Consider the following 40583-nt stretch of genomic DNA (forward strand, 5'->3'; position numbering starts at 1 on the left):
GTGGGGCGACCGGCGGTGGTGCCGGTGCCGGTGCTGTGGTTGTCGGGGGCGGTGCCGGTGGGGTGGTTGTCGGGGGTGGTACCGGTGGGGTGGGTGTTGGGATTGGTGGTGCCGTGGTTGTTGGCGTTGGTGTCCGTGCCGGCCGGGTTGGTGTTGGTGCCTGCGCCGGTCGGGTTGGTGTTGGTGCCCGCGCCGGCGGGGTGGGTGTTCGTGCCCGCGCCGGCCGGGTTGGTGTTCGTTCCCGCGCCCGCAGGGTTCGTGTTCGTCCCCGCCCCGGCCGGGTTGGTGCTCGTATGGCCGTGGCTGTCGGGCGTGGTGCCCGTCGCGTTCGGGTTCGTGGTGGTGGTGCCGTGGCCGTTCGTGCCGGTGGCCGGGGTGTTGGCGCTGGGATTGGGGGTCGTGCTGCCGGTGGCCGTCCCGGTGCCGGTGCCGGTGCCGGTTCCGTTGCCGTGCTGGTCGGCGGCCGGGGTCCAGCCGGTCTGTGCGGCCGAGCTTCCCTCCGGTCGGCCGCCGGCCGGGTCGGTGCCGTTCCCGCCGTTGTCGGCGGAGGCGGGCGAGGTGACGGCGGCGACGACGAAACCGCCGGCGGCGGACACTATGGCCAGACGGGTGAGGAGGGAGCGCAGGGACATGAGGGTACCTCCGTGAAAGAGGATGAATCTGACTAATCGCCACGTTAGGAGCCGACCCGCGGGGCTGCCCGCCGCGCTGGGCCGTCGGGGGTGGGTTGGGCCGATGGGGGGCCCGGGGAAGAGAGGCCGGCAGGTGCCGCCGTGGGCCCGAGGTGACGCCCGATCAGGCGCGCTGCCCCGGCGCCCCTGCCGAGGGGAGCGTGAGCCGGGCGACCGCCCCGCCGTCGTCCGCGTCGGCGAGGACCAGGCGCGCGCCGAGCACCTCCGCCTGGCCCATCGCGATGGTCAGCCCGAGCCCGTGCCCCGTCGCGCCGCCCTCCGTGCGGAAGCGCTGCGGCCCGTGCTCCACCAGGTACGCCGGAAAGCCGTCCCCGTGGTCCCGTACGGTCACCACCGGCCCGTCCACCGTCAGCACCACGGGCGCCCGCCCGTGCCGGTGCGCGTTGGCGACGAGATTGCCGAGCACGCGCTCCAGCCGGCGCCGGTCGGTCTCGACGCGCGCGTCCCGCACCACGGTGACGGCCGTGTCCGTCCCCGACGCCCGCACCACCCGCCCGGCGAGCGCGCCGAGTTCCTCGACGTCCAGCTCCAGCCGCTCCCGGCCGGTGTCCAGCCGGGAGATCTCCAGCAGGTCCTCGGTGAGCGTGCGCAGCGCCGCCACCCGGTCCCGGACCAGCTCCGTGGGCCGCCCCGGCGGCAGCAGCTCGGCCGCCGCGTGCAGTCCGGTCAGGGGGGTGCGCAGCTCGTGCGCCACGTCCGCGGTGAACCGCTGCTCGCTCAGCAGCTTGCCCTGGAGCGACGACGCCATGGAGTCCAGCGCGGCGGCCACCGCGGCGACCTCGTCCGGCGGCCGCGTCGGGTCGGCGGTGAGCGGGTCGTTGACCCGGGCGTCGAGGTCGCCCGCGCTGATCCGGCGGGCGACGCGGGCCGTGCCGTGCAGCCGCCGGGTCACCCGGGACACGGCGAACGCGCCGACGACGACGGTCGCCGCGATCGCGAGCACCGACGACCAGACGATCGCGCGGTCGAGTCCGGCGATGGTCCGCGCCTGCTGCGAGTAGTCGAGCTCCACGGCCAGCGCGCGGCCGCCGTCCGCGGGCATGGCCGCCCACATCGTCGGCCGCCCGTCGTGCGAGGAGACCATCGTGCCCCGGTGCCCGTCCACCGCGAGGGCTCGCAGCGGCCCGGGAAGCCCCGCCGGGTCCACCCCGGCGCCGGGCAGCAGCCCGTCCCCGGCCTGGTACGCCGCCGACGCGTCGGTCAGCCGGTCCAGCGCCTGGTCGCGGGCCTGTCCGACGGTCTGCCCGGTCACCGACACATGCACCAGGACGCCGAGCAGCGCGGCGAGCGCGCAGCACATGCCGGTGATGAAGACGGCGGCCTTGACCGCGAGCGTCCCCGCCCAGGAGGGCAGCGCGAGCCTCATCGCACACCTGCGGCGGCCGGGAGGGCCGAGGCGGCCGAGGTGGCCGAGGTGGCCGTCGAGGGGGTCGAGGCGGCCATGGGAGCCAAGGCGGCCGAGGAGTTCGGCGCGGTGGAGTCGGCCCCGGCCGGTCGCGGCGAGGCAGAGTCCGATACCGATGCTGAGGCCCCGGCCGAACGGGAAGCCGACGGCGCGGCCGAACGGGAAGCCGAGGGCTGGGGCGAGACCCGCCGCCGCCCGGTACGCAGGAACTCGTCCCGGTTGAAGACCATCGCCCGTTGCTCCGGGTCCCAGTTCCAGGTCGTGCGGTACTCGTAGCCGCTGATCCCGGCGGGCGAGCGGATGATCACCGAGCGGCCGGCGATCTCCACGCCCAGCACGGCGTCGTCGTTGGCCATGACCTGCACCAGCCGGTGCCCCTCGACGGTGTACACGCGGACGGCCGTCTGATTGGTGGGAGGCAGCCGGAACCCGAGCGTCATGTCGGCGCGGCCGTCGCCGGTGAGGTCGCGGTAGTAGGCCTTGAGCAGCGGACACCGGGTTGCTCCGGCCCCTGCTCCGGGGCTTGCCCCGGTACCGGCCGTGCCGGCCGTGCCGTCCGCGCCGGGCGTGGGGCCGGTGGCGCAGTCGCCGAGCCGCGTCGCCGTGTTCCGGTACGGCGCCTTCGCCCCGCGGTAGTCGCCCGGATGCGCCGCGATCTCCGCCCGTACGACGGCGACGGGATCGACCGCGCGGATGTCGTCGCCCGGCACCGGCACGCCCTTGACCACCTCGGTCTCGGCCTCGTCGTACGGCCATGCGGGGCTGGCGGCGGGCCGCAGGCCGGGCCAGAGCTTCTGCGGACTGATCGCGGTGGGTGTGGCACCCGCGCTCGTCAGTCCGCCCGCCCGGCCGCACCCGGCGCCGGCCACTGCGAGCAGCCCGGCGAGGGCGACGGCACGGGCCGTACGGAGGGGACGGCGGGCGCGGGCGGGCACGGGACTCCTGGGAGGTGCGGGGCGTATGTCCCGTACACCTTATTCATGCGGAAGTCCTTTTATCCGCGCCCTCGCCCGCGGCCGTGGCCTGCTCCCGTTCCCGTTCCCGTTCCCGCTCCCACCCCAGAGCCGCGGCGCCTGCCCCGCTGCCGCGCCCGGCTCACTCGGTGAGTTCCTCCAGCAGCCGGGCCGTCGAGAGCCCCGCCCGCAGATACTCGACGAAGAGATCGTTGTGCAGCGCCCAGGGGGAGCGGCGGGCGCGGATCAGCCGGACGGCCTCCTCGGCGGAGCGCCCCCGGTGGACGAGGGCCTGCGCGACGACGAGGCCGGAGCGGTTGTACCCGTGGTAGCAGCGCACGAGCACCCGCCGGCCGTCGTCCAGCGCGTCGCACGCGGCCCGCGCGAGCCGCATCACGCCCGCGAGCTGGGTACCGTCGAGCGGCCCGTCCGGAATGGGCCACACGTGGTGCTCGACGCCCGGGGCGGGACCGTACCCCGGCAGCCGCAGAAGCGTCTGGACAAGATCGAACTCGTCCCGTACGACCGCGAACTCGGGCTGCCCCGAACGGCCGCGGAACTCGTGCCCGCCCATCCACAGCCCCGGTACGATCTCGTTCCACGGGCTGTCCGGAGCGGGCACGTCGGGCTGCTTCCTGCGGGTACGCAACGGCGCCTCCCCAACCTCCCAAGTGCTGTCAAAGGTAACCGGGTTCTTGCCCCTGGAGCACCCCGCCTGTTCCCATGGTCGAGGGGTGATGGTGCATGAACAAGCTGCGCGTCATACCGACCTGGCGGCACGGCCAGGAACGGCTCTACGTCTGCCGCACCGACGGACACAACGTCGCCTGGTACGACCGCGAGGCGGCCCGCGTCCACCTGCTCAGCGAGGACCAGCGGGAGGACGTACTGGAGGCGCTCGGGCCCTTCCTGACCGGACCCGTCGCCGTCGGGCCGCCGCCTGTCCCGACCCCGGCCGAGCTGGCCCGGCTCGCCCTCCACCCGGACGACGACCTGGCCCCCAACCGCCCCGGCGAGGCGCTGCTGATCGCCCTGGACCGGGACCCGGGCCCGCCGCACCGGTTGCGCCCCGACCCGCGCCGCCGCGCCCTGGACGCCGAGCAGGCGGTGGGCGAGGCGCTGGACGCCCTGGACGGCGCGGGCTGGCACGCGCTGCACTCCGTCCCGCTGCCCGGCGGCGACCGCATCCACCATCTGGCGATCGGCCCCGGCGGCCTCTTCGCCATCCGTACGGTGGCGGCCCGCAAGCAGCGGGTGCTGGTGGCCGACCCGATGGTCGCGCTGGGCCGCCACGAGCCGAGACCGCTGCTGCGCGGCGTACGCGCGGACGCGGACCGGGCGTCGTACGCGCTGACGGCGGAGGTGCACCCGGTGCTGGTCCTGGTGGGCGCGTCGGACCTGACGGTCACGGCGCCGCCGCGCGGCGTGCGCGTCCTGAGCGCCGCGGACCTGCCGGCCCTGTCCCGCACGGGCGGAGTCCTGAAGCCTGCCGACGTGGAGGCGCTGCACGCGATGGCGCGGGACCGGGGGACCTGGGGCAGGGCGTAGCGGGTGGCTGGCGGGGGAGGCCGGCCGGGGCGTGGCTCACGGCAGGCGGGCCGCCGTGGCCGGATCGAGCAGGGGTGCCAGCAGATCGCCGTACTCCCGCACGCGACCGGCGAGATCCGGCGCGTGGAGGACGAGCGACGAACCCACCGGGCCCTGTTCGCTCTCCGCCACCTCGTCCCAGGTGAGGGGGGTGGAGACGGTGGGCTCGGGCCGGGCGCGCAGGGTGTACGGGGTGGCGGTGGTCTTGCGGGCGGCGTTCTGACTCCAGTCGACGAAGACCTTGCCCGGCCGCAGGCTGCGGGTCATCCGGTGGACGACGAGCCGGGGCAGGTCCCGCTCGGCCTCGACGGCGAGCGCCTTGGCGTACTCGCTGACCTGCTGGGAGGTGGCGTCCCGGACGGCGGCGAGCAGATGCAGCCCCTTGGATCCGGAGGTCTTGGCGAAGGCGTCGATCCCGTCCGCGGCCAGCCGCTCCCGCAGCCAGAGGGCGACACGGCAGCACTCGACGACGCCGGCGGGCGGCCCGGGGTCGAGGTCGAGGACGAGCCGGTCGGCGTCGCCGGGTGCGGCGATCACCCACTGGGGGGTGTGGAACTCGGTGACGAGGTTGGCGGCCCAGATCAGGCTGGCGAGATCCTGCACGAGCACCATCCGGGCGGGCCCCTCCACCCGGGGGACCTCGGCGGTGGTGACCCAGTCGGGGGTACCGGGCGGGACGTTCTTGGTGAAGAAGACCTGCCCGTCGGGCCCGTCCGGGTAGCGCAGGAAGGACACCGGCCGGTCCCGCAGATGCGGCAGCAGGACGGGGGCGGTGGTGGCGTAGTAGTGCAGCACCTCGCCCTTGGTGAACCCGGTCGCCGGATAGAGCACTTTGTCGAGGTTGCTGAGCGCGAGCCGCCGCCCCTCCACGTCGGTGATGGGCGTCATACGATGAGCATCCCACGCAAAATGTCACATACCGCTCACCCTCCCTGCGGCGGGGCCGACCGCGGAAAGGACGCTGCACGTGAGATCCATATGGAACGGCGCCATCTCGTTCGGCCTGGTCAGCATCCCGATCAAGCTGGTCAACGCGACCGAGAGCCACGCGATCTCCTTCCGCCAGATCCACACCGAGGACGGCGGCCGCATCCGCTATCGCAAGTTCTGCGAGCTGGAGGACAAGGAGGTCGAGACGGCGGAGATCGGCAAGGCGTACGAGGACGCGGACGGCTCGATGATTCCGATCACGGACGAGGACCTGTCGCAGCTGCCGATCCCGACGGCGAAGACGATCGAGATCGTGGCGTTCGTCCCGGAGGACCGCATCGATCCGCTCCAGCTGAGCGCGGCGTACTACCTTGCGGCGAGCGGCGCACCGGCTGCGAAGCCGTACACCCTGCTCCGTGAGGCCCTCAAGCGCAGCAAGAAGGTGGCGATCGCGAAGTATGCGCTGAGGGGCCGGGAGCGCCTCGGCATGCTGCGGGTGGTGGGCGAGGCGATCGCCATGCACGGCCTGCTGTGGCCGGACGAGGTCAGGGCCCCGGAGGGCGTGGCCCCCGACACCTCGGTGACGGTCCGCGACAAGGAACTCGACCTGGCGGACGCCCTGATGGACACGTTGGGCGAGGTCGACCTGGCCGACCTGCACGACGAGTACCGCGAGGCGGTCGAAGAGGTGGTGGCGGCCAAGGCCTCGGGCGAGACCCCACCGGAGACCCCCGAACCGGCGACGGGCGGCAAGGTCCTGGACCTGATGGCGGCGCTGGAACGCAGCGTGCGCGAGGCGAAGGAGTCCCGCGGCGAGGCGGAGATCACCCACCTCCCGAAGGACCAGACGACGAAGAAGTCCACCTCGACGACAACGAAGAAGCCCCAACGGGCAAGAAAATCAACGGCGAAGACGACTCGCTCGAAGCCCCAGGCGGACCCGAAGAAGACGACGTCGACCGCGTCGGCGTCTTCGTCGGCGACTTCCTCCGCGTCCGCATCCGCATCCTCGTCCTCGTCGAGGAAGACGGCGGCGAAGAAGACGACGACCTCTTCGTCGAAGAAGACGGCCCAGACACCGGCGAAGAAGACAGCGGCGCGCAAGCGGTCGGCGTAGCAGGGCCGTTGACGGCGTGAGGCGAGAAGGGGGCCTCTCGGCGAGACAGTGTCACGGGCCTTCCCGTCTCTCTTCGCCCAGGCCCGGCACGCGTTCAGGCAGTGATCCGGATCTCCTCTCTGCCCGCCGTGCCGTGCAGTCGGAAGCTGCAACGGGCACTAGGGTGATGTGTTCGAGCCGTCGTCGAAGGGGGAGAGGCGCCAAGTCATGGGCGAAAGCGGCGAGATACTCGACATCAAGATCTCGGACCTCAAGGCGACGGCGCCCCACTTCCACGACCAGAGTGTGGCTCTTGCCCGAGCTCTCACCCAGTTGAAGCAGGGCCTCGCCGCGGCCGGTTCGCCCTGGGGTGACGACGAGCAGGGCGAGAAGTTCCACAAGGCGTACGGCCCGCACGTCAAGCAGATCGAGGACTCCGCCCGGATCCTGGCCGAGGGGCTGGCGAGCATCCGGCTGGCAATGGTCGACATGGCCGACGGACACATCGACAACGACGAGTTGATCCGCGGGATGTTCAACCGGATCCAGGTCGATGACGACACCGCCGATCACGGCACTCAGGACCACGACACCGCCGATCACGACACCGAGGACCGCGGCAGGTGAGCGTCGCGGACAAGGCTCGAAAGGTCGTCCAGGACCTGACGGGCATGTGGTGGCCCGCTGCCGACGAGGACGGATTGCGCGACGCGGCGAAGACGTGGCGGGACTTCGCCGACGACGTCGACGACGTCACCTCGGCCGCCAACAAGGCGGCGCGTTCCATCATCGAACACAACACGGGTGAGGCGATCTCGGCCTTCGACGACCCGTACTGGCGCCGCTACTACCACGACGGGCACGGCTGGTTGAAGGACCTGGCCGATGCCGCCCGTGACATGGCCAAGGCGCTCGACGCCTACGCGGACGCCGTGCACAGCGCGAAGAAGCAGCTCGAACACGAGCTGGAGATCGTCGGCGCGACCCTCGTGGCGGGAACGGCCCTTGCCATCTTCACCGCGGGCATATCGGAGGGCGCGGCCGCGGCGGCCGCCGTCACCGTGGCGGATCTGGCGGCCGGCCTGGGCGTGGCGGTGTCGACGGAGGTGGCCACCATCGCGGGCACCACGCTGGCCACGGCGGCCTTCGCCGGTGTCGAGTCCGTGACGGTGGACCTGGCCGTCACCCAGCCCGTGAGCATCGCCCTCGGGGAGAGCAAGGGCCTCAACCTCGACGAGGCCAGCGACGCCGCCCTCTACGGCATGGCGTACGGGGGGATGTTCGGCGCCGGGGCCAGGACCGTGAAGGCAGCGACCGAGGCGGGCGGCCTCGGTGACCTGTTCGCCGGCCTGCCCGGTTTCTCCCGCTCGGCAGCAGGCCTTCCCGAGGAGCTCGACTCCCTCGATCCGGACGAACTGCGCCTGATCCGCCAGGACGACGACTTCGGCGCCACGCACAATCCACTGGGCCTGCGGAAGTCCCGCTTCGATCCGGACCTCGGCATCGTCCCGGCCGACCCCGAGGGCGAGATATCGCCGCTGCAGCACGTACTCGGAGGCAAGAACAAGGCCGCCAAGGAGTCCAGCCAGTACACCTCGTTCGCCCCGAAGGACGGCACGGGCAAGGTGTACGGGAGCGAAGAGATCAGCGTCGACTACCAGCGACTGCAGAAGGACATCGACGCGGGCCATGTGCACGGAGTGGAGATCCTTCCGCCGGAACGCATTCAGGCCTCCATCGGTGAAGAGATCGACAAGGTCGCCGGACAGCACATCGAGGTGCCGTCGGAACTCAAGCCCCACGAGGTCTCCGACTTCGTGGACGGCCTCGGGCTGAGCAAGGGCAAGTCACGTAAGGTCACAGACAGGGTGATGGCCATGCTCAACACCCGCCGGGACGGCGAATGGCTGATCAGCGGCGTCGTCCCCAAGGAATACGTCACCGGCCCGTACCCCACCTCACGGCCCTGAAGCGGAAAGAAGTACCAGTGCCCGACGCGACACCCCGCTGGGAACCGGACCCCGTGCTGAAGGAACTCCTGTTCACGGACTTCGACGGCCTGCCCGCGGAGCCGGACGACGTCATCGCCGACGCCCTCGACGGCGGCTACGCGGAACGCACTCAGGGCCTGGCGACCCTCCTGCGCGACGAGCACGCCGACCCGGCCGCACGCTTCCTGGCCTGCTGCGCACTGACCTCCTGGGCGGACCCCCTCGGCTACGCGACAGTGGTCGACGCGGCGGCCGCACCCGACGAACTGACCTGGCGGGGCCAGACGTACGACCGCTTCACCGGCCAGGACGACACGTTCGCGCACCTGGCGGAGGCGGTGGGCCGCAGCCGCGACATGGTCGACGAACGCGGTACGGCGGCCGAACGCATCGAAGCGGCCCGAGCGCTGATCCGTATCGCCGACCGCGTCCAACTGGACCGCCGGGCCAGCGACTTGCTCCACCCCGAGATCGTCTCGGAGTGCCAGGAGGACCTCTCCGAAGCCGTGGACCGGGGCATCGCCCGCCTTGAGGGAGGCGAGCACATCGGCTACGACCTGGGCCTCCAACTCGCACTGTTCATCGCGGCCCTGGCCACCCACCGCCTCGAGTGGTCCACGAACGCCGGCCACCGCCTCGCAGCCGCCCACCCGGGCGAGAGGGCCCTACGCGAACTGACCGAGGCGGGCGGCAGCTCCCTCTGGCTGATGTAACGCGACACCTGTCACCGGTCGGCGGGGAACGTGCTCGCGGCGGCTGGTACTCGCGTCCCTGGAGGCAGACTCAGGAACTGGCGCTCGTCCGCGATCAGGTGTCCCACCCCCGGAAGTCGCGGCGGTCGACGAGGCTTCCGGCTCCGCATCGAGACAACGCTATGGTCGGCACATGCCAACCGAAGAGGTCCATGCCGTGGGTGAGGAAGCAGAGTTATCCGCGACCTATGCCACTCCGTTGAACAAGTGGCAGCGCCTGGGCGCCACTTTGATCGGTCTCGCACTGGCCGCCGGCGGGGTGGTGTCCGTCTTCCTCGGGAAGAGCGGCGCAGGGAGTGTGGCGCTTGTCCTGGGTGGCGTCACATTCCTGATCATCGCAGTGATCGGGCTGTCCCTGCACCGAGTGAGAATCAGGGACGTCGAGCTGTACTTCGGCGTACGGCGCGCGAGGCAGGTCGGAGCCATGGCCGGGCGGCTTCCGCCCGGTGACGCCGCCCGCCTCGTGCAGATGCTGACGGAGACGAACGACGGGGACGACCAGCGGGATCGGCTGCTCGTTCTGGCCGACTGGCTCCTGTTCGAGATCCGGGTGCGTGACACGACCATCGCGAGCCTGGCGGACGGGGAACGGGTCATACCTCACCCGGTCGGGATAGGAACCGGGGAACCGCTCCTGAAGGTCCTGCGGCCGGACGGCACCCGGATCGGGATCTTCGCGATGTTCTCCCCCACGGACACGGGGCGACTGACGGAAGCGTTCGACGACGAATTCCTGGACGTTCTGCCAAGGACCGGGACAGACGCGGTCATCCTGATCACCTGCGTCCGAGACGAGGGCTATCTCGCGGCCCTCTCGGACCGGATTCGCCGGGAGACCGGTCTGCCGACGGCAATCGACGAGTGGAGACCCAGAGGCGAGAGCCGCTCCCTTCGCCCTTCCATCGAGCGACTCTCCGAAGCGGTGAGGGCCGGAGGCGGAGACCCCCCGCAGGTGCCACCGCCTTCCAGGGGGCGGCTCTCGACGCCGCCCCAGAGCGGATGAGAGCGGAACGAGGGTCGAGCACCATGGCGCAAGATCAACACACCACCACGACGTGACCGCTGACAATCGGCTACTTTCGGCGATCTGCCTGAGCGCGTCAGCAGATACGCGAAGACCCCGGCCTCAGCGTTTCCGCTGGTGACGGGGTCTTTGGGCACCTCGTAAGGGGTGCCCCCGGCAGGATTCGAACCTGCGCACACGGCTCCGGAGCCCAGGTGAGACCGAGACCGCACCTGCCCTCTGACCTGCGGCGGAGGCTCCGGTCAGGTGAACGACAGGCAAGATCATTACGCCCCCATTACGTGGGCGCCCTGTCGGGCAACTGCCGTGAGCCGTAAGGTCGATGCATGATCTCGGGCAGCGGCGGGGCGTCGGATGGCGGCGGCACGGAGTTCACGGCGGAGGGGCTGGCACCCGTTCTCGCGGAAGCGTGCGCGACGGCTGGGCTGGACCACAACGGCGCCGAGTTGCTGAGGCTCGGCTCGAACGCGGTCTACCGTCTGGGGCCGTCTCCCGTCATCGTTCGCATCGCGCGGGACCCTGCGGTACAGGCAGAGATGGAACGGGCCGTAAGCGTCGCCCGCTGGCTGGAGTCGCACGACTTTCCGGCGATGCGCGCGCCGGCCTCGGTGGCTCAGCCGCTTCTCGTCCGCGGCCTGGTGGTCACTTTCTGGGAGAGCGTTCAGGACCACGAGGAGTACGCGACGGTAGGGGAGTTGGCGGACCTCCTGCGCCGCTTGCACTGGCTCGAAGAGCCCGAAACGCTCGGCCTCCCGTACTTCGATCCGCTGGCGAAGCTCGCGGCTTCCCTCGACGGCTTGGACGGCGTTTCGGAGGCGGACCGGATGTTCCTGGAGGAACGCGCGGCGAGGTTGGGCAAGGACTACGACCGGTTGGACTTCGTCCTTCCCTTTGGACTGATCCACGGTGACGCGAGCATCGGGAACATCCTCCGCCACCGCGATGGGCACGCGGTGCTCATCGACCTGGACGGCTTCGCTCTCGCCCCGCGTGAGTGGGACCTGATCCAGACGGCGATGTTCTACGACCGCTTCGGCTGGCACACGAAGGCGGAGTACGCGGACTTCGTGCACCGGTACGGCTTCGACCTGATGAACTGGCCCGGCTACGAAACGCTCGCGGACCTGCGTGAGCTGATGATGGTGGCCTGGCTCGGCCATCAGGTGACGACGAGCGAGAGCGCGGCAGCCGAGTTCGGTCGACGGGTGCAGTCCCTCCGTACGGGGAAGGGCCGGGACGAGTGGGGTCCGTTCTGATCGCGCATTGGCCTGCGGTCACACCCCGGCGTGCTCGCCTGAAGCAATCCACAGCCTGTGGTCTCGTACCTGCTCGGTGAAGATCTGAACTTCAGCGCTGGTGTCGGCCGCAGCGAGGTTCTGCCGGAATTCGGCGAGGTAGCTGACGCACCGCGCTGATTTGAGCTGCTCGCCCAAGTCGAGCGCGTCACGTGCCACGCGGCAGGCTTCCTCGACGTCTCCGGCGTGAAGATGGGCGTCGGCGAGAACCATGGTCGCGAAGAAGTCACTGCGCACGTGGCTGCCGCTCATGGCGTTCTCGGCGTGCTCGACGGCCCGACGGGCGCTCTTGACGTCGCGGAAGCAGTGGGCAGCCTCGGCAGCCAACTCGGCCTCGTCGAAGTAGCTGATCCATTCGGGCTCGTCGGCGGTGTTCCGGCTCTCCAAAGCCTTCGTGGCAGCGCTCAGGGCGGCCTCGCAGGCCCGTACGTCTCCGGTGCGGGCAAGGGCCCTGGCCTCCATGGCGTGGAACTGCGCGCGCAGCGTAGGAGTGGCCACCGGGGAGATACCCATAAGTGCTGCTCGGGCGAGCGTCGCGGCCTGGGTGTACCGGCCGAGGAACGTGGCCTGATGGCTCATGGCCGACAGGATGCTTCCGGCGAGCCGGCGGTCGTTCGCGTCCTGGGCGAGGCGGAGGGCCTGGAGGAAGTAGCGCTGAGCCAGACCATGTCGACAGGCGTCGTAGGACATCCAGCCGGCGAGCAACGTCGCCTCGGCCGCCGTGGAGAACAGGGCCCGGCCTACCTGCTCCGTGTACTGACCGCGAAGCAGCGGTGCCACTTCGGTGCTGAGGTACTGAATAGCCGCATACCGTGCGTGGTCGCCACCGAAGCGGTCGTCCAGTTCGGCGAACATGTCGGCGGTGGTCTTGATGGTCGCGACGTCTCCGAGTCCGACGCGCACACCGTCCCGACGCTGCCGGGGAACGGCTGGCTCAGGCGCAACCAGCCACCGGAGGGATGCCTCGTTCCACGCGGGCTCGGACGGTTCGGCCTGTAAGAGGGGCTCATACCGGTTGAGATCGGCACGCCAGAGCTCCCCGACCACTTCGATCGCGTCATCGGGGCTCGCCGGATAGCTGACGTCCAGCAGCGACGTTTCCCGTCCGCTCTCGTGGTTCAGCCCGAGTTCCGCGGCGCTGAGGCTGTACGCGTCGCACAGAAGGGGTCCGTAGAAGTCGTCCGGAACGCTGTGGCCGTTTTCCCAGCTGGCAATGCGCCGCTTGACGCTGGCCTCTGCGGGGAGCTGGTGCCCGCGGCGAGCCGCAGCGTCACGCAACTCCCGGACCAACCGTGGCTGACTCCAGCCGCGATTCGTGCGGGCCTGCCGTAACCGAACGCTGGTCGACTCCATGGAAGACGTGACCGTCCCCTCCCCGCGAGCGAACTGGTGCGACCACTGGGACGCACGACTCTCAGGCCGTACGACCGAATGTACGCGCGGGCCCATGTCCCTACGCCCCAAGTGGCCGTACAGGGGCGCTGATTGCGCCACGACGGGGGATGACGCGTCCACGCGCTACGCGTCATCCCCCGTCACCTCTCGTCATCTGCCCTGGGCCGGTCACTGACGGTGAAGCTGGAAGCAGAGCAGCGGCAGCGGCCGCGCCACGCTGAGCCTTACAGAGGTGAGATGACGTGCAGAGGATGACCACGAGGGGATTGGAATGGCTCTCCGCGGCGGCCGATGACCCGGCGGACTGCCGGAGGAAATGGGCCGACGACCCACGTGCACCGTATGCCCTCACGGTCGGCCGCTTCTTCGATGTCGTGACCGTAGAGCATCGGGTCGGCATGGAAACCTTCGATCAACTTCTGCGTCGGGGACTTCCGTTCGGCCCCGTGGTACTTGACCACAAGGCGTGCCGAATCGGGTTCTTCCTTGGCTCGCGGAGCAAGGAGGCGTTCGTTCACCACCTGGCGCAGGAGACCGCGGTCCCGCTTCGGTATCGCTACCCGGCGCAGGGCTCGGTGGTTGTCGTGCCCGGCCCCATGCCCATGACCGGCGACCGCTACCAGTGGCTCCGGGCCCCGACCCGTCGGCCCATTGCCAACCCTCTCCGCCCGGCGGCCCTGGCAACGATGCTGGCCGCGTCTGCCGAGTTGCTCGCTCGGGTGGACCGCTACAGCGAGCAGTACCCGTCTCCGGCCGCTTACGCGCTCCCCCTCTTCGAGGAGACCACCGATGCGGGATGACGCCGCCGAGCGGGAGGATGCCGCCACCTGGTCGCCGCTGAACAGCGACGGTTGGTATGCCGCACGGGATGCCGCGACTGCTCTCCGGGACGCTCTCCTCCGCGCCGGCCTGGAAAGGGACTTCCCCTACCTACGAGCCGACTTGAACGCCTTCGGGCACGGCTTCGTCGAGCTGGGGCGAGTTTCGCCGGCCACGGCGGAGCGCTTGGCGGAACTCCTGCGGACGGCGCTGGCCACCGGGTTGCAGCGCCTCGAAGAGAACGACGGAAGTACCTCAGACCAGGGTGCAGGAAAGGACTGAAACCATGACCGACCGGCGTGGTGTCGTCGCCAGGCGCGCCGAAGACCTGTCACCCGGCGTCCCGTACGTCCGAGGCTGGAGACAGGCGCGGCACAGCGCTGAGATCTTGGCCGAAGAGCTGTCCGTCCTCGGCCTTGATGAGGACTTCCCCGGCCTCGCGGCCGACGTGAATGTCTCCGGCGACGGGCTGGTACGCCTTGGCATCGTGCGACCTGAAGCGGCGCGACTGCTGGCGGACTTGATTCTGTCGGGCCTTGCCGGGGAGATGGTGCTGCGTGCCGAGGCGGCCACGAACCATGGAAGCGGTCACATCGGGGGGTCGGCAGACTGCCTGGGTTAACTGGTGCTGGCCGATTGCGATTTGACCGTTCTTTCGCTGCTGGCTGCTTGGTTGTGCATCCTTTCGTCGGCGTCGCACCCGGAGAGTCGCGCCTCCTGTCTGCCGCCCGGCCGGGACCGGCGCCCCAGCGCCGCAGCCCGGACGAGCGGCAGACACTCGTGTGCTGACTGGTGTGGGTCGGCGCCATCAGCTTGGCGAGCTGGGGGCACTTGCGACCGATATAGGCGCTGATCTGGGCGAACGTGCGGGCTGTGCCCCTTGCGGGCTTGGCTGTCTTCACCGTGATTCGCCGCTGCTCCCCGCTCGATCTTGTGCGGCCGTGGTGCAGAACTGCGGCGCCCAGGAGGTGATCAGCTGGGCACGTTCCACGCATCAAGGCGGATCTTCACCTGGCGGTTGTGATCCGCGTGCCAGATCACCTCACCGGCGACAGCAGCGCCCATGGCGGGCAACTCCATGTGGTGAGGCATGGCGGTGATCTCGGCAAGGCCGACTGCATTCGGCACGCCATCGATCAGGAGGAAGATGCCAAACGGCTGTCGGCCGATGACCCGACCGCTGACGTGAGATCCAAGAGGCAGTGCGGAGACGGTTGCGAACCAGTTCCGCTCCACGGTATCCGCGGCCGGCGCCTGTGAGCGGTCCGGCCAACTGAACTCGGCCATTCGTCAATCATGGTCAGGACCGTGGAATCTGTCGACAGTCGGCATGGGTCTGATGTCTCGGGCGTGAGACCAACACGCTTTCCAACTGTGGTGGTGGTCCTGGGGGCCTCGGACGGGGCCGTTCACCTGCGTTCATCGGCGGACGGTCGTGAGAGCGGCTACTGGCTTCGGTCCCGTCTGAACGACCGTGAACGGCGCTGAATGAGACGGAAACTGAGACGGAAGCGCGTCCTCGGCTTCAGGGCCTGAGCCGATTCTGCTGGGGGTCGAAGCAGACCAGCCCCATTGAGTCCGCGAGGGCCGCCGCGTAGGTGGAGGCCTCCTCAGCCATGCTCCAGCGCATCGGGAAGTAGAGGAGTGGGCCGCGCGCCTCTCGGATCAACGGCCCTGTCGACCAGGGCGAGGAGTCCTCCTCGTCCTCGGTCAGGTCACACCACCGTTCCAGGAGGGCGGCGACGTAAGCCGCTATGCGCTCGGCCGGGGGATGCTCTTCATCCGTGTCGATGTAGCGCTCATAGAGGTCCGTGAACGCTCGGGTGGCCGCCTTGGCGTCCGCAGGGCGCTCGCCCTCCCACACAGCCAAGTCGTAGCTCATGCCCGGACGCTCTCATGCGGCACTGACAGGCCGGCGTGGGACATCAGCTTGGGAAGCTTGGGTCTTCTGGGGGTTGTTACTGCGCTGACCTGTGGCGGTGTCGGGGCCTTGGCCGCACCGTGGCCGGTCGCCGGTGTTCCCCGTGGTTCCCCCGCAGGATCTGGCACGCGAATGACACGGCATCTTCGCTCCGGAGCACGCGCGGAGGCTGGGCCTGGAGCGTCTGAGCTTCCACCGACGATAGTCAGCCACGACGGCGGGTGCGCCGATCGGACGTGGGGGTGACGAACTGGAAGAAAAGCGTCGTGCGGCTGGTAGGACGCCTGTAATCTTGGGCGTTACGACCGCCGTATAAGGCAAAGGGGCTTCGAAAGTGCAACTTTCAGGACTGTCGGTAAAGAACTACCGATCTATCAAACAGACCCCGCGCCTCACCTTCGGAGAGTTGGCGGTTTTGGTCGGCCCTAACAATGAGGGGAAGTCCAACATCCTCCGAGCGGCTGTTATGGGTATGCGAATATTGCGTCGCTTCGGCATGACGGGATCCGTTAGAGCTAACTCGTCCACAGCACGACTTTCTAGCAGGCAGTACTATGACTGGTTCGAAGACTACCCAAAAGACCTTCAGGAGAAGACCCCAAACGGAAGTACAATAATTGATTTTTGGTTTGAGTTGGACGATGAGGAGAAGGCTCTTTTTAAGAGTCGAATCGGAGTTAGCCTTAAGACGGAGCTGCCGATCCGTCTCACAGTCAACAGGTATGTGGAGTTTACCGTCCGTAAGCAGGGTCCAGGAAAAGAAACGCTAAACCGGAAAGCTGGGCAAGTGGCGAGCTTTGTCGGTCGCCACCTGCGCATAGAGTATGTCGGCTCGGTTAGAACTGCCGCTGACGCCACAGAGGTAATCCGTGAAATGCTCCGTGACCGCATTACTGAAGCTCTCGATGCCGAGCAATACGAAAGCCTGGTTAGTCAACTTTCAGTAGCGGTTACTAATGCCATGAAGCCACTAGCGATCGAATTGCAAGAAACTCTGAAGGACTTCATCCCGGACATAGCTGACGTTCGAATTCAAGTAACGGAAGGAGGTATTCTTGACGGGCTAATTGATGAGACCAAGGTGCTTATCGATGATGGCGCTGAAACCGATCTAAGGCACAAGGGCGATGGTGTGCAGAGCTTGGCAGCTTTGGCTATGGCCCGGAAGGTTGCCGACAGTGGGAGGCGTTCGCTGATCCTGGCCATTGAGGAGCCTGAAGCTCATCTGCATCCCAGTGCTGTGCACAGGGTGCGCCAGGTAGTGAACGAAATCGCATCCAAGCAGCAGGTGATCTACACAACCCATAGTCCGCTCTTGGTGGACAGGTTCAAGCTGTCCAATAACGTCATTGTACGTGGGAGTAAGGCTACACCAGCGAAAACGTTGAATGAACTGCGAGACGTTCTAGGGGTAAGGACTTCAGACAATCTCGCGCAAGCCGCCCTTGTGCTGATTGTCGAGGGGCTCACGGATCGCTACTCACTCGAAGCTCTTATAGTAAGCAAAAGTCCAAAGCTCAGTACTTTTATCACTAACGGTGCACTTGCCTTGGATCACTTGAAGGGGGCCTCCAACCTGCTGCCCAAGTTGGACGGATTGCGCCAGCAACTTTGTCAGTATCATGTTCTCTTGGATCACGATAGCGCTGGGTTGATGGCCGGAAGTAAAGCGCGCGATGCAGGTCTGCTGTCCACCAAAGAGGAGACCTACACAATAGTCCCTTCCATGAAGGAGTCAGAGTTCGAAGATACTCTGAATGTAGAGCTGTATAAGAGTGAAATTTCGAAAGTTTTTGGCGTTTCCTTGGATGTGCCGGAATTTAAGAGAGAAAAGATCAAATGGGGTGACCGAATGGAGGCTGCTTTTCGGTCGCAGGGGAAGGTGTATGACACGAACGTGGGCATGCAGGTAAAAATGCTCGTGTCTAAACTCGTGACTTCGAATCCTGATTCCGCTTTGCATCCGAGGCGCGCGAGCAGTATTGATGCGCTATGCGTACAGCTTGAGAATCGTATTGACGAGATGGAGTTCTGAGGGGATCCCTGCGGGTATGAGAAACGCGAGGTCGGCGGAGCGGCTTTGGGCTGGAGCTGCTTTGGGGCGAGTGATCATGGCCCCGTAAGCTTCCAGCGAGTCGGGCAGTCTGTGGACCTGCCCGTTAAAGCACGACGTTGGGGCCATGATCTTAGAGGCTCGCCCCAAAGTGGCTGCCTAAAGCCGCGGAGCCGACCGCCCCAGCCACAGAGGGTGCCTCCCACTTCATGCCCGCAGCCGCCGAGCGCGCCGCCGGGCGCGGCCAGCCGGGGCGCAGACAGGAGGCGGGCCGCGCCGCAGAGGCGGCGCGCGCCCGCGCCGTGCGCGGGCCTTGATGACGTAGAGAAAGTCTGAGCCAACTCGGGCCCGGCTGCCGTTTCGGCTACAGCCTGAAAGAGAGTTCCAGCTCGTCGCCCGGGAGGTGGAACTCTTCCAAAGCCAAGGGCTTGTCCGACGCGGTCAGCGTCACGCGGAGGATGTGGAGCAGCGGGACGCCGTCCGCCAGGCGTAGGGCCTGGGCCTGGTCCGGCAGTGGCATTCGGGTGCGGACGTACTCCGTGAAGTGGAGTTCGTGGCCCAGGTCGGCGAGCGCCGTGTAGAGCTCCGGCGCCGGCGGTGGGGCCTCCTCCTCGTACTTGGTGTCGAGCAGTACCGAGAACGGGATGTACGTGCGGTGCAGTTGGCGGAGGCGGCCGTTGTCCGCGGTTTGTAGGGCGTCGTACGTGTACATCGGCTCGCCCGGCGGGATGCGGAGCAGGTCCGCCAGCGCGAGTGGAGCGTCGGTGCGGGTGGCTACCGACGCCTCTGCGTCTGCCCAGCGGATGCCGTCCGCCTCGACGTAACGGCCCTCCGGCGTGCGGCGCACGCCGCGCGGGCGTGTGTGGCTGGGGCGGTTGTGCGGGGAGCGGGCGAAAGTGCCTCGGCCCATGATGGCCTCGACCAGACCTGACGCCCGAAGCTCGCTGAGCCCTTGGCGGACTGTGGGGCGCGTCACGCCGAACTGCTTCGCCAACGACTCCTCGGACGGGAGCGGTTGGCCGGCAGGGAAGGTGCCGTCCAAGATGCCTTCGCGCAGGTAGTCGGCGATCTGCCGGTACTTCGGCTGCGTGTTCTTCGGCGGCATGCGGGCCCTCCGTGGCCGTGGCCTCTTCGGCTGTCCGGGAACGAAGACAGCTTGTCCGCGTTCGCGGACAGCATCGCTCATCGGCAAGGCGGTTGACAACCCGTACTACGGGTGGTCAGTCTTGTATCCGCAACCCGTACTACGGGTTGTATAGCAGCCCGGAGGATTCGCCTTCGGGTGACCTGAGATGAGGAGAACCGATCAGTGACAAGCCTTCCGATCGACACCGCGAAGTTCACGGGGATCATCTGCGCCGTTCCCCCGGCTCCGCGGGTCGCCAACCGAGAGACCGGTCAGCTCCGCGTGGACCGCGAGACCGGCAAGACCATGTACCAGGTCGGCCTCTGCCTGATGGCGGGCGCGTCGGCCGACGTCGTGAACGTGAGCGTGGCCGGTGAGCCGGGCGGTGTGCAGCTCGGCATGCCCGTGGCCGTACGGGACCTGGTTGCGACGCCCTGGGAGAACGAGGGGCGGCACGGGATCGCGTTCCGTGCGGCGGAGATCCGGCCCCTAAGCGCCCCCGCCACCTCGGCCGGTAAGGGGGCCGGGCAGTGAGAGAACTGGCCTCCGCCCCTACGGCCGGTACGCACTGGCCGAGTTGGGTCCTGGTGGTGGCCGCAGTGCTGGCGTCGGGTCTGCTTCTCGCAGGCCCGGCCCTGCGCCGCCGCTATCCCGTCGCCTGGTGGCTGTTATGCGGGTTCCCGGTCGTGGCCTTCCGGGTCGTGCACACCTGGCGGCCCCTGATGGCCGGGTGCGGGCTCGCCGTCAGTCGTCGGCCGGCCCTGACCGTGGTGTCCGGGCTCGTCGGCAAGGGTGCGCCTCCGCCGCAGCCGCGGGTTCCGCGACGGGGGCTCATACGCCCGACCGCCGGCGGCTTCGTACTCCTGGTGCGATTACTGCCGGGCCAGGTGCCCGAGCATTTCGTCAAGGCGGCTCCCGCCATGGCGGAGAACTGGCAGGTGCACGCGGTCCGCGTGACCTCCTGGAAGCCGGGGATCGTACGGATCGTCGCCTCGGCGGCCGACCCGCTGACCGATCCGCGGATCCCGAAGCAACGCGGGCCCGGTCATCTGCTCCGCGTGACCGTGGGCGCCCTGGAGACCGGAGCCGCCTGGGTCGTCGACCTACGGCGCATCCCGCACTGGCTGATCGTCGGGGCCACCCGCTCCGGCAAGTCGACCCTGATCAACGCCCTCGTGGCCGGCCTCGCTCCGCAGGCAGTCGCCCTCGTCGGGATCGACTGCAAGGGCGGCATGGAACTCTCCCTCTACGAACCGCGGTTGTCCGCCCTCGCCACCAATCGGGAGCAGGCCGTCCGGCTGCTGGCCGCTCTCGTCGACCTGACGCTCGACCGCATGACCCTCTGCCGGGTGGCCCGGGTCCGCAACATCTGGGGCCTGGCGGACAAGGAACGGCCGGTCCCCGTCGTCGTGATCGTCGACGAGATCGCGGAACTCTTCCTCGTCGCGAGCCGGAGCGAGAAGGACGAAGCGCACGCGGCCGGTACGGCGCTCATCCGGCTCGCTCAACTCGGTGCCGCGCTCGGGGTGTTCCTCGTCGTGGCCGGCCAGCGCGTCGGGTCAGACCTCGGGCCCGGTGTGACCGCCCTGCGGGCGCAGTTGGGCGGGCGCGTGTGCCACCGGGTCGCCGATCCCGGCACGGCCGAGATGGCGCTCGGTGATCTCAACCCCGACGCACTGAAAGCGGCGCAGGCCATCGCTCCGGAGCAGGCCGGTACCGCCGTCCTCGCCTCCGGCGACGGCTGGGAACGCGCCCGATCCCACCTGATCACGGAAGCGGAGGCGGAAGCCGTCGCCGCCGAGTACGCGCACCTGACTCCCGTCCTGTCCGAGCTGCACGTCGAAGCGCTGTGAGAGGGGCCTGTCGTGCTGGTGTCCATGTCGGCCGTGCTGCTGCTCGGCCTGGTGATCTGGTTCCTCCTGCGCATCCGCTACCTGCGCTGGGCCGACACGCTGCTCTGCGGAGCCTTTGGCTTCCTGCTCGCCCGGACCGTGGCCGCGCCTGTGGTTCAGGGCCTCCTCGACGGCGTGAACGGCTTCCTCGGCCAGTTCCGCTTCTGACCCGCCCAACCACTCACCCGTTAAGGGGACTTGCTGTGTCCGATTACGTCATCCGCTCCGGTGACCGCGCCGCGTTTCTCGCCGGTCTGCGGGAGCTGGTCGAATTTCTGACCGCCAATCCGGCTGTCGTCGTACCGCGTTACGCGTCCTTCGCCGTCCTGGTCGACGCCTCCGACTCCGCCGCTCGCCGCGACGGCGTGGAGTTCGTCGCCGCTCCGCTCGGGGTGCCGGCGGCGGACAACGGATCGGGCTACTTCGACGCCTGGCTCGACTTCGGGCCGATCTCGTACGGCGCCGTAGGGGTGCCTCCGAAGGAACGGCAGTGATCGCCCGTACGACGGGCTCCCGACGGGGCGCGAAGTCGCCAAACCCGACCCCGTCAGGAACCCACTCCATCCGCCACGTGAGCAGTGAAAGGAGTACCCACACTTTGTCCAACGCGCATCAGTCGCGCAAATCCCCGCCGCTTGAGTGTGATCTCAGGCAGCGTGACGCGCAGGTCACCACCTGCGCCGGACGGGAACAGATCGTCCTCGTCCAACTCGACGGCACCGAGCAGTGGTTGTGCCCCGCGCACGCCGCCGCCGTGTGGCTCACTGACCCGACCCTTCGCTTCAGCGCCAAGACCCGTCCTGAAGGGATCTCGGCCGTGATGGCGCAGGCGTTCGGGGACGGGGGTGGTCGCCGATGACCACCGCCCTTCCTCAGAGCGTCGCCGCTCTCATCGCCCGGTCATTGGAGCCGGAGTTCGCGGCCTGGCGGCGGAACATCGTCCGCCTCGGCGGCTGCACCAACCCGATCCACCTGGTGGGAGCGGCAACCGTCTACGACACGGCGAGCGGGGCCGCCCTGCTCTCCTACGGCTCGGATGCCTACGGCGGTCGGCTGCTCGCGGCGTGCGGCAATCGGCGGGCTGCCGTCTGCCCGGCCTGCTCGGCGCTGTATCGGGCGGACACGTACCAACTCGTCCGGGCCGGTCTCGTCGGAGGCAAGAGTGTTCCGGAGGCGGTGAGCGGTCACCCTCGGGTGTTCGCCACGCTCACCGCTCCCGGGTTCGGGCCCGTGCACACCCGTCGTGAGCGGGACGGGCAGCCCGCGGCTTGTCGGCCTCGGCGGGCTGGGGAGCTGTGCCCACACGGGACGCCGGCCGGATGCCGTGAACGGCACTCGGCGGACGACCTCCGGCTCGGCGAGCCGCTCTGCCCGCGCTGCTACGACTACGCGGGCGCCGTCCTCTGGCACGCCTTCGCCGGTCGGCTCTGGCACCGGTTCGGGCTGGAGTTACGGCGGGAGGTCGCCCGTCGAGTCGGGTTGTCCCGGACTGACTTCGCCGAGGTCGCCCGACTGTCGTACGCCAAAGTCGCCGAGTATCAGCGGCGCGGCCTCGTCCACTTCCATGCTGTGATCCGACTCGACGGGCCGGACGGACCCGACTCGGGGCCGCCCGACTGGGCGACGGTCGGGCTGCTGGTCGACTCCGTGCCGGGCGTGGTCGGGCGCGTGCAGCTGATCGGTCCTGGAGCGGGGGTCATCGGGCCGCGGGCGCTGCGCTTCGGGGCCCAGGTCGACGTGCGGCCGGTCGTCTCGTACCTGGGCGAGTCGGGGGAGCGGCCTGCTTCTCCTGGCGCCGTGGCGGGCTACATCGCCAAGTACGCCACCAAGGGAGCGGAGTCCGCCGGCGCCGTGGACGGCCGTATCCACAGCGCTCGGGACCTGGTCCTCCTGCCGGTACGGGCGCACGTGCTCCGCATGATCGCCACGAGTTGGTGGCTGGGTGGATTGCCGGAGTTCGAAGCGCTCGGGCTGCGCCGCTGGGCGCACATGCTCGGCTACGGCGGCCACTTCTCCACCAAGTCCCGGCGCTACTCGACCACGCTGACCGCGCTGCGGCAGGCGCGCACCGACCACCGGGCGGAGCAGCAACAGGCTTCCCTCGGCCTGGTCGGCGTGCCGGCGGTCACGGTCGGCCGGTGGCGCTACGCCGGGCGCGGCTACTCGCCGGATGCCGCGCTCCTGGCGGCCTCGGTGCGGGAAGGCGGTGCTTCCCATGGCGCGTGAGACCCGCGGTAAGGCTGCCGAGCTGCTCACCGTTCGGGAGGTCCTCGACGAGCTGGGTGGTATCTCCCGGCGCACCTTCTACCGCTGGCGGGAGCTGCGCCTCGCGCCCGCCTGCATACGGCTGCCGAACGGAGAGCTCCGGGTTCGGCGTGACGTGTTCGATCACTGGCTCGACGAACGGGCGGAGGGGGCTGCGCGGTGAAGTCGTACAAGGTCGTCATCTGGAAGCTAAGCATCAACCGCTCGGCGAAGAAGCCGACTTACCTCGTCCGGTGGTCCGTTGGCGGCGAGCCGTTCCACGAGTCGCACAAGACGCAGGCGCTGGCGGACCGGTTCCGCGCGAAGCTCCTTCGGGCTGCTGATAAGGGCGAGCCGTTCGACACGATCACCGGGCTGCCGGACTCGCTGCGGAGCGGGAAGACGGCGCTGTCGTTCCTCGACCTGGCGGTCAAGTACGTGGATGCCCGATGGGCGGACGCGTCCGCCAAGCAGCGGGACAGCGTGACCGATGCCCTGGCGACGGTCGTTCCCGCCTTGGTCAAGCCGGGGCGGGGGCGTCCCGCTCCGGAGGTACTGCGGCGGGCGCTGCGTTCGTATGTTCTGCCGATTCCTCGTCGGGAGCGTGAGCGGCCGGAGGAGATCGCTGCGGCCGTGCGGTGGATCGAAAAGGCATCGCTTCCTGTGGGGGAGTTGCAAGAGATCGCCCGTGCGCACGAGCTGATCGAGGCGCTGAGCCGGAGGCTGGACGGCAAGCCTGCGGCGACGCAGACGTATCGGCGACGGCGGGCGGTGGTCTTCAACGTCCTTGAATACGCCGTCGAACTCGACCACCTGCCGTCCAACCCGCTGAGCCGGGTCCGGCGCAAGCGGGGCAAGCGGCCCTTGCAGGAAGTCGACCGCCGGGTAGTGGTCAATCCGCGACAGGCTCGGGAACTGCTCACGGCGCTCACGTACGTGGGCGGCTACGACCGGGCCGGCGGGCGGAGGCTGCGGGCGTTCTTCGCGTGCCTGTACTACGCGGCCATGCGACCGGGCGAGGCGCTCGGGTTACGCCGCTCCGACTGCACGCTCCCGGCTACCGGCTGGGGCCGCATCGAGCTGGCGGAGACCCGGCCGACCGCGGGGAAGGCATGGACGGACTCCGGCGAGGCGCACGACCGGCGTGGGCTGAAGCAGCGGGCCGAGGGAGAGGTGCGCATCGTGCCGATCCCGCCTCCACTGGTGCGGCTGCTGCGTGACCACGTGAAGGAGTTCGGCACGGCTGATGACGGGCGGCTGTTCTTCAGCGAGCGGGGAAACGTGATCGCGGCCTCGTCCTACGCGCGAGCGTGGAAGCAGGCTCGGGAGCTGGCGCTCGTGCCCGATCAGGTGTCGTCGGTCCTGGCCTTCCGGCCGTACGACCTCCGTCACGCGGGAGTCTCCCAGTGGCTCAACTCCGGGGTGCCGGCGCCGGAGGTCGCTGCTCGTGCCGGTCACTCGGTGGACGTCCTGCTGAAGATCTACGCCAAGTGCATCGACGGTCAGGAAGCGGCGATGAATGACCGGATCATGAGGGGGCTGGGGGAGGAGGGCGAAGCCCCGGCCTGACGCGTCGACGTGACCGATATAGGGGAGCCCCGGACCGGGATGGTTCGGGGCTCTCGTGCGCCCGTCCACGTATGGTCCGCAGGGCCATCCTGGGCGGGCTGAAGAACGGCCACTGACCTGCGGAGAGACCCGTCAAGATCATTACGTCGTCATTACGTGATCACTGGCAAACGGCTGCTTTCGGCGGCATCCGGCTGCGTACGGCCGTAGATACGCGAAGACCCCGTCCTCAGCGTTCTCGCTGGTGGCGGGGTCTTTGGGCACCTCATTCAAGGTGCCCCCGGCAGGATTCGAACCTGCGCACACGGCTCCGGAGTGGTTGCGGCATTCAAGATCTGAAGTCTTGCTGACCTGCGGCGGAGCGGGATCGGGCAAAGCGGGGACAGCGACTGTGTCGGAGGTGTGTCGCGTACTTCCTGTCGGCCCGCCCCTATTAGGTCCTTCCGGATCACCGTGTTCGGGCAGCGACATGGGAGTAGGAGGCCGAGCCTCTTTCCTTCGCTCTAGGGCACGCTTCTGGAGTAGACACGCTGTCGTAAACCGAGAATGAGGGGTTGGCCGTGGGGGGAGCAGCCCATGAGCCGCGTCTCCTTGTCCAAGCGTGGGGTTGCCTAGTTGGATGTACTGCTATGGCGGGTGCGGGTCTTGAAGGCGGCGGGCCCCGTGCGCTGTTCCGCCCGCATGTGCAGGGGGAATCCTGTTGGGCTTGGGGAGTATCAGAGGGGCGAGGGCTGGGCAGTCGGAGTTGCTGGGACCTGGGGGGATGGATGGGCACGTTTGTAGCGACGCTGTTGGGTGCCGCGATAGGAGTTGCAGGAACTTTGCTGATAGAGCGGTTCCGTGCGCGAAACGCCGAACGGCGAGCAAAGGGAGCGGCTCGGGCTGAGGCGTATATCAGTTTCATCGACGCGGTGCATGCGACAAGTGGACGCCTGCGGACACTTGCATTGGAAATAGCCACTGTGCCGGAAGCTGAGAAGTTTACGCGAGCGCGAGAAGTGTTCCGTGATGGTGGTTTATATTCAGCACGAGAGAGGGTGATTCTCTTTGCACCGGAGAGAATAGCGCACGCGGCCGATGTCGTTTTCACGAGCTTACGGGATCTGCGGCAAGTCGTAGCGGATGGGCGTGGCGTAGACGATCCGGCCTACCTTGCCGAGGTCGAGAACTACGCGGCTGGTCTTGGGCAGTTGCGGTCGTTGATCCGAGAAGACCTCGGGGAAGCGCCTCTGCAACGTGATGTCTCCTGGTGACGATCAGTTCTGTTGGCCTGTGCAGTCATCACGACCGCTGCCGCACGGCACGGCACGGCACGGCACGGCACCAGCTATACCTGCAGGTGTTTGAGTATGGCTCCGGAGCACAATCAGTGTTCGGCTTGCGAATGGGCTCTGAGCATTCGGTTCCTTGATCACGCAAGGTGCGGCGAGGCCTTCTGTATCGCAGGTGGTGCGTAGCGGGCAGGTGGGTAGGTCTGTAGGGGCCGCGGTGCGCCCTCGTTGAAGCAGAGAGCGTCGCGCCGCCCAGTAGCGCTGCGGTCTCTGCCGGCCGGGCAGTGCTTCGTTGATGCCGCCCCTTATCACAAACAATAGTTGGATGGCGGCTTTATTCGTTGATCCGCTCTGCGGGTGGTCACTTTTGATAGCGTGCAAGTGGCAGGCCATTCCGTGCGAGCCGACATGTCGCATTGGAACTGGATGATCCGTGAACCACGACCCGGACTCCTGCCTCCGACGTCCATCTGTGGCGCCTATTAGGCGCGCCGCCTGACAACTCCCCCTTGCGTAACCCTGAGTTTTACTGTCGGCGTGGATCTCAGTTCTGACCGCTTTAAGATGCGGTCGAACTGAGTGGATTCACCCGAGTTCGACCGCCGATTAGAAGGTGTCGACCGGGTGGATTCCCAGATCATTCTCTCTTTGTTGGCCGCTTCCGGAGTAGTTACGATCCTGTTGTTTGTTGTACGGGGATTCCTTGACCAACTCCCGGATCTCTTTGCGGCTTGGCGGCGCGTAAAGAGGGCGTACAGGGCGGATGCGCCGCCAGTAGATGAAGGTCGGGACGCGGAGAATCGCGGGGCGGACGTGCGGGAGTGATGAGCGCGCGATCAGGCGAGCAACTAGGGGCGAGTGACCTTGGAGGCTCGCCCCGCAGCTGTGGCGGCTGTCCTCTCGACCCGGGTTGGCGGGTGCGTGGCGTCGTGCCGTGCGCGGGGGAAGCGGCCCTCCCTGGCAGGGAGGCGCCGACCCCTGCCATGCACTCCTCGCGAGGCGGGCAGGTCGGATGTCGCCTCCGGCTCCTGCGCCCATTGAAACGTCGGCTCCGCCGCCGGGCTGTAACACCCCCGGAGTGTTACAGCCCGGCGATGACCGGACAGCCCGGACACCTGCCGGACGAGCTGTCCGGGATATCTATGCAGGTGAGAGGCGTAACCGGACGGGCGGACAGGCGGATAGGCAGGAATCTGGGGCCGATCGCTGTCCGATTCAGAGATGAGCTGGCCTCGTCGTCGGTGCCAACTGGGGGCGTAGCCTTGGGCCGGGTAGTGCTCTGTGATCGCGTCCAGGAGAAGGGGCTCAATGGGCCGGCCAGCGACAGCCTCGACAAGGGTTGCGGAGGATCTGAAGCGTCGGATTGAGGCGGGGGAGTTGCCTGTCGAACGCCCCATTCCTTCGGAAGCGGCCCTCGCCGAGGAATACGGCGTGGCACGGATGACGATTCAGAGAGCGCTCGCGACACTTGAGCAGGCGGGCGTCATCGAGGTCGGCAAGGCAGGCCGGCGGTTCCCCAGGTCCAGCGACCCGGTTGAGCGTGTCGGTTCCAGGACTGAGGAGTTGGCCGGGCTGCTCAGCAAGGAGATCAGCGCGGGCGATCCACCCGCGGGGGCACGAGTGGCCAGTGCTGTGCAGCTTGCGGAACGCTTCCAGATCACGCGAGGGACCGCCCAGGCCGTCCTCGTTGAGCTGGAGCGTCGCGGCGTTGTCGTCAACGTGCAGGGGCGAGGACGCTTCGTTCCTGCGGAGAATGAACCAGCCGCGACGAAGGCCGCGCAGCTTGCCGAGGGTTTGCGTCGCTCGATCGGTACCGGGCAGGCACCCGCTGGGAGCGCAATCCCGGCCGAGCGGGAACTCGCTCTCCTGCACGGGGTGTCGCGTGGCGTAGTGGGCCGTGCTCTCAAGATGCTTGAGGGCGAAGGGCTGGTTCAGCGGGGGACCCGAGGCGAACGCGTTGTGTCTGAGGTCGCAGATGGGCACCCTCGTAGCCAACCATGAGCGGGGATAGGCTCGTTGCCATGACTGACTTCGTTCAGGTGAGCACAGCTACGGCGAGCCGCGCGGAGGCTGAAGAGCTGGCGCGTTCGGTAGTGCAAGCGCGACTTGCGGCAGGAGCCCAAATCATTGGCCCGGTGGTCTCTGTGTTCTGGCATCTTGGCGAGTTCGGCACCGGTGAAGAGTGGCAGCTCGTGTTCAAAACCCGAGCGGACCGGTACCCGGACCTGGAACGACACCTTCTTGCGAACCACCCTTGGAAGAACCCCGAGATCGTCGCCGTACCCATCCTGGCTGGCGCCGAGGGCTACCTGAAGTGGGTGCATGACACGACCGCCGATGCTTCGGCAGGTTGAATCACTGCTGAGCCTTTTCCATGGTTTCGGCAACGGCGGCGAGGCCGCGATGAGCGGTCAATGCCTGTAGCACCGGAGCGATTTGCTGGCGCGGTCGCACAGATGCCACCCCGGCTGAAAGGTCGAGCACGCGGCCCGCGACAACGGCTGCTTGCTCGATCTCTCCACCCGCGAGGTACGACTCCGAGAGCCAGGACAGATACAGGGCCTTGTCTCGGGCGTGGGTGTCGTCGAACTCGGAGAGGACGGATTGCAGGATGGGCACGGCCCGCAAGGGGCGCTGAAGCTCCGTCCAGCACCGGCCGGTCATGATGCGGAGTTCGTTCCGGTCCACCCAAGTCACCCAGTCGGGCTGAGGGTCCCCATCGTTCTCTGAAAGCGCGTCCTCGGCGGCACTCAACGCACGCTCGGTTTCATTGGCGTTCCCGGCGACCGCGTGAGCCCAAGCCAGACGCTCGTGAAGCAGCGCGCGAACACCCCGGGGAGCGTCAGCGCCGGCGGTCCGGCAAGACTCCGTCGCAATGGCGACAGCGGATCGACGGTCCGCCCCAATTTTCTGGTACGCCAGAAAGGCAAGCGCGTTTCCGGCGAGCGAGGCGTCGGACGCTTCCAGAGCCGCTTTGTGGCTGGTCTCATAGAGTTGCGTTGCCACAGGGTGGTTTCCTGCGTCGAAAGCTGCCCAACCAGCTTGCTGGGCTTGCTCAGACAGGACGGAGAGAAGACCCCGACCGGTGGCCTCTGCGTAACTTCCTTCACGCAACAGACTCTTGGTTGCTTCGTACTCGCCGAGGTATACGGTGAAGGTATCGCCGCCGCCGAGAATGTCGTCCAGTCGGCGTAACCGTGCGGTGCGCTGGCGCAGTAGATCGGGAGTGGACCGGCTGATCTGTCGTCCGGCCGTGAAAGACGTGAGATCCGGTAGCCCCACGGCCAGTCCGGCGCCCACCGATGCGCGGAAGAAGTCCCTGCGAAGCACTGTTTCGTCTCCATCCCCTGTACTGGCATTCTGGATCGCAGATGAGGCGATGTTGCCAGCAACAAGCGGCTGTTGAGGAATCGGGTTTAGCTTGAGTGATGCATCCGTTTCCCATGGGCGGGGCGCAAGACCGAGCATTCGCCCCGGAATTCGTAGAGCGTCAGCGATCTGTACGATCTTCTCGTAGGTCGTGATGTTGCCGATTCCGCGTGCAAGAGTGCCCACTCTCTCGGGCTTGATCTCGCAGGCTTCGGCCATCCTTGAGTAGCTGATTCCGCCCCATTTGCGCGCGAGAGCGAACAAGGCCCCGAAGTCATGTCGCGCGATCGCGGCGCGCACGTCTTCGCGGCTGAGGACGTGCGGCGGTAATGCGGCCGGCGATTGGTTGACGGTCATCGCGTATCCCCATTCACGCCTGGAGTGACAGTGTGTCGCGTGGACCTGGCCGGGAGTGTACCCATCATGGGTACCCCTCTCGCGGGGAAGAGCGAGAGCCCGGTGCCCCGGCATCCTGCTTGCTGAGCGCCAGAGTTGGCCTCGCAGAGCGGTCCGGACGTGATGAGAGTGGAGCTGTAGGCGCCGCGAGACGCGCCACCAGTGCCACCGCATCCCGCAACTTCTCTCGGGGTCGAACCCTTGACGGCTCGTTAGTAGTCTGGTTCTGTGTTGCACAGTACCAGACTGTTAATGCTCGGCGAGCACATGCCCCGCGGCGGGACTCCCCAGCAAGGTCGTCCGCCACTGGGCTTCTCCCTGCTTCATCGACTCAGGAGACTGTCCATGCGCACGTACATCGGTCATCAACAGGCCGTCTCGGCCGAAGACTTCGTGGAACTCGCCCTGGGAACCCCGGTTGAGTTATGGCTCGGGGTGGACGGCGAGAGCGACGAAGAGCGCGCGGCTCGTCTGGATGCGGCGCGTGACATCCTCGCCGACCCGGAGTTCCGCAACCTGCCGGACGACGTGGCCCGCATCGCCGCTGAGGTGATCGAGGCGCACGCCCCGGAGCTCTTCAACGTCGTCCTGTTGGCGCGTCCGGCGAGGCGTCGCCGGCCCTCCCGACGGGGGGCCGCGGCATGACGACCGCAACTGAGACGGCGCGGCCGGCGGTACCGTCGCTGACCAGGCCGGAGAAGGGCCTCGCTGGATTCGGTGCGCTCTCCGCGGCCGGGGTGGGCGCCCTGGGGCTGATCGCTTCCTTCGACGCGGTCTCCATTGCTGCCGCGCGCTGGGGTTTCGTCGCTCCTTGGATGTTGCCGGTCGGGATCGACGTGGCCATTCCGGTGTTCACCGTGGCCAACCTCCTGTTGATCCGTATGGACATGGCTTTGGCCTGGGTGCGCTTCGTGCCCTGGGTCCTGACGCTGGTCACTTGTGGGTTGAACGTCGCGGCCGGACGCTCACTGCCCGCGAAGGTGGCGCACGGCACGATGCCGCTGCTGTGGGTGGTGTTCTCCGAGATCGGCGCGCACATGTACGCCGTACGGATCGGTGCCGCGACCGGCCGACGAATGGAGAAGGTGCGGTTCTCCCGTTGGATGCTCGCGCCGCTGTCGACGTTCGCTCTGTGGCGGCGGATGACGCTGTGGGAGATCACCTCCTACTCGGAGGCGCTGAAGCGGGAGCGCGAGCGGCAGTTGGCCCGTGCCCGGCTGCGGGAGCACCACGGCCGACGGTGGCGGTCGAAGACCCCGCGCCCGGAACGCGTGCTGCTGAAACTGGGCGAGCTGGCGCCGGCGAGCGAGGACGTTCCGCCCGCGCCGTCGCAGCCGGAGGAAGTGACGCCGGAGCCGCCCAAGGCGCCGCGCAAGCGCCCGGCCAGCACTAAGGGCAAGGCCAAGTCGGCCAAGGCGCCGCGTACCCCGGCCGAACTCCTTGCCGAGGCGCGTAAGGCCACGGCCGAGTGGGCCGATGACGCGATCAACGCCGAAGCCATCCGCACCACGCTGCACTGCTCTGCCGCCAACTCCCGCGTACTGCGCGACCTGCTGCTGAACGACCGGGCCGAAGGGCGCCACCTGCACACCCTCGACGGCGACGACAGCGAGGGAACCGAGGGGGCGGCGGCATGAACACCGTGCTGAGCATGCTCGCCGCGGCGGCTCCGGTCGCCTCCGGATGGACGGCACACACGCTGTGGCTCCGGCGGCGCCTGGACGTCGCCCGCCGTGACCCGCTGACCGGGCTCTGGACGCGTGACGCCTTCACCCGCCGCGCCACCGCTCTGCTGCGGGACTCGCGTGCGGTCGTGGTGCTGGCCGACGTCGACCGCTTCAAGCAGATCAACGACACCTTCGGCCACGCCGCCGGAGACGCCCTGTTGAAGGCGACCGCGGACCGGCTCGCTCGCTACGTCGGCCGTGCCGGGGTGGCCGGGCGGCTCGGGGGCGATGAGTTCGCCGCCGTTCTGATCGATGACCACGGCACCGCCGGGGACATGCTCGCCGTACTGCATGGCGTGCTCGCCCGCCCGGTCGACGGCCAGGACCCGGCCGTACGCACCACGGTCTCTCTTGGCTGGGTACGTGTCGCAGACTTCCCTGGCGACGACCTGTCTGCTCTGCTGCGGCGGGCGGATGAGGCGATGTACCTGGCCAAGCTGGGGCGCGCCGGCACCCGACGGGCGGGACTGGGACGGCTGTTCGCCACCGTCACCGGACGGCGCGCCGGCCGCGCCGGGGCACGTACCGGTGGGCCGGTTGTGGGGGTGGCTGCCTGATGGCCGCCTATGGCAAGTGCTTCGACCCCTCCGGCGCCCGGTTCGGCATCCCCACCTACCCGTGGAGGTTCGCCCCGGACGGCTACGCCACCCGCCGACAGTTGCGAGCGTCTGGGCTGCGGCCGGGCGGACAGCCGGTCGCCGCGCAGGTGATGCGGAGCCACCGCGGCCGCAAGGCCGGGGTGCAGGTCGCCTACCTCTACCGCGTTGACTGCGCGAAACCGGTCCGGCCGATGACGTCGCGCAAGTGGGGCGCACTCGCGCTCGCGATGCTCGCCCGCCGCACCTGCCCGAAGTGCCGGATCACTTACGACTACTGCCTCCCGACCTCGCTCGGGCTGTGCATCTCCTGCGCCTACCCCGAGGAACAGCGCGCCGCCTGACCCGCACACCGGGGCCCGGCCTTGCCCGCCAAGACAGCGGCCGGGCCCCGCATCCTCCCCGAGAGAAGGAATCCTCAGTGAAGCACCCCGATGACGACAACGAACTCTTCAACCGGCTGGAAGCCGAGTTAGCCGCCGATCCGGCGGGTGACGTGGTCGACCTGAACAAGGCCCGGTCGGCCCGCAGCGAGTCGGCCGACTTCGGGGCCGACCGGTCGGCCGACTTGCAGCCGACCGAGTCGGGCGACCCGAGCGAGGGGGAGTCGGGCGACTCTGCCCCGGCGATGGTCGACCGTCCGGCCCCCGCGCAGTCGGGTCCCGGTCTAATCGACCGCATCCGCGACTCCAAGCGTCTGGACGTCCTGCCCGCGTGGCTGAAGTCGGGCCCGGAGTTCGCCGACGCGATGCGCTGGCTGGCCGGGCACGTGGGGCACACCGTTGCCTTCCACGCGGTCCGCGTGCCGTTCCTGTACGTGCCCAAGCTGGTCTGGCGCTCGCCGCTCGGCCTGATCAACGCCCTCGCCAGGATTGGACGTTGGGCCATCGACGCCGAGGGCGAGCCGCTGCGCCAGGCTGAGGCGCGCCGGGAGAACTCCGAGCTGTACCTAAAGCTGTCTCGCCAGCGTGACCGGAGGGTACGGCTGCGGATGCTTGTCACCGTCCTCGCGGCGCTGTTCGTCCTGGGTATGAGCCTGTTCCTGGTCTTCGGTGCCGAGACGCGCACACAGGTACTCGCGGCCACGGTCGCCGTGCTGATGCTGGGCTGGCTCGGTGCGCCGGCGGATGCACCGCTGGCCACGCGTGCGGTCATCAAGACCGAGGTGCAGAAACTGACCAGTGACATCGTGGTCAAGGCCATGGCGTCCATCGGCATCGGCCAGATCGCAACGGCGGTCGCCAAGGGCCAGGACGGCATCAAGTTCGTCGCCCCGATCACGCGCGAGGGACCGGGCTGGCGTGCGGACATCGACCTGCCCTTGGGCGTGACGGTCGCCGACGTGGCCGACCGGCGTGCCCGGCTCGCCTCCGGCCTGCGTCGCCCGCTCGGATGCGTGTGGCCGGACGCCGACCCCAGCGAGCACGAGGGACGGCTCATCCTGTGGGTGGGCGACCGGGACCTGTCCAAGACCGGCATCGTCAAGTGGGGGCTCGCCAACTCCCGCAAGCACGACGTCTTCAAGAAGATCCCGTTCGGCATCGACCCGCGAGGCCGTGCTCAGTCCGTGCCGATGATCCAGCACAACATCTTGATCGGCTCGCTGCCCGGCCAGGGCAAGACCGCCTCCGTGCGGGTGCTGGCCTGCGGCGCCGCCATGGACCCATCCGTGGAACTGTGGCTGCACGAGAACAAGGGCACCGGCGACCTGGACGCCCTGGAGTGCGTCAGCCACCGGTTCGTCTCCGGCATCGACGACGACTCGATCAAGTACGCGGCCGACTCCCTGAAGCTACTGCGCGAGGAAGTCATGCGCCGCGCAGCTGCGATGAAGAAGCTGCCGCGGGACCTGTGCCCCGACAAGCGCATCACCCGGACCATCGCCGACAAGCGCTCGCTGAAGCTGTGGCCGCTGGTCGCCGTGTTCGACGAGTGCCAGAACCTGTTCGCCCACCCCAAGTACGGCAAACAGGCAGGTGACGACGCCGAATTCATCATCAAGCTCGGCCGCGCCCTCGGCGTGGTCCTCATCCTGGCAACGCAGCGCCCGGACAAGGAATCCCTGCCGACCGGGATCAGCGGCAACGTCTCCATCCGCTTCGCCCTCCGGGTCGCCGGGCAGGTCGAGAACGACATGATCCTCGGCACGTCCGCCTACAAGAACGGCGTCCGCGCCACCTCGTTCCGCCCGGAGATCGACGCCGGTAACGGCTACCTCGCCGGTGCGACCGCGCTCCCGGTCGTCGTGCGCACCGCCTACCTGGACGACCCGGCCACCAACGCCATCGCCCAGCGCGCGCACGCCCTGCGCAAGGCCGAAGGCACCCTGTCCGGGCACGCCCTCGGAGAGGACCCCGAGGCCGCAGCCGGTCCGTCCTACGACCTGCTCGCCGACGTCGCCGCGATCGTGCCGCCATCGGAAGAGCGGGTGTGGAACGAGCGGATCGCCGTCCGGCTCGCCGAACTGCGCCCCGAGGTCTACGGCGGCTGGAAGGGCGAGAACGTCACCAGCACGCTCAAGCCGCACGGCATCAAGACCCGCGACGTGGCCGGCGTGACGGATGACGGCACCCGCACCACCCGCCGCGGCATCGTCCGCGCCGACCTCACGAAGGCGATTGCGGAGCGTGACGAAAACCGGGGTGCCGCCTAGCCCTGGCCGCTGCTACCGGTAGCACCTCGCCCTGCTACCGGTAGCACCCCCGCTAGCGACCCATGTAGCACCTGATCTGCGATCTAGTGGATAGCAGCCCACCTGCGAAAACCCTGGAAACCGCCTGGAAAGGCCCCTCATGACCCCCATCGCCCTTGCTATCGCCTGCCTGATGCTCGTCACGCTCGGTTATGTCGGAGTGTGCACGGCCAGCCCGTTCGGCACCTGCCGCAAATGCAACGGCTTCGGCTTCGCCATGGACACCGACCGCAAAGGCAGGCCCAAGCGCGGCAAGAGCTGCCGCCGCTGCAAGGCCACCGGCAAGCGCATACGCGCCGGGCGCTGGATCTACAACCGCGCCCAGCGGATCTACCGCGAAGGCACCGACCCCCGCCGCCCGGAAGGCACCCGATGACCCTCACCATCTCCGCCGTCCTGCTCTTCGGCGCCACGTCCGCCTTGGCCATCAAGACCAAGTCCGCCGGAGGCTTCGCCGCCACCGTGCTCTTCCTGTTCGGGTTCTTCGTCGCCGGAACCGGCGCCTACGGGCCCATCCACAACCTCGTCCAAGCCGCCGCCGACGCCCTCACCCAGCTCGGCAACTGACCGGAGGAACCAGTGAACAAGCCCACGTCCACCCCGCTCACGGAGGACGAAGCCGCCACCGAAGCGGCCCGGATCATCGCCGACGCCTACCGGCCCGTACCCGCCACGCTGACCGCCTACCGCGACGACAGCCCCCTGCCTGCCTACGGCGCCGCACCCCCCGTCGCGCAGCCGGGCACCCCGCCCATGTCTCAGCGGGCCGTCGACACCGGTCGGCTCATGCTCACGGCCGGACTGGCCAGCGTGCCGCCCGGACTCATCGCCATCGGCGTTCTCATCGCCTCCCGGCACGCCGACCCCACCGTCATCGGCATGGTCTGCGCCGCTCCCGCCGCCATCGCCGTGCCCATCCTCGCCCTCGCCCGGCTGTTCACCCGCGTCGCCGAAGCCGTCCCCGACGAGCACCACCACCACTACAACGGCCCGGTCCGACAGGAGAACACCACCACCCACACACGCGGACTGATCGCCCGCACCCGCAACGAGCACCATGGCTGACAGGAGAAGCACCGACGTGAGCGCGATCCTGATCGCCGTCGCGGCGCGTATCGCCGCCGCCCTGAAGATCGCCAATGGCAACAGCGAGCACGAGACGGCGATGCGGCTGTTGAAGGTCTCCGAGGAGGCCGGTGAAGCATCCGCCGACCTCACCGCCAAGCTCGATGCCGTCGCCCGACGGCTCGGCACTACCGGACTGCCCTGCACCTCGACAGCCGGACAGACGGAGGCGCAGTGAGGTTCTTCCTGGGAGCCCACCAGCCGCAATGGCTCGGCAGGGTGGACGTGCCGCTGTTCGTCTCCTACCGACGACTTGTCGCCCGGCGCACGCTGCCACGTGCCTCAGCTCCGTGGGCCCTGGACTCCGGCGGCTTCACCGAACTGTCCATGCACGGCACCTGGCGTACCGATGTTCGTACCTACCTCGCCGCAGTCCGCCGCTTCCGCGACGAGATCGGCCGCATGGAGTGGGCCGCGCCTATGGACTGGATGTGCGAGCCCTGGATCACCGGACTGACCGGCCTGAGCGTGGCTGAGCACCAACGCCGCACCATTGAGAACTTCCTGGTCATACGCGAGGCAGCCCCTGATCTGCCCATCATCCCAGTGCTCCAAGGGTGGGAACTGGATGACTACCTCGCCTGTGCCGACGCTTACGAGCGGTCCGGCATCGACCTTGCGGCCGAACGCGTCGTCGGACTCGGATCCGTCTGCCGTCGCCAGGCCACCGGCCAAGCCACGGTCATCGTCACCACGCTCGCCGAACGCGGCCTGAACCTGCACGGCTTCGGCTTCAAGACGCTCGGCTTGCGCAGCTGCGGGGCCGCCCTTGCTTCGGCCGACTCGCTCGCCTGGTCCTACGACGCTCGCCGCAAACCCCCGTTACCCGGCCACAGCCACAAGAACTGTGCCAACTGCCTCCCCTACGCCCTGAAGTGGCGTGCCCGAACCCTCAACACCCTGCCGTCCTGGCACCAACCGCCCCTCGGAGACAACGCCCCCTACCACGCTGCCTGAAACAGGAGATCCACTCATGTTTGAGATCCGCATCATCTGCGACCCGGCCGATTCGGACCGCGTCAGCACGGCCCTGGCAGCCGCCTTCACCACCGGTTCGGCGCGCCAGCACCCCACCCGCGACGGCCAGCGCACCCGCCTGTACCTCACCGCGGACCACCGACCCGAACCGGAGCCTTTGCCCACGCCGGAAGAGGCGTACGCGCTCGCGCCGAGCATCATCAGCGAGATCGGATGGACCGCCCGGACCGCAGCCGACCGGCCGTTCTACGACGGGCTGAACCGTGAGTTCTGGCTTCGCAAGGCCGCGCTGTTGGATCGCATCGCGCTGAGCGACGAAACCGACAGCGACCTCAGCGGCGCGGCCGACCTCGCCACCCGCGCCGCCCTGCGGCTGATCGAGCTGGACGGCACGGCCGCGATCTCCGACCCGCGCCACTACGTCCGGCAGCAGTACGCCGCTTGGGCCAAGCGCCAGTAACAACGCCGCGGCGGCGGGACTCCCCAGCAAGGTCGCCCGCCGCCGCGGTTCTCCCTGGCCATCCGAAGACAGACAGGAGAACCTCCAGCATGCCGTACCCAGACGGCTCAGCCCAGCTCACCGCCGCGCTTGACGCAGCGTCGCGAGACTGGCGCGTGTTCCCCCTCATTCCTGGAGACAAGCGTCCGGCCGTCTCCGACTGGGAGAGCCGCGCCACCACGGACCCAGGGCGCATCACCCGTGCGTGGTCTGTCGGTGCCTTCAACGTCGGTGTCGCCACCGGCCCTTCCGGCCTGATCGTCATCGACCTGGACAAGCCCAAGCACCCCGCTGACACCCCGCCGGCCGCGTGGGCCCAGCACGGCGTCACGGACGGAGCCGACGTGCTCACCGTGCTCTGCGCGCGCCATGGCCAGCCCTTCCCCTGCGACACCTACACCGTCCGCACATGGAGCGGCGGCACCCACCTGTACTTCCTCGCACCCGAGGGTGAGCCCCTGCGCAACACTGCTGGGGACAGCGCCCGCGGGCTGGGCTGGAAGGTGGACACCCGCGCATGGGGTGGACTCGTGGTCGGCGCGGGCAGCACCTTCGCCGGGCGCCCGTACGTGGTCACCCACTCCAAGCCCGTGGCACCCCTGCCGGACTGGCTCGCCGAACTCCTGCGCCCGGCGCCGCTACCCCCGCAGATGCCCATCACGGTCGCCGTCGCCGGGCACGGCCGGCGCACCGGCTTCCTTCGCTCCGCAATCAACGGCGAAGTGGAGCGGGTCACCGGCTCCGGCTCGCACGAGCACAACAACGCGCTCTACGTCGCCGCGGTCGCCCTGGGACAGCTTGTCGCCGGGGGAGACCTGAGCGAAGCCGACGTCACCGGTTGGCTCCTCACTGCCGCGCTCCAAGTCGGCCAGGGCGAGCGCGAGGCCCGGCGCACCATTGCCTCCGGCCTACGGGCCGGAGCGCGGCGTCCTCGGACGGTCGCGGCATGAGCGCCAACCCCATCCCGCCTCTGCACCTGTACTCCGTGCCCAGCGACCCTCAACCGGCGCCCACAGCGCCGCCGAAACGGGAGCGCCCCCGGACCGCATGGACTGCCGACCAGCTCATGGCCGCCAACTTCCCCGAACCGAAGTGGGCTGTACCCGGCATCCTCGCCGAGGGCGTCAGCCTGCTCGCCGGACCGCCGAAGGTCGGCAAGTCCTGGCTCTCCCTCGGACTGGGCCTGTCCGTCGCCGCCGGCGGCACGGCGTTCGGCTCCGTACCCGTCCAGGGCGGACCGGTGCTGTACCTCGCCCTGGAAGACACCCCGCGTCGTCTTCAGACCCGCATGGGCAAACTCCTGGGAGGCCAGCCCGCACCCGCCGGCCTGACCCTGGTCACCGAATGCCCACCCTTCCCCCAGGGCGGAACCGAGGCCATCGCTCAGTGGCTGGAGCGCAACCCCGACGCCCGCATGGTCGTCATCGACGTGTTCGCCAAGATGCGCGGCCAGTCCCCGAGCGGAGTCTCGGCCTACGACGCGGACTATGTGGCCGTCGGCTATGCCAAGCGGCTCGCTGACCACTACGGCGTGGCCGTTGTCCTGGTCCACCACGTACGCAAGGCAGGCTCCGAGGACTTCCTCACCGAGGTCTCCGGCACCAACGGCATCGCCGGAGCCGCTGACGCCACCCTCGTACTGAAGCGGGCCCGCGGCCAGGCAGACGGCATCCTGCACGTCACTGGCCGCGACGTGGACGAAGCCGAATACGCCCTCAGCTTCCAACCCGCCTCCGGCGCCTGGCACTTGCTGGACGGCCCGGTGTCCGACCACACCGTCGGCGACACCCGCGCAACGATCCTGCGCCACGTCCGAGCCCACCCCGGAGCCAAGCCGAAAGACATGGCGAGCGAGCTACCGAACGTCGACCTGGACACCATCCGCCGTACCTGCAACCGCATGGCCGACGCCGGACAGCTCACCAAGGACCCCAGCGGCCGGTACTACCAGGACACCGGTACCCGGACCCAGGGCACCCAAGAGGTGTCCGCACTGTCCGGCTGTCCGGTTACCCCATCTGACCGGCACAAACACCCTGGACAGTCGGAGATGGAGCTGTCCGGGCTGTCCGGTGCGGACGAAGCCGAAGGGATGGCGGGATGAGCGCCCATACGCGGGACGAAAAGATGACCGTCAAGGAGGTCATCACCGATCTGAAGGTTGCTCCGTCGACGTTCTATCGGTGGCGCCAGCTCGGGAAAGGGCCCCGCTCGATCAAGCTTCCTAACGGTGACGTGCGGATCCGGCGGTCGGAGTACGAGCGTTGGCTTGCGGAGCGGGAGGACGCTGCGTGAGCACTGAGAACGGCACTTCCGGGCGGCCGCGCGGGTCCGCCCGGCCGGGTTACTCCTTCGACGTCAAGCTGTGGAAGGTGACCAAAACCGGGCGTAAGTCACGCCCGTGGCGCCTCCGGTGGGTGGTCGCGGGGCGGGTGCACGGCGAGACGTTCACCACGTCGGCTCTGGCGGAGAGCCGACGGTCCGAGCTTTGGCAGGCCATGAACCGGCGTGGTGAAGCGTTCGAGATCGAATCGGGATTGCCGGAGTCCGAGGTGCGCGCGGCGGCCGAAGTCACCGAAGCAGCGGACGCCGAGCCGCCGTTGCGGTGGTTCGAGTTGTGCCGGAAGTACGTGGCCGGGCGGTGGCGTACGGCTGCGGCCAAGACTCGTGAGGGCATGGCGGACGGTCTTGCGGCTGTGACGCTCGCCATGGTCAAGCGTGGGGACGACGCTCCCGACGACGAGACCCTTCGGCTGGCCTTCCGATGGGGGATCGTGCCCGCGAATAAGGGTAAGGACCCGCCGGCCGAACTCAAGACCGCGTACGACTGGGTCACGACGGCCGATCGGCAGTTGGGTGATCTGGCCGATCCCGAGGTGTTCGAGGATGTGCTGTACCGCCTCAGCTACAAGCTGGACGGCACTCCGGCCGCGGGCGACACGTACAAACGGCGGTGCCGCGCTCTGAATACCGCTCTCGAACACGCCGTGGTCGCGGGGGAGCTCCCGGAGAACCCCCTTCAGCGCGTCCGCCGGAAGCACGTCGGCTCCAATGAGGTGGTGGACCGTCGCGTCCTGGTGAACGCAGTACAGGCCCGACAGTTACTCACCGCTGTCTCCTATGTCGGGTCATGGGATCGCTGCCGCGGAAGGCGCCTAGCCTCGATCTTGCATGACGGCCCGCCAA

44 protein-coding genes, 1 tRNA gene and 2 pseudogenes are annotated in these 40583 nt (G+C 68.4%); 36 read left to right on the top strand and 11 right to left on the bottom strand.

Annotated features, from left to right (window positions below):
- The 4 genes and pseudogenes from WN71_RS03770 to WN71_RS03785 form a co-directional block, all read right to left on the bottom strand.
- A pseudogene (locus WN71_RS03770) lies at positions 1 to 632 on the bottom strand (hypothetical protein); the annotation flags it as partial.
- A gap of 163 nt (positions 633 to 795) precedes the next feature.
- Entirely contained in the window at positions 796 to 2058 is a 1263-nt protein-coding gene (locus tag WN71_RS03775) for a sensor histidine kinase (protein WP_046587250.1), read from the bottom strand.
- Complete coding sequence (locus WN71_RS03780; RefSeq protein WP_063777713.1) at positions 2055 to 3032, bottom strand: hypothetical protein; 978 nt, start codon at positions 3030 to 3032, stop codon at positions 2055 to 2057. The genes WN71_RS03775 and WN71_RS03780 overlap by 4 nt, the downstream gene beginning before the upstream one ends.
- 160 nt (positions 3033 to 3192) lie before the next feature.
- Positions 3193 to 3699 carry a protein-tyrosine phosphatase family protein gene (locus tag WN71_RS03785; protein ID WP_079177626.1) on the bottom strand — a complete coding sequence of 169 codons (507 nt, stop codon included), beginning with the start codon at positions 3697 to 3699 and terminating at the stop codon, positions 3193 to 3195.
- A gap of 95 nt (positions 3700 to 3794) precedes the next feature.
- On the opposite strand from WN71_RS03785, the gene WN71_RS03790 reads away from it, so the two are divergent.
- On the top strand, positions 3795 to 4598 hold the full coding sequence (locus WN71_RS03790; RefSeq protein ID WP_046587246.1) for a nuclease-related domain-containing protein: 804 nt from the start codon (positions 3795 to 3797) through the stop codon (positions 4596 to 4598).
- A 36-nt stretch (positions 4599 to 4634) separates the two neighbouring features.
- On the opposite strand, the gene ligD is transcribed toward WN71_RS03790, so the two are convergent.
- A complete protein-coding gene (gene ligD / locus WN71_RS03795; RefSeq protein ID WP_046587244.1) occupies positions 4635 to 5525 on the bottom strand; it encodes a non-homologous end-joining DNA ligase in 891 nt (296 codons plus the stop codon).
- A gap of 79 nt (positions 5526 to 5604) precedes the next feature.
- Here ligD and ku point away from each other — a divergent pair, with 79 nt between their 5' ends.
- From ku to WN71_RS03825, 6 genes are all read left to right on the top strand, one after another.
- A complete protein-coding gene (gene ku, locus WN71_RS03800) occupies positions 5605 to 6684 on the top strand; it encodes a non-homologous end joining protein Ku (protein WP_046587242.1) in 1080 nt (359 codons plus the stop codon).
- A gap of 207 nt (positions 6685 to 6891) precedes the next feature.
- Positions 6892 to 7290 (top strand): hypothetical protein, encoded by a 399-nt coding sequence (locus WN71_RS03805; RefSeq protein WP_046587264.1) that lies wholly within the window; start codon positions 6892 to 6894, stop codon positions 7288 to 7290.
- Positions 7287 to 8633, top strand: coding sequence for a WXG100 family type VII secretion target (locus tag WN71_RS42185; RefSeq protein WP_046587240.1), 1347 nt, complete (start codon positions 7287 to 7289; stop codon positions 8631 to 8633). Before WN71_RS03805 ends, WN71_RS42185 begins: the two co-directional genes overlap by 4 nt.
- A 17-nt stretch (positions 8634 to 8650) precedes the next feature.
- A complete protein-coding gene (locus WN71_RS03815; RefSeq protein ID WP_046587238.1) occupies positions 8651 to 9367 on the top strand; it encodes a hypothetical protein in 717 nt (238 codons plus the stop codon).
- 172 nt (positions 9368 to 9539) lie between these two features.
- Entirely contained in the window at positions 9540 to 10409 is an 870-nt protein-coding gene (locus WN71_RS03820; protein ID WP_071369798.1) for a hypothetical protein, read from the top strand.
- Positions 10410 to 10756: 347 nt separating this feature from the next.
- Positions 10757 to 11686 (top strand): aminoglycoside phosphotransferase family protein, encoded by a 930-nt coding sequence (locus WN71_RS03825; RefSeq protein WP_046587234.1) that lies wholly within the window; start codon positions 10757 to 10759, stop codon positions 11684 to 11686.
- Positions 11687 to 11704: 18 nt separating this feature from the next.
- Here WN71_RS03825 and WN71_RS03830 read toward each other — a convergent pair whose 3' ends face one another.
- On the bottom strand, positions 11705 to 13078 hold the full coding sequence (locus tag WN71_RS03830; RefSeq protein ID WP_046587262.1) for an NsdA family TPR-like regulatory protein: 1374 nt from the start codon (positions 13076 to 13078) through the stop codon (positions 11705 to 11707).
- Positions 13079 to 13371: 293 nt separating this feature from the next.
- Here WN71_RS03830 and WN71_RS03835 point away from each other — a divergent pair, with 293 nt between their 5' ends.
- The 3 genes from WN71_RS03835 to WN71_RS03845 are packed head-to-tail and all read left to right on the top strand — an operon-like array spanning position 13372 to position 14561.
- The gene (locus tag WN71_RS03835) at positions 13372 to 13920 is read left to right on the top strand and encodes a bifunctional DNA primase/polymerase (protein ID WP_079177630.1); all 549 of its coding nucleotides are present in this window, start codon (positions 13372 to 13374) and stop codon (positions 13918 to 13920) included.
- Complete coding sequence (locus WN71_RS03840; protein WP_046587230.1) at positions 13910 to 14221, top strand: hypothetical protein; 312 nt, start codon at positions 13910 to 13912, stop codon at positions 14219 to 14221. The genes WN71_RS03835 and WN71_RS03840 overlap by 11 nt, the downstream gene beginning before the upstream one ends.
- 4 nt (positions 14222 to 14225) lie before the next feature.
- A complete protein-coding gene (locus tag WN71_RS03845; RefSeq protein WP_046587228.1) occupies positions 14226 to 14561 on the top strand; it encodes a hypothetical protein in 336 nt (111 codons plus the stop codon).
- A gap of 350 nt (positions 14562 to 14911) precedes the next feature.
- On the opposite strand, the gene WN71_RS42190 is transcribed toward WN71_RS03845, so the two are convergent.
- A complete protein-coding gene (locus tag WN71_RS42190; protein ID WP_046587226.1) occupies positions 14912 to 15226 on the bottom strand; it encodes a S1 domain-containing protein in 315 nt (104 codons plus the stop codon).
- Between the two features lie 238 nt (positions 15227 to 15464).
- Complete coding sequence (locus tag WN71_RS03855; RefSeq protein ID WP_046587225.1) at positions 15465 to 15821, bottom strand: hypothetical protein; 357 nt, start codon at positions 15819 to 15821, stop codon at positions 15465 to 15467.
- Positions 15822 to 16194: 373 nt separating this feature from the next.
- Between WN71_RS03855 and WN71_RS39510 the strand changes: the two genes are divergently transcribed.
- Positions 16195 to 17895: an ATP-dependent nuclease gene (locus WN71_RS39510; protein ID WP_143074796.1), complete on the top strand. Its 1701-nt coding sequence runs from the start codon at positions 16195 to 16197 to the stop codon at positions 17893 to 17895.
- Between the two features lie 382 nt (positions 17896 to 18277).
- Here the strand turns inward: WN71_RS39510 and WN71_RS03860 are convergent, their stop codons facing one another.
- Positions 18278 to 19018 (bottom strand): GntR family transcriptional regulator, encoded by a 741-nt coding sequence (locus WN71_RS03860; RefSeq protein ID WP_046587223.1) that lies wholly within the window; start codon positions 19016 to 19018, stop codon positions 18278 to 18280.
- Between the two features lie 204 nt (positions 19019 to 19222).
- On the opposite strand from WN71_RS03860, the gene WN71_RS03865 reads away from it, so the two are divergent.
- The 8 genes from WN71_RS03865 (at position 19223) to WN71_RS03900 (ending at position 24744) form a co-directional block, all read left to right on the top strand.
- Entirely contained in the window at positions 19223 to 19573 is a 351-nt protein-coding gene (locus tag WN71_RS03865) for an SCO3933 family regulatory protein (protein WP_046587221.1), read from the top strand.
- Positions 19570 to 20892, top strand: a complete 1323-nt coding sequence (locus WN71_RS03870; RefSeq protein ID WP_079177628.1) for an FtsK/SpoIIIE domain-containing protein — start codon at positions 19570 to 19572, stop codon at positions 20890 to 20892. Before WN71_RS03865 ends, WN71_RS03870 begins: the two co-directional genes overlap by 4 nt.
- A 12-nt stretch (positions 20893 to 20904) precedes the next feature.
- Positions 20905 to 21099: a hypothetical protein gene (locus WN71_RS03875; RefSeq protein ID WP_046587219.1), complete on the top strand. Its 195-nt coding sequence runs from the start codon at positions 20905 to 20907 to the stop codon at positions 21097 to 21099.
- 35 nt (positions 21100 to 21134) lie between these two features.
- On the top strand, positions 21135 to 21425 hold the full coding sequence (locus WN71_RS03880) for a hypothetical protein (protein WP_046587217.1): 291 nt from the start codon (positions 21135 to 21137) through the stop codon (positions 21423 to 21425).
- Positions 21426 to 21529: 104 nt separating this feature from the next.
- Positions 21530 to 21790: a hypothetical protein gene (locus WN71_RS03885; protein WP_046587215.1), complete on the top strand. Its 261-nt coding sequence runs from the start codon at positions 21530 to 21532 to the stop codon at positions 21788 to 21790.
- The gene (locus WN71_RS03890; protein ID WP_046587212.1) at positions 21787 to 23157 is read left to right on the top strand and encodes a replication initiator; all 1371 of its coding nucleotides are present in this window, start codon (positions 21787 to 21789) and stop codon (positions 23155 to 23157) included. The genes WN71_RS03885 and WN71_RS03890 overlap by 4 nt, the downstream gene beginning before the upstream one ends.
- A complete protein-coding gene (locus tag WN71_RS03895; RefSeq protein WP_046587210.1) occupies positions 23147 to 23359 on the top strand; it encodes a helix-turn-helix transcriptional regulator in 213 nt (70 codons plus the stop codon). Before WN71_RS03890 ends, WN71_RS03895 begins: the two co-directional genes overlap by 11 nt.
- Entirely contained in the window at positions 23356 to 24744 is a 1389-nt protein-coding gene (locus WN71_RS03900; protein ID WP_046587208.1) for a tyrosine-type recombinase/integrase, read from the top strand. The genes WN71_RS03895 and WN71_RS03900 overlap by 4 nt, the downstream gene beginning before the upstream one ends.
- A gap of 275 nt (positions 24745 to 25019) precedes the next feature.
- Here WN71_RS03900 and WN71_RS41735 read toward each other — a convergent pair.
- A tRNA-OTHER gene (locus WN71_RS41735) sits at positions 25020 to 25102 on the bottom strand.
- A gap of 2221 nt (positions 25103 to 27323) precedes the next feature.
- Between WN71_RS41735 and WN71_RS03905 the strand changes: the two genes are divergently transcribed.
- Both WN71_RS03905 and cutA read left to right on the top strand, forming a co-directional pair.
- Positions 27324 to 28016 carry a GntR family transcriptional regulator gene (locus tag WN71_RS03905; RefSeq protein WP_046587205.1) on the top strand — a complete coding sequence of 231 codons (693 nt, stop codon included), beginning with the start codon at positions 27324 to 27326 and terminating at the stop codon, positions 28014 to 28016.
- A 20-nt stretch (positions 28017 to 28036) separates the two neighbouring features.
- Entirely contained in the window at positions 28037 to 28369 is a 333-nt protein-coding gene (cutA, locus tag WN71_RS03910; protein WP_046587258.1) for a divalent-cation tolerance protein CutA, read from the top strand.
- A 1-nt stretch (position 28370) separates the two neighbouring features.
- On the opposite strand, the gene WN71_RS03915 is transcribed toward cutA, so the two are convergent.
- Positions 28371 to 29741 (bottom strand): NsdA family TPR-like regulatory protein, encoded by a 1371-nt coding sequence (locus tag WN71_RS03915; RefSeq protein ID WP_046587203.1) that lies wholly within the window; start codon positions 29739 to 29741, stop codon positions 28371 to 28373.
- A 384-nt stretch (positions 29742 to 30125) separates the two neighbouring features.
- Here WN71_RS03915 and WN71_RS03920 point away from each other — a divergent pair, with 384 nt between their 5' ends.
- The 15 genes and pseudogenes from WN71_RS03920 to WN71_RS03990 form a co-directional block, all read left to right on the top strand.
- The gene (locus tag WN71_RS03920; RefSeq protein ID WP_206300010.1) at positions 30126 to 30425 is read left to right on the top strand and encodes a hypothetical protein; all 300 of its coding nucleotides are present in this window, start codon (positions 30126 to 30128) and stop codon (positions 30423 to 30425) included.
- Complete coding sequence (locus tag WN71_RS03925; protein WP_046587201.1) at positions 30422 to 31417, top strand: DUF2637 domain-containing protein; 996 nt, start codon at positions 30422 to 30424, stop codon at positions 31415 to 31417. Before WN71_RS03920 ends, WN71_RS03925 begins: the two co-directional genes overlap by 4 nt.
- Positions 31414 to 32064: a GGDEF domain-containing protein gene (locus WN71_RS03930; RefSeq protein WP_046587199.1), complete on the top strand. Its 651-nt coding sequence runs from the start codon at positions 31414 to 31416 to the stop codon at positions 32062 to 32064. The genes WN71_RS03925 and WN71_RS03930 overlap by 4 nt, the downstream gene beginning before the upstream one ends.
- Entirely contained in the window at positions 32064 to 32447 is a 384-nt protein-coding gene (locus WN71_RS03935) for an RRQRL motif-containing zinc-binding protein (protein WP_046587197.1), read from the top strand. Before WN71_RS03930 ends, WN71_RS03935 begins: the two co-directional genes overlap by 1 nt.
- 77 nt (positions 32448 to 32524) lie before the next feature.
- Complete coding sequence (locus tag WN71_RS03940) at positions 32525 to 34756, top strand: cell division protein FtsK (RefSeq protein ID WP_046587195.1); 2232 nt, start codon at positions 32525 to 32527, stop codon at positions 34754 to 34756.
- A 139-nt stretch (positions 34757 to 34895) separates the two neighbouring features.
- The gene (locus WN71_RS03945; protein WP_046587191.1) at positions 34896 to 35171 is read left to right on the top strand and encodes a hypothetical protein; all 276 of its coding nucleotides are present in this window, start codon (positions 34896 to 34898) and stop codon (positions 35169 to 35171) included.
- On the top strand, positions 35168 to 35362 hold the full coding sequence (locus tag WN71_RS03950; RefSeq protein WP_046587189.1) for a hypothetical protein: 195 nt from the start codon (positions 35168 to 35170) through the stop codon (positions 35360 to 35362). The genes WN71_RS03945 and WN71_RS03950 overlap by 4 nt, the downstream gene beginning before the upstream one ends.
- A 12-nt stretch (positions 35363 to 35374) precedes the next feature.
- Positions 35375 to 35860, top strand: a complete 486-nt coding sequence (locus tag WN71_RS03955; RefSeq protein WP_046587187.1) for a hypothetical protein — start codon at positions 35375 to 35377, stop codon at positions 35858 to 35860.
- Between the two features lie 16 nt (positions 35861 to 35876).
- Positions 35877 to 36098, top strand: coding sequence for a hypothetical protein (locus WN71_RS03960; protein WP_046587185.1), 222 nt, complete (start codon positions 35877 to 35879; stop codon positions 36096 to 36098).
- Positions 36095 to 36877: a deazapurine DNA modification protein DpdA family protein gene (locus WN71_RS03965; protein ID WP_046587182.1), complete on the top strand. Its 783-nt coding sequence runs from the start codon at positions 36095 to 36097 to the stop codon at positions 36875 to 36877. The genes WN71_RS03960 and WN71_RS03965 overlap by 4 nt, the downstream gene beginning before the upstream one ends.
- Before the next feature lie 16 nt (positions 36878 to 36893).
- Positions 36894 to 37358, top strand: a complete 465-nt coding sequence (locus tag WN71_RS03970) for a hypothetical protein (protein ID WP_046587180.1) — start codon at positions 36894 to 36896, stop codon at positions 37356 to 37358.
- A gap of 89 nt (positions 37359 to 37447) precedes the next feature.
- Complete coding sequence (locus WN71_RS03975) at positions 37448 to 38347, top strand: bifunctional DNA primase/polymerase (protein WP_046587177.1); 900 nt, start codon at positions 37448 to 37450, stop codon at positions 38345 to 38347.
- The gene (locus tag WN71_RS03980; RefSeq protein ID WP_052743077.1) at positions 38344 to 39501 is read left to right on the top strand and encodes an AAA family ATPase; all 1158 of its coding nucleotides are present in this window, start codon (positions 38344 to 38346) and stop codon (positions 39499 to 39501) included. Before WN71_RS03975 ends, WN71_RS03980 begins: the two co-directional genes overlap by 4 nt.
- On the top strand, positions 39498 to 39692 hold the full coding sequence (locus WN71_RS03985) for a helix-turn-helix transcriptional regulator (protein WP_046587175.1): 195 nt from the start codon (positions 39498 to 39500) through the stop codon (positions 39690 to 39692). Before WN71_RS03980 ends, WN71_RS03985 begins: the two co-directional genes overlap by 4 nt.
- Positions 39689 to 40583: pseudogene (locus tag WN71_RS03990) on the top strand (tyrosine-type recombinase/integrase); the annotation flags it as partial. The gene WN71_RS03985 and the pseudogene WN71_RS03990, both read left to right, overlap by 4 nt.

It is taken from the genome of Streptomyces mangrovisoli, from assembly GCF_000974985.2.
Taxonomy (GTDB): Bacteria; Actinomycetota; Actinomycetes; order Streptomycetales; family Streptomycetaceae; genus Streptomyces; species Streptomyces mangrovisoli.

Excerpts from the sequence above, each read along its gene's own strand:
- WN71_RS03985 (WP_046587175.1), top strand. The coding sequence starts at position 39,498 with ATGAGCGCCCATACGCGGGACGAAAAGATGACCGTCAAGGAGGTCATC.
- WN71_RS03805 (WP_046587264.1), top strand. The coding sequence starts at position 6,892 with ATGGGCGAAAGCGGCGAGATACTCGACATCAAGATCTCGGACCTCAAG.
- WN71_RS03830 (WP_046587262.1), bottom strand. The coding sequence starts at position 13,078 with ATGGAGTCGACCAGCGTTCGGTTACGGCAGGCCCGCACGAATCGCGGC.
- WN71_RS03790 (WP_046587246.1), top strand. The coding sequence starts at position 3,795 with ATGAACAAGCTGCGCGTCATACCGACCTGGCGGCACGGCCAGGAACGG.
- WN71_RS03890 (WP_046587212.1), top strand. The coding sequence starts at position 21,787 with ATGACCACCGCCCTTCCTCAGAGCGTCGCCGCTCTCATCGCCCGGTCA.
- WN71_RS03925 (WP_046587201.1), top strand. The coding sequence starts at position 30,422 with ATGACGACCGCAACTGAGACGGCGCGGCCGGCGGTACCGTCGCTGACC.
- WN71_RS03835 (WP_079177630.1), top strand. The coding sequence starts at position 13,372 with ATGACCACGAGGGGATTGGAATGGCTCTCCGCGGCGGCCGATGACCCG.
- WN71_RS03930 (WP_046587199.1), top strand. The coding sequence starts at position 31,414 with ATGAACACCGTGCTGAGCATGCTCGCCGCGGCGGCTCCGGTCGCCTCC.
- WN71_RS03975 (WP_046587177.1), top strand. The coding sequence starts at position 37,448 with ATGCCGTACCCAGACGGCTCAGCCCAGCTCACCGCCGCGCTTGACGCA.
- WN71_RS03840 (WP_046587230.1), top strand. The coding sequence starts at position 13,910 with ATGCGGGATGACGCCGCCGAGCGGGAGGATGCCGCCACCTGGTCGCCG.
- WN71_RS03945 (WP_046587191.1), top strand. The coding sequence starts at position 34,896 with ATGACCCCCATCGCCCTTGCTATCGCCTGCCTGATGCTCGTCACGCTC.
- WN71_RS03895 (WP_046587210.1), top strand. The coding sequence starts at position 23,147 with ATGGCGCGTGAGACCCGCGGTAAGGCTGCCGAGCTGCTCACCGTTCGG.
- WN71_RS03920 (WP_206300010.1), top strand. The coding sequence starts at position 30,126 with ATGCGCACGTACATCGGTCATCAACAGGCCGTCTCGGCCGAAGACTTC.
- ligD (WP_046587244.1), bottom strand. The coding sequence starts at position 5,525 with ATGACGCCCATCACCGACGTGGAGGGGCGGCGGCTCGCGCTCAGCAAC.
- WN71_RS03775 (WP_046587250.1), bottom strand. The coding sequence starts at position 2,058 with ATGAGGCTCGCGCTGCCCTCCTGGGCGGGGACGCTCGCGGTCAAGGCC.
- WN71_RS03935 (WP_046587197.1), top strand. The coding sequence starts at position 32,064 with ATGGCCGCCTATGGCAAGTGCTTCGACCCCTCCGGCGCCCGGTTCGGC.
- WN71_RS03980 (WP_052743077.1), top strand. The coding sequence starts at position 38,344 with ATGAGCGCCAACCCCATCCCGCCTCTGCACCTGTACTCCGTGCCCAGC.
- WN71_RS03855 (WP_046587225.1), bottom strand. The coding sequence starts at position 15,821 with ATGAGCTACGACTTGGCTGTGTGGGAGGGCGAGCGCCCTGCGGACGCC.
- cutA (WP_046587258.1), top strand. The coding sequence starts at position 28,037 with ATGACTGACTTCGTTCAGGTGAGCACAGCTACGGCGAGCCGCGCGGAG.
- WN71_RS03970 (WP_046587180.1), top strand. The coding sequence starts at position 36,894 with ATGTTTGAGATCCGCATCATCTGCGACCCGGCCGATTCGGACCGCGTC.
- WN71_RS03845 (WP_046587228.1), top strand. The coding sequence starts at position 14,226 with ATGACCGACCGGCGTGGTGTCGTCGCCAGGCGCGCCGAAGACCTGTCA.
- WN71_RS03905 (WP_046587205.1), top strand. The coding sequence starts at position 27,324 with ATGGGCCGGCCAGCGACAGCCTCGACAAGGGTTGCGGAGGATCTGAAG.
- WN71_RS42190 (WP_046587226.1), bottom strand. The coding sequence starts at position 15,226 with ATGGCCGAGTTCAGTTGGCCGGACCGCTCACAGGCGCCGGCCGCGGAT.
- WN71_RS03915 (WP_046587203.1), bottom strand. The coding sequence starts at position 29,741 with ATGACCGTCAACCAATCGCCGGCCGCATTACCGCCGCACGTCCTCAGC.
- WN71_RS03825 (WP_046587234.1), top strand. The coding sequence starts at position 10,757 with ATGATCTCGGGCAGCGGCGGGGCGTCGGATGGCGGCGGCACGGAGTTC.
- WN71_RS03860 (WP_046587223.1), bottom strand. The coding sequence starts at position 19,018 with ATGCCGCCGAAGAACACGCAGCCGAAGTACCGGCAGATCGCCGACTAC.
- WN71_RS03950 (WP_046587189.1), top strand. The coding sequence starts at position 35,168 with ATGACCCTCACCATCTCCGCCGTCCTGCTCTTCGGCGCCACGTCCGCC.
- WN71_RS03820 (WP_071369798.1), top strand. The coding sequence starts at position 9,540 with ATGCCAACCGAAGAGGTCCATGCCGTGGGTGAGGAAGCAGAGTTATCC.